Annotated in this window: 56 protein-coding genes, 1 tRNA gene and 1 pseudogene (2 of these 58 running past the window's edge); 27 read left to right on the top strand and 31 right to left on the bottom strand. The window is 37.9% G+C overall.

Annotation, left to right across the window (positions count from 1 at the left end; all coding sequences use genetic code 11):
• Both HZR84_06410 and HZR84_06405 read right to left on the bottom strand, forming a co-directional pair.
• On the bottom strand, positions 1 to 713 hold the 5' portion of the coding sequence (locus HZR84_06410) for a T9SS type A sorting domain-containing protein (protein QNL21583.1). 466 nt of this gene lie to the left of the window's left edge; the window shows 713 of its 1,179 coding nt (coding positions 1-713); the start codon lies at positions 711 to 713; the stop codon falls past the left edge of the window.
• A gap of 97 nt (positions 714 to 810) precedes the next feature.
• Positions 811 to 1,596, bottom strand: a complete 786-nt coding sequence (locus HZR84_06405; GenBank protein ID QNL21582.1) for a glycosyltransferase — start codon at positions 1,594 to 1,596, stop codon at positions 811 to 813.
• Between the two features lie 74 nt (positions 1,597 to 1,670).
• Here HZR84_06405 and HZR84_06400 point away from each other — a divergent pair, with 74 nt between their 5' ends.
• The 3 genes from HZR84_06400 to HZR84_06390 are packed head-to-tail and all read left to right on the top strand — an operon-like array spanning position 1,671 to position 3,437.
• On the top strand, positions 1,671 to 2,066 hold the full coding sequence (locus HZR84_06400; GenBank protein QNL21581.1) for a DUF4783 domain-containing protein: 396 nt from the start codon (positions 1,671 to 1,673) through the stop codon (positions 2,064 to 2,066).
• 34 nt (positions 2,067 to 2,100) lie between these two features.
• Entirely contained in the window at positions 2,101 to 2,958 is an 858-nt protein-coding gene (nadC, locus tag HZR84_06395; protein QNL21580.1) for a carboxylating nicotinate-nucleotide diphosphorylase, read from the top strand.
• 2 nt (positions 2,959 to 2,960) lie between these two features.
• Positions 2,961 to 3,437, top strand: a complete 477-nt coding sequence (locus tag HZR84_06390) for a YcxB family protein (GenBank protein QNL21579.1) — start codon at positions 2,961 to 2,963, stop codon at positions 3,435 to 3,437.
• 519 nt (positions 3,438 to 3,956) lie between these two features.
• Here HZR84_06390 and HZR84_06385 read toward each other — a convergent pair.
• The 7 genes from HZR84_06385 to radA all read right to left on the bottom strand — a co-directional run bounded on the left by HZR84_06385 (position 3,957) and on the right by radA (position 10,860).
• Positions 3,957 to 4,214 carry a DUF4834 family protein gene (locus HZR84_06385; GenBank protein ID QNL21578.1) on the bottom strand — a complete coding sequence of 86 codons (258 nt, stop codon included), beginning with the start codon at positions 4,212 to 4,214 and terminating at the stop codon, positions 3,957 to 3,959.
• 6 nt (positions 4,215 to 4,220) lie between these two features.
• Complete coding sequence (carB, locus tag HZR84_06380) at positions 4,221 to 7,034, bottom strand: carbamoyl-phosphate synthase large subunit (protein ID QNL21577.1); 2,814 nt, start codon at positions 7,032 to 7,034, stop codon at positions 4,221 to 4,223.
• Between the two features lie 73 nt (positions 7,035 to 7,107).
• Entirely contained in the window at positions 7,108 to 7,914 is an 807-nt protein-coding gene (locus tag HZR84_06375) for a hypothetical protein (protein QNL21576.1), read from the bottom strand.
• A gap of 32 nt (positions 7,915 to 7,946) precedes the next feature.
• Complete coding sequence (locus HZR84_06370) at positions 7,947 to 8,306, bottom strand: glutaredoxin (GenBank protein QNL21575.1); 360 nt, start codon at positions 8,304 to 8,306, stop codon at positions 7,947 to 7,949.
• Positions 8,307 to 8,458: 152 nt separating this feature from the next.
• The gene (locus tag HZR84_06365; GenBank protein QNL21574.1) at positions 8,459 to 8,818 is read right to left on the bottom strand and encodes a glutaredoxin; all 360 of its coding nucleotides are present in this window, start codon (positions 8,816 to 8,818) and stop codon (positions 8,459 to 8,461) included.
• Positions 8,819 to 8,947: 129 nt separating this feature from the next.
• On the bottom strand, positions 8,948 to 9,478 hold the full coding sequence (locus HZR84_06360) for a TlpA family protein disulfide reductase (GenBank protein QNL21573.1): 531 nt from the start codon (positions 9,476 to 9,478) through the stop codon (positions 8,948 to 8,950).
• A 5-nt stretch (positions 9,479 to 9,483) separates the two neighbouring features.
• On the bottom strand, positions 9,484 to 10,860 hold the full coding sequence (gene radA, locus HZR84_06355) for a DNA repair protein RadA (GenBank protein QNL21572.1): 1,377 nt from the start codon (positions 10,858 to 10,860) through the stop codon (positions 9,484 to 9,486).
• Positions 10,861 to 10,981: 121 nt separating this feature from the next.
• On the opposite strand from radA, the gene HZR84_06350 reads away from it, so the two are divergent.
• The 3 genes from HZR84_06350 (at position 10,982) to HZR84_06340 (ending at position 14,663) form a co-directional block, all read left to right on the top strand.
• Entirely contained in the window at positions 10,982 to 12,256 is a 1,275-nt protein-coding gene (locus tag HZR84_06350; protein ID QNL21571.1) for a T9SS type A sorting domain-containing protein, read from the top strand.
• A 335-nt stretch (positions 12,257 to 12,591) separates the two neighbouring features.
• The gene (gene fumC / locus HZR84_06345) at positions 12,592 to 13,986 is read left to right on the top strand and encodes a class II fumarate hydratase (GenBank protein ID QNL21570.1); all 1,395 of its coding nucleotides are present in this window, start codon (positions 12,592 to 12,594) and stop codon (positions 13,984 to 13,986) included.
• 65 nt (positions 13,987 to 14,051) lie between these two features.
• On the top strand, positions 14,052 to 14,663 hold the full coding sequence (locus tag HZR84_06340; GenBank protein QNL21569.1) for an Ezrin/radixin/moesin family protein: 612 nt from the start codon (positions 14,052 to 14,054) through the stop codon (positions 14,661 to 14,663).
• A gap of 49 nt (positions 14,664 to 14,712) precedes the next feature.
• Here the strand turns inward: HZR84_06340 and HZR84_06335 are convergent, their stop codons facing one another.
• On the bottom strand, positions 14,713 to 15,642 hold the full coding sequence (locus tag HZR84_06335) for a LysR family transcriptional regulator (GenBank protein ID QNL21568.1): 930 nt from the start codon (positions 15,640 to 15,642) through the stop codon (positions 14,713 to 14,715).
• Between the two features lie 99 nt (positions 15,643 to 15,741).
• Here HZR84_06335 and katG point away from each other — a divergent pair, with 99 nt between their 5' ends.
• Entirely contained in the window at positions 15,742 to 17,979 is a 2,238-nt protein-coding gene (gene katG, locus HZR84_06330) for a catalase/peroxidase HPI (protein QNL21567.1), read from the top strand.
• A gap of 68 nt (positions 17,980 to 18,047) precedes the next feature.
• On the opposite strand, the gene HZR84_06325 is transcribed toward katG, so the two are convergent.
• From HZR84_06325 to HZR84_06310, 4 genes are all read right to left on the bottom strand, one after another.
• Positions 18,048 to 18,575, bottom strand: a complete 528-nt coding sequence (locus HZR84_06325) for a hypothetical protein (protein QNL21566.1) — start codon at positions 18,573 to 18,575, stop codon at positions 18,048 to 18,050.
• Positions 18,576 to 18,647: 72 nt separating this feature from the next.
• Positions 18,648 to 20,027 (bottom strand): tryptophanase, encoded by a 1,380-nt coding sequence (locus HZR84_06320; GenBank protein ID QNL21565.1) that lies wholly within the window; start codon positions 20,025 to 20,027, stop codon positions 18,648 to 18,650.
• Between the two features lie 103 nt (positions 20,028 to 20,130).
• Positions 20,131 to 21,036: a hypothetical protein gene (locus HZR84_06315; protein ID QNL21564.1), complete on the bottom strand. Its 906-nt coding sequence runs from the start codon at positions 21,034 to 21,036 to the stop codon at positions 20,131 to 20,133.
• A gap of 95 nt (positions 21,037 to 21,131) precedes the next feature.
• Positions 21,132 to 22,406 (bottom strand): DEAD/DEAH box helicase, encoded by a 1,275-nt coding sequence (locus HZR84_06310; GenBank protein QNL21563.1) that lies wholly within the window; start codon positions 22,404 to 22,406, stop codon positions 21,132 to 21,134.
• A 62-nt stretch (positions 22,407 to 22,468) separates the two neighbouring features.
• On the opposite strand from HZR84_06310, the gene truA reads away from it, so the two are divergent.
• The 6 genes from truA to HZR84_06280 are packed head-to-tail and all read left to right on the top strand — an operon-like array spanning position 22,469 to position 27,171.
• Positions 22,469 to 23,218: a tRNA pseudouridine(38-40) synthase TruA gene (gene truA / locus HZR84_06305; GenBank protein QNL21562.1), complete on the top strand. Its 750-nt coding sequence runs from the start codon at positions 22,469 to 22,471 to the stop codon at positions 23,216 to 23,218.
• Entirely contained in the window at positions 23,218 to 24,990 is a 1,773-nt protein-coding gene (locus HZR84_06300) for an ABC transporter ATP-binding protein (protein QNL21561.1), read from the top strand. Before truA ends, HZR84_06300 begins: the two co-directional genes overlap by 1 nt.
• A 3-nt stretch (positions 24,991 to 24,993) precedes the next feature.
• A complete protein-coding gene (locus HZR84_06295; protein QNL21560.1) occupies positions 24,994 to 25,512 on the top strand; it encodes a hypothetical protein in 519 nt (172 codons plus the stop codon).
• Positions 25,509 to 25,697: a PspC domain-containing protein gene (locus HZR84_06290; protein QNL21559.1), complete on the top strand. Its 189-nt coding sequence runs from the start codon at positions 25,509 to 25,511 to the stop codon at positions 25,695 to 25,697. Before HZR84_06295 ends, HZR84_06290 begins: the two co-directional genes overlap by 4 nt.
• Complete coding sequence (locus tag HZR84_06285; protein QNL21558.1) at positions 25,697 to 26,434, top strand: class I SAM-dependent methyltransferase; 738 nt, start codon at positions 25,697 to 25,699, stop codon at positions 26,432 to 26,434. The genes HZR84_06290 and HZR84_06285 overlap by 1 nt, the downstream gene beginning before the upstream one ends.
• The gene (locus HZR84_06280) at positions 26,431 to 27,171 is read left to right on the top strand and encodes a ZIP family metal transporter (GenBank protein ID QNL21557.1); all 741 of its coding nucleotides are present in this window, start codon (positions 26,431 to 26,433) and stop codon (positions 27,169 to 27,171) included. The genes HZR84_06285 and HZR84_06280 overlap by 4 nt, the downstream gene beginning before the upstream one ends.
• 357 nt (positions 27,172 to 27,528) lie before the next feature.
• On the opposite strand, the pseudogene HZR84_06275 reads toward HZR84_06280, so the two are convergent.
• The 4 genes and pseudogenes from HZR84_06275 to HZR84_06260 form a co-directional block, all read right to left on the bottom strand.
• Positions 27,529 to 27,855: pseudogene (locus HZR84_06275) on the bottom strand (type II toxin-antitoxin system PemK/MazF family toxin).
• On the bottom strand, positions 27,852 to 28,079 hold the full coding sequence (locus HZR84_06270) for a DUF2281 domain-containing protein (protein QNL21556.1): 228 nt from the start codon (positions 28,077 to 28,079) through the stop codon (positions 27,852 to 27,854). Before HZR84_06270 ends, HZR84_06275 begins: the two are co-directional and overlap by 4 nt.
• Before the next feature lie 274 nt (positions 28,080 to 28,353).
• The gene (locus HZR84_06265; GenBank protein QNL21555.1) at positions 28,354 to 29,037 is read right to left on the bottom strand and encodes an alpha/beta fold hydrolase; all 684 of its coding nucleotides are present in this window, start codon (positions 29,035 to 29,037) and stop codon (positions 28,354 to 28,356) included.
• Positions 29,037 to 30,665, bottom strand: coding sequence for an ATP-binding cassette domain-containing protein (locus HZR84_06260; protein QNL21554.1), 1,629 nt, complete (start codon positions 30,663 to 30,665; stop codon positions 29,037 to 29,039). Before HZR84_06260 ends, HZR84_06265 begins: the two co-directional genes overlap by 1 nt.
• Before the next feature lie 187 nt (positions 30,666 to 30,852).
• Between HZR84_06260 and HZR84_06255 the strand changes: the two genes are divergently transcribed.
• From HZR84_06255 to HZR84_06235, 5 genes are all read left to right on the top strand, one after another.
• Positions 30,853 to 31,983, top strand: a complete 1,131-nt coding sequence (locus tag HZR84_06255) for a helix-turn-helix transcriptional regulator (GenBank protein ID QNL21553.1) — start codon at positions 30,853 to 30,855, stop codon at positions 31,981 to 31,983.
• A 117-nt stretch (positions 31,984 to 32,100) separates the two neighbouring features.
• Positions 32,101 to 32,496: a hypothetical protein gene (locus HZR84_06250; protein QNL21552.1), complete on the top strand. Its 396-nt coding sequence runs from the start codon at positions 32,101 to 32,103 to the stop codon at positions 32,494 to 32,496.
• Positions 32,497 to 32,502: 6 nt separating this feature from the next.
• Positions 32,503 to 33,984 (top strand): alpha/beta fold hydrolase, encoded by a 1,482-nt coding sequence (locus tag HZR84_06245; GenBank protein QNL21551.1) that lies wholly within the window; start codon positions 32,503 to 32,505, stop codon positions 33,982 to 33,984.
• Between the two features lie 80 nt (positions 33,985 to 34,064).
• On the top strand, positions 34,065 to 34,448 hold the full coding sequence (locus HZR84_06240; GenBank protein ID QNL21550.1) for a VOC family protein: 384 nt from the start codon (positions 34,065 to 34,067) through the stop codon (positions 34,446 to 34,448).
• An 8-nt stretch (positions 34,449 to 34,456) separates the two neighbouring features.
• Positions 34,457 to 34,936 carry a hypothetical protein gene (locus tag HZR84_06235; protein QNL21549.1) on the top strand — a complete coding sequence of 160 codons (480 nt, stop codon included), beginning with the start codon at positions 34,457 to 34,459 and terminating at the stop codon, positions 34,934 to 34,936.
• Here HZR84_06235 and HZR84_06230 read toward each other — a convergent pair.
• Positions 34,920 to 36,152, bottom strand: a complete 1,233-nt coding sequence (locus HZR84_06230) for an NAD(P)/FAD-dependent oxidoreductase (GenBank protein QNL21548.1) — start codon at positions 36,150 to 36,152, stop codon at positions 34,920 to 34,922. The genes HZR84_06235 and HZR84_06230 overlap by 17 nt on opposite strands.
• Positions 36,153 to 36,245: 93 nt before the next feature.
• Between HZR84_06230 and HZR84_06225 the strand changes: the two genes are divergently transcribed.
• On the top strand, positions 36,246 to 37,187 hold the full coding sequence (locus tag HZR84_06225; GenBank protein QNL21547.1) for a proline iminopeptidase-family hydrolase: 942 nt from the start codon (positions 36,246 to 36,248) through the stop codon (positions 37,185 to 37,187).
• Positions 37,188 to 37,197: 10 nt separating this feature from the next.
• On the opposite strand, the gene msrB is transcribed toward HZR84_06225, so the two are convergent.
• Positions 37,198 to 37,695 (bottom strand): peptide-methionine (R)-S-oxide reductase MsrB, encoded by a 498-nt coding sequence (gene msrB, locus HZR84_06220; protein QNL21546.1) that lies wholly within the window; start codon positions 37,693 to 37,695, stop codon positions 37,198 to 37,200.
• A gap of 115 nt (positions 37,696 to 37,810) precedes the next feature.
• Here msrB and HZR84_06215 point away from each other — a divergent pair, with 115 nt between their 5' ends.
• Both HZR84_06215 and HZR84_06210 read left to right on the top strand, forming a co-directional pair.
• A complete protein-coding gene (locus tag HZR84_06215; protein ID QNL21545.1) occupies positions 37,811 to 41,257 on the top strand; it encodes a pyruvate carboxylase in 3,447 nt (1,148 codons plus the stop codon).
• Between the two features lie 26 nt (positions 41,258 to 41,283).
• Positions 41,284 to 41,661 (top strand): hypothetical protein, encoded by a 378-nt coding sequence (locus tag HZR84_06210; GenBank protein ID QNL21544.1) that lies wholly within the window; start codon positions 41,284 to 41,286, stop codon positions 41,659 to 41,661.
• 156 nt (positions 41,662 to 41,817) lie between these two features.
• On the opposite strand, the gene HZR84_06205 is transcribed toward HZR84_06210, so the two are convergent.
• From HZR84_06205 to HZR84_06195, 3 genes are all read right to left on the bottom strand, one after another.
• Positions 41,818 to 43,671 carry a M1 family metallopeptidase gene (locus tag HZR84_06205; protein ID QNL21543.1) on the bottom strand — a complete coding sequence of 618 codons (1,854 nt, stop codon included), beginning with the start codon at positions 43,669 to 43,671 and terminating at the stop codon, positions 41,818 to 41,820.
• 46 nt (positions 43,672 to 43,717) lie between these two features.
• Positions 43,718 to 45,049: a dihydroorotase gene (locus tag HZR84_06200; GenBank protein QNL21542.1), complete on the bottom strand. Its 1,332-nt coding sequence runs from the start codon at positions 45,047 to 45,049 to the stop codon at positions 43,718 to 43,720.
• A gap of 172 nt (positions 45,050 to 45,221) precedes the next feature.
• Positions 45,222 to 46,208, bottom strand: a complete 987-nt coding sequence (locus HZR84_06195; GenBank protein ID QNL21541.1) for a MoxR family ATPase — start codon at positions 46,206 to 46,208, stop codon at positions 45,222 to 45,224.
• A gap of 115 nt (positions 46,209 to 46,323) precedes the next feature.
• Here HZR84_06195 and HZR84_06190 point away from each other — a divergent pair, with 115 nt between their 5' ends.
• The gene (locus tag HZR84_06190; protein ID QNL21540.1) at positions 46,324 to 47,586 is read left to right on the top strand and encodes a sterol desaturase family protein; all 1,263 of its coding nucleotides are present in this window, start codon (positions 46,324 to 46,326) and stop codon (positions 47,584 to 47,586) included.
• Here the strand turns inward: HZR84_06190 and HZR84_06185 are convergent.
• The 3 genes from HZR84_06185 to HZR84_06175 all read right to left on the bottom strand — a co-directional run bounded on the left by HZR84_06185 (position 47,516) and on the right by HZR84_06175 (position 49,717).
• Positions 47,516 to 48,031, bottom strand: a complete 516-nt coding sequence (locus HZR84_06185; protein ID QNL21539.1) for a dihydrofolate reductase — start codon at positions 48,029 to 48,031, stop codon at positions 47,516 to 47,518. The genes HZR84_06190 and HZR84_06185 overlap by 71 nt on opposite strands.
• Before the next feature lie 2 nt (positions 48,032 to 48,033).
• Positions 48,034 to 48,525, bottom strand: a complete 492-nt coding sequence (locus HZR84_06180; GenBank protein ID QNL21538.1) for a hypothetical protein — start codon at positions 48,523 to 48,525, stop codon at positions 48,034 to 48,036.
• A 64-nt stretch (positions 48,526 to 48,589) separates the two neighbouring features.
• Positions 48,590 to 49,717 carry an aspartate--ammonia ligase gene (locus HZR84_06175; protein QNL21537.1) on the bottom strand — a complete coding sequence of 376 codons (1,128 nt, stop codon included), beginning with the start codon at positions 49,715 to 49,717 and terminating at the stop codon, positions 48,590 to 48,592.
• A gap of 196 nt (positions 49,718 to 49,913) precedes the next feature.
• On the opposite strand from HZR84_06175, the gene HZR84_06170 reads away from it, so the two are divergent.
• Genes HZR84_06170 through HZR84_06160 form a run of 3 tightly spaced genes read left to right on the top strand, consistent with a single transcriptional unit; the run spans position 49,914 to position 53,112 of the window.
• Positions 49,914 to 50,825 carry a T9SS type A sorting domain-containing protein gene (locus HZR84_06170; GenBank protein QNL21536.1) on the top strand — a complete coding sequence of 304 codons (912 nt, stop codon included), beginning with the start codon at positions 49,914 to 49,916 and terminating at the stop codon, positions 50,823 to 50,825.
• Positions 50,822 to 51,727, top strand: coding sequence for a T9SS type A sorting domain-containing protein (locus tag HZR84_06165; protein ID QNL21535.1), 906 nt, complete (start codon positions 50,822 to 50,824; stop codon positions 51,725 to 51,727). The genes HZR84_06170 and HZR84_06165 overlap by 4 nt, the downstream gene beginning before the upstream one ends.
• Positions 51,724 to 53,112 (top strand): PQQ-dependent sugar dehydrogenase, encoded by a 1,389-nt coding sequence (locus tag HZR84_06160; protein QNL21534.1) that lies wholly within the window; start codon positions 51,724 to 51,726, stop codon positions 53,110 to 53,112. The genes HZR84_06165 and HZR84_06160 overlap by 4 nt, the downstream gene beginning before the upstream one ends.
• A 160-nt stretch (positions 53,113 to 53,272) precedes the next feature.
• Here the strand turns inward: HZR84_06160 and HZR84_06155 are convergent, their stop codons facing one another.
• From HZR84_06155 to HZR84_06145, 3 genes are all read right to left on the bottom strand, one after another.
• Positions 53,273 to 53,608, bottom strand: a complete 336-nt coding sequence (locus HZR84_06155; protein QNL21533.1) for a DUF3291 domain-containing protein — start codon at positions 53,606 to 53,608, stop codon at positions 53,273 to 53,275.
• Positions 53,609 to 53,850: 242 nt separating this feature from the next.
• A complete protein-coding gene (locus tag HZR84_06150) occupies positions 53,851 to 54,066 on the bottom strand; it encodes a hypothetical protein (GenBank protein ID QNL21532.1) in 216 nt (71 codons plus the stop codon).
• A gap of 871 nt (positions 54,067 to 54,937) precedes the next feature.
• Positions 54,938 to 55,021: transfer RNA gene (locus HZR84_06145), tRNA-Leu, on the bottom strand.
• Positions 55,022 to 55,247: 226 nt separating this feature from the next.
• Between HZR84_06145 and HZR84_06140 the strand changes: the two genes are divergently transcribed.
• The gene (locus HZR84_06140) at positions 55,248 to 56,159 is read left to right on the top strand and encodes a DUF4190 domain-containing protein (protein ID QNL21531.1); all 912 of its coding nucleotides are present in this window, start codon (positions 55,248 to 55,250) and stop codon (positions 56,157 to 56,159) included.
• Here HZR84_06140 and HZR84_06135 read toward each other — a convergent pair.
• On the bottom strand, positions 56,156 to 56,452 hold the full coding sequence (locus tag HZR84_06135) for an antibiotic biosynthesis monooxygenase (GenBank protein QNL21530.1): 297 nt from the start codon (positions 56,450 to 56,452) through the stop codon (positions 56,156 to 56,158). The two genes, HZR84_06140 and HZR84_06135, sit on opposite strands and share 4 nt — an antisense overlap.
• A 210-nt stretch (positions 56,453 to 56,662) precedes the next feature.
• On the opposite strand from HZR84_06135, the gene HZR84_06130 reads away from it, so the two are divergent.
• Complete coding sequence (locus HZR84_06130; protein ID QNL21529.1) at positions 56,663 to 57,016, top strand: four helix bundle protein; 354 nt, start codon at positions 56,663 to 56,665, stop codon at positions 57,014 to 57,016.
• 126 nt (positions 57,017 to 57,142) lie between these two features.
• On the opposite strand, the gene HZR84_06125 is transcribed toward HZR84_06130, so the two are convergent.
• A protein-coding gene (locus tag HZR84_06125) for an SAM-dependent chlorinase/fluorinase (protein ID QNL21528.1) crosses the window boundary here: on the bottom strand, positions 57,143 to 57,671 show its 3' portion. The gene runs 254 nt beyond the window's last position; only the last 529 of its 783 coding nucleotides appear in the window; its start codon lies beyond the right edge, outside the window; the stop codon is at positions 57,143 to 57,145.

Below are 57,671 nucleotides of genomic sequence, written 5' to 3'. Positions count from 1 at the left end.
CCTGCAATAGTACTCACATTACCGCTGAGTGTAGATTTATATATTTTGCTGCTACCATGGCTGGCGATATATAGACAGGAGTCCTTTGAGGAATAGGTTAAATGGCCGTTATTATTTCCGGGAATAAAGGCTAAGGCGCTTTCCTGTCCATTTAGAGTTATTTTCACCACATCGCTATTGTTGAAATTGGAAACGTATAAATTTCCATCACCATCCCTGGTTATGCCGTTAGGGCAGGCAAAAAGGAATCCGCTGCTGAATACGGTAACATTTCCCAGGGTGTCGACTTTTGAAATTTCATTGGAACCGCATTCGCAAACAAATAAATTACCAATATCATCGGCTACAATTCCTACTGGAGAGGAAAGTCCGCTGGCATAAGTACTTACCTGTCCTGATGGTGTTACTTTGCTAATAACCCCGGAAGATATATTTGATTGGTAAAAATTGCCATTCGGGCCAAAAGTATTGCCCGAAGCGCCGGATAAGCCGCTAACAAAGAGCTCAAGTGAATCTTCCTGAAGATGATATCTCCAGATCTGTGTTCCATTGGCATTGGGTAATCCATCGCCGTAATTCCCGATATAAATATGTCCATCCGGGCCGAGCTTCACTCCGCCACTTGCCGGAAAACTGTCTATCAGAGTGAATACCTGTGCAAACGAGCTAGTATAAAAAAATGAAAGGATAAAAAATGAGTAGAGTTTTTTCATATAGATTAATATCTATTGAACTTAACTCAGAGCCGGTACAATTTCAATAATTGTATTAGTTGGAGGTAATTTTTTACCATAGACGGTAAAATTCACATCATTTTATCAAGCCATTCTCACAAAAAGCCCTTCCTTCATTTTTTTTGCGTTCGAGCATTTTTAAATTTTCATCGAGTATTTTCTGATTGTAATGAACAGGATGATACAGATGGTATTCCAAACAGCTGTAAATGATCGATTCAATTTTAATTCCTGCCTTCAACAATCGCCATTCAACATCCGAATCTTCACCAACACCCGATAATTCATAGTCCTCGTCAAAACCGTTTATGGCCATCAAATCATTTTTCATAATGCCCCAATTGCATCCTAGCAAATGCTTAAAACCGGAATTAAGGCTTTTAACATTTGGTAGATAAAGTGCTTTTTCAGGGTACCTGGCATTTCTCATTAATAAAGACAGAACATCCAAACCTATTAATTCCCCTTTACGAAGCATGGAAAGGGTATGCTTTTCACTCAGTTCAATCCTTCTTCCTGCACGGGCAATGCCTTCACCTATCACAGAGTTGTAATTTTTGATAAAATGCTTGTGAATAATACAATCGCCATCTATGAACACCAGCTTTTCAGCGCTGCTTAATCGGATTGCTTCATTCAGGATTTTGTTCTTCCTAAAACCTAAATCTTCCTGAAAAACATGTTTTATTGAAAATTTATGAGTCTTTTGAGCTTTTTCAATAAATATTTTGGTTTCGGCCTGATTGTTGTCTTCTGCTATGATGACTTCAAAATTTTTGAAGGATTGCGCATCAATGGACTGAAAAACAAGGGATAAAAAATCAAGTCTTTTGTAGACAGCAATAATTAAGCTTACACTCATGAAAATGGAATCTGGTTATAAAAATATTGCTTAATCGCCGGATTAAAAATTCATGTATATTTGAATAAGGATATATGTTAAAAAGGATATTAAATATTGCCATTGTTTTGTTTCTGACTTTGCTCTGCGTGGATTCATTTGCACAGGACAGCGAATCGGAAAATGCCCGAACGGCGCTGAAAGCCGGGAGCAGTAAGGAATTGGCCGCTATGTTAGACAATGCCTCGGAGGTGATAATATTAGAGAAAAAATATACCAAGAAAAATGCCGAGCCCGTATTGAAGGATTTTTTCATTAGCAATCCCGCTGTAGACTTTAAATTTATCCATAACGGATCTTCAAAAGACGGATCCCTGGTCTATTCCATTGGACACTATGAAACAAAAAATTCTAAATTCAGGGTGGTCATTCGATTTAAGCGATCAAGAGAAGAATTTAAAATTCACAAGCTCGAAGTTTCCAAATTCTGATTCTTTTTGAAGCGGCTTTTTTACATTTGCAGCCGTGATTTACAATTACCTTCAAAAACCTGCTATAGAACATTTTATCGACGAAGCGATTCGAGAGGATATTGGCGACGGAGATCATTCTTCCTTATCGAGTATTCCAGCAGATGCTAAAAATACCGCCAGACTGATTATCAAAGATAATGGCACAATTGCCGGGCTGGATTTGGCCTATATGATTTTTGAGAGGATTGATCCTAAACTAAAAATAGATAAGTTTTTGAAAGACGGTGATAAAGTTAAAACCGGTGATATTGCTTTTGAAGTGAGTGGAAAATCACGCTCTATTTTGTCAGCAGAACGACTTGTATTGAACTGTATGCAAAGAATGAGCGCAATTGCCACCAAGACGAGGAAACTGGCCGATTTAATTGCTCACACCAATACAAAATTGCTGGATACAAGAAAAACAACACCTAATTTTCGTATTCCTGAAAAATGGGCGGTAAAAATCGGAGGAGGTTCAAATCATCGTTTTGCGCTATTCGATATGATCATGATCAAAGATAATCATGTAGATTTTGCCGGAGGAATTGAAGCAGCTATCATGGCTGCGAACAAATATATTTCCGAGACTAAAAAAGATCTTGAAATTGAAATTGAAACAAGAAACATTGAAGAGGTAAAAGAAGTTGTTAGTGTTGGAAAAGTAAATCGAATAATGCTCGATAATATGTCTGTCAATCAGATGAAAGAAGCTTTGGCATTAATCGCTAATAAATTTCAAACCGAAGCTTCCGGAGGAATTACGGAAGAAACAATTGTACCCATTGCAGAAACTGGTGTAGATTACATTTCTGTGGGCGCAATTACACATTCATACAAAAGTTTAGACATGAGTTTAAAAGCCATTTAAAAATGACCATCAAAACAAAAAAATATCAATTACCCACAAAGACATTCGTCAAATTTGCCATGATGAATGTGCTCCGAGAACAATGGTGGGTATTTTTAATTGCTATAGCCATTGCGGCGCTTACTTTCGTATATCCGGATACCATTTGGTTTTACATCATTGCCGGCCTGAGTTTATCGCTTTATCTTTTGTTCTGGCTGATTCAGTTTTTCGGACTGACCCAATTGGATCAGGCGAAATTTATTTTTGAAAAGCTGAGCTATGAGATTGATCCCAAGCAAATACTTTTAAAAATCAGCTCTAAACAGGGAATGCCAATCAAATGGGAACAGATTAAAAAAGCCAGAGCCGGGAAAAATCACTATTTGTTAATTATGAACAAGGCGCAGATCATTCATTTGCCTTTTAAGGTATTCAACAGCCCCAGAGATGTGAAAATGATGGAGACCTTGTTGAAGCGAAAGAACTTGATTAAGTAGATATTTCAGTAGAACGTCACTCCAAGACGAATGCAAAGCAGAAGTTTTTGGAGTCTCCAAATGCCAATCGAAATTTGAAGAATTCCGCAATACGGAATCCTGGAATGACGAACAAAAACATCGTCACTCCAAGACGAATGCAAAGCAGAAGTTCTTGGAGTCTCCAAATGACAATAAAAAAATGATATTTTTAATAAAGGGTAAACCCTGCTCACACATTTTCAGCAGCGAACTTGAATTTTTTTGCAAGTTTAATTGAGTATCTCCTTTCATAAAAAATCACTAATTTTAATCAAGATGAATGATTATCTAAAACAGTTGATAGAAAGATTTGAGAAGCACAGAAATGTTTCTGAAGCTAAATTTCAATATATACTTGACCGACGAAAAGTATTGAAAATACAATTGTCGAATTAAAAGATGAATCTGTAGATTTTTATGGATTTGTAGCCGAATCTTTAAAAGAACTTGATAAAGACATTACTCAAATAATAGAGAAAATTAAAAATCTATAAGCCCTTATTTCAACTCTTCGTAATCCACGTATTCACCACCCTCGAAGTTTTTGCCTTTTTTGGCTTTGTCATTGGGAACATGGTCAATTTTTATTTCACCTTCCCTGGTTCTTTGTGACCTTCCATTTCCAAAAGTATCAGAATTGTAGCGATTGGCCTGTTGGGCAAATAAAAAAGACAAAAATGGTCTGATCAGCAATCCGAAAAATCGGAAAACCAAAAAGTAAACCAGAAATAAGACTAATAATATCTTTAAAATCATAACAACTTAACGACTTAAATACAAGTTTCGTTCTGAATAGATCTTTGTGAAATAATCATCGAAAAGATCATCAATAAAATAAATGGCTTCCCCGGTCGATTTCATTTCGGGCCCCAGCTCCTTATTTACATTGGGGAACTTATTAAACGAGAAAACCGGCTCTTTAATTGCGTAACCGTGCTTATAGGGTTTAAATTCAAAATCCGTCAACTTTGCTTCACCTAACATGACCTTTGTCACATAATTGACATATGGCTCTCTATAGGCTTTGCATATAAACGGAACAGTTCTTGATGCTCTGGGGTTCGCTTCTATTACATAAACCTTGTCGTCTTTGATAGCGAATTGAATATTAATCAATCCCACGGTATTCAATTCCAGCGCAATTTTTTTGGTGTACTCCTCGATTTTTTTGATAATCAAATCGCCAAGATTGTAAGGCGGCAACACGGCGTATGAATCACCGGAATGAATACCCGCCGGTTCTATATGCTGCATTATTCCGATGATATACACATTTTCTCCATCACAAATGGCATCTGCTTCCGCCTCAATGGCTCGATCGAGGAAATGGTCAAGAAGAATTTTATTTCCGGGCAGCTGCCTCAATATATTAACCACATGCTTTTCAAGTTCATCTTCATTGATGACAATTTTCATGCTTTGTCCCCCCAGTACATAACTGGGTCTTACAAGCAAAGGAAAGTCTAATTTCTTAGAAAGGTCCAGCGCCTCTTCTGAAGTGGTGATTGAACCGAACTCTGGGTAGGGGATATCATTTTCCTTCAATAAAGTCGAAAAACTCCCACGATCTTCTGCGAGGTCCAGCGATTTGAAGGAAGTTCCAAATATTTTAATACCATATCTGTCGAGCTTTTCGGCGAGTTTTAAAGCAGTTTGCCCTCCGAGTTGAACAATAACGCCCTCGGGTTTTTCATGTTCTATGATCTCGTATATGTGTTCCCAAAAGACGGGTTCAAAATAGAGCTTATCAGAAATATCAAAGTCAGTAGAAACCGTTTCCGGATTACAATTGATCATGATTGTTTCATAGCCGCATTCTTTCGCTGCCAATACACCATGTACGCAGGAATAGTCAAACTCTATGCCCTGACCAATTCTGTTTGGGCCGGAACCCAAAACCAAAACTTTCTTTTTATCGGATCGAACCGACTCATTTTCTTCGCCAAATGTGGAATAATAATAGGGCGTTTGGGCTTCGAATTCAGCGGCACAGGTATCTACCAGTTTGAATACTCTTTTAACACCGAGCTTTTGACGGTGATTATAAACTTCACTTTCCAGACAATTCAAAATATGAGCAATTTGACGGTCAGCATAGCCTTTGCGTTTGGCTTCAAGCATGGTTTCCTTATCTACGTCTTCAAGATTTTGCTCTGAAAGCTTTTTCTCAAAATTTAATAGGTCTTCAATTTGATATAGAAACCAGTTGTCAATTTTTGTGAGTTTATGGATGGTTCGCGTGGAAATACCCAGTTTCATGGCATCGTATATATGAAATAGACGATTCCAGCTTGGATTAGCCAGACTTTCGAGCAATTGCTCCTGATTTTTATTTTCACGCCCGTCGGCACCTATTCCATTTCTTCTAATTTCAAGCGATTGACATGCTTTTTGTAAGGCTTCCTGGAAATTTCTGCCTATTCCCATGGCTTCTCCCACAGATTTCATCTGTAAACCCAAATGTCTGTCTGCTCCCGGGAACTTATCAAAATTCCATCTTGGAACCTTCACTATCACATAATCAATGGCAGGTTCGAAACAAGCGGAGGTGGTTTTAGTAATTTGATTTTTAAGTTCGTCAAGATTGTAACCCAAAGCGAGTTTCGCCGCAATTTTTGCAATTGGATACCCGGTGGCTTTTGAGGCCAGGGCAGAAGATCTGGATACCCGTGGATTTATTTCTATTCCAATTATATCATCGTTTTCGGGATTGACGGCAAACTGGATATTGCAACCTCCGGCAAACTGGCCAATTCCATCGATCATTTTTTTACCGAGATCACGCATTTTTTGATAGACCGTATCGGGCAGGGTCATGGCAGGGGCAACGGTAATGGAATCACCGGTGTGTACACCCATTGGGTCAAAATTTTCTATGGTACAGATAACAATGAAATTGCCGACATTGTCGCGCATAATTTCTATCTCGTATTCTTTCCACCCGAGAATACTTTGCTCTATCAATACTTCGTGAATGGGTGAGGCATGCAGCCCATCAGCGAGTGCCTTTTCAAAGGTTTCATAACTATTTACAAAAGAACCACCGGCCCCACCAAGCGTATAAGATGACCTTATGATTAAGGGGAATCCAATTTCCTGGGCGATCTCTTTACCCTCTAAAAAAGAAGTGGCCGTTTTACCTTCGCAAACGCCCACTCCAAGTTCTTTCATTTTTAAGCGAAACTGCTCTCTGTCTTCGGTGGTTTCAATTGCTTCAAAATTGGCGCCTATGACTTTGACATTGTATTTATCCCAAATACCCGCTTTGGCACAGTCCATTGCTAAATTTAGCGCCGTTTGTCCTCCGACGGTCGGAAGTACGGCGTCTACCTTGTGTTTCTTAAGAATCTCAACAATCGATTTTTTCTCCAGGGGCAAAAGATAAATATGATCAGCCGTAGCCGGGTCGGTCATAATGGTTGCCGGATTGGAGTTGATTAAAATTACTTCTATGCCTTCCTCTCGTAGTGATCTAGAGGCTTGAGAACCACTGTAATCAAATTCACAAGCCTGACCTATAATTATAGGTCCGCTACCAATTAACAGTACAGTTTTAATCGAAGGATCTTTGGGCATTTCAGAATGAGTTAAAATTTCCCAAAACTAAATGCTAGGATTCAAAAACAGAAAATTAAATTCAATTTAAAAGCTATTTTTCAATATACTTTTTGAGATTCTTGTGGAGGATGTTATTTCGCGCTTTTTCTACCTGGATATCATTGAGATTTTTCCTTTTCACCGTTCCGGCACCGTTCATAATATTATTACAGGTTTTGTCGTGAACCAGCCCTAAACTATGACCCAGTTCATGGGCCAGGCCGCCCCCAAAGGTATTGATGCCCCATTCATAAGGGTGTTGCTTCATAAAGAGATATTTCAAATAGGCATTTGGAAAATGAACCACTGAAAAATCACTGCTGTCCGAAGATGGGAACATGGAACAAGCGACTTGTGAAAAATTTTCTTCTATACTTTCACCTTCGAAATCATTTTTATTGAAATCTGATTTACTGACAGTCAAATACAAGTTGATGCCCTGTTCGGATTTAGGAATAATCCAATCCAGGGAATCTTGCAGATCAAGTAAATACCATTTTTTCCGATTTGGGCATCGCGACCAATTTTTATCCTGATCATTATCCCAAAGACTGTCATTTTTTATTTCGATGATTTGAGATAAGCGAAACCTGATCCCACTATCTTTATATGTATGTCTTACATTACAAGTGCTATCGTCATAAACCGATTTTTTAAAAGAATAGAGTTGATTGAGGCGCTCGACTGAATTTTTTAAATAGGCCATATGAAGACTGTCGCCAAGCTGAAAGTTATCACCACCATCATTTTTTTGTATGATAATGAAGTTTATTCGTAAAGTAAGTGTATCAAAACTGCGGGAATGAGAAGTCGCAGATAAAGATGAAATGAAAAACAATAATGTAAGATATTTCCACACGCCTGGGAAATATCAATTATCCTGCCAAAGCTTTAAGTGACTTTGAGTATATCAGTAGGTGTTTTACAAAGAATAGCGCGATTGCCCTTCATGGCTATTGGCCCAACAATTATTGCGGGATTGTGCACAAAAATATCTAAAAAGCCCTGCATCGTTATTTCATGCCCTTTGATATGCTCATGATAGTATTTGGATGAACGATCCATTAATTCTTTTGGCTTTAAGTTCAATCTATTGATAATTTCTTTCCAGATAGTGGTGGTGAGCTGTGTATTAAAAATGTCAATATCATTCACATGATTGCTGAGAGATTTGGCATAGGCTAATGTTTTTTTGCCTTTGTCACTCCTGGGGTCGTAAAATAGAACTATCTCGTTGGGATGAAATTTCATAAATAAGTTAGATTCAATTGAAAATGTAAAGATTTAATTTTTTATATACAATTCCTGAATGTCTTGTTCGAATTTAAAAAATAAGATGAGCACCCCAAATTGTTTGAATTCGGTTGTATTAATGATTTTGAAATCGAGAAATAAAAAAGGTCTTATTTAACCTTCATTACATCTACCGGATTTTTACACACAAGGGCAGTCTTGCCGTGAATGGCAATTGGTCCGGCCAATAAGTCGGGTTTGTGTACCAAAATTTTCAGCATTCCATCGATGTCTATATCTCGCCCCTTTATTCGGTTTTGATAGAATTCTGATGATCTATCCATAATTTTTTTTGGTTCCAAATCGACGAGTTCCAGTATTTGTTCCCAGCTTGTTGGTGTTAATGTTGTTTTGGTATAATCAATCTCTCTGATATGATTGTTTATACTTTTTGCATAAGCCAGAGTCTGTTTGCCTATTTCCGATTCCGGATCATAAATCAATACTATTTCATTAGGATGAAAGTTCATGATCTAAATTTTATTCGCACTTAAGATAAAATTCAATCCTGAAATTTCCTATGCTCTAAATCATAATTAGACATAAAAAAAGCCTTTCTGATAATTCAAAAAGGCTTTTGGTATTGAAAATTATTCTGTTTACTCTGCCATTAATTTTCTGATATCATCGGCAATGCCATCTTCTGATGGCCTTTTTGCTTTGATATCTGCAATTCTCCCTTTCTTATCGATGAGATAATACCAGGGCACTGCACCGCGATCGTAAAAATTCCTAAAATCCGTTCCTTCCGGATCATTTGAAATTAAACTCACGCCTCCGATTTCAAATTTTTCATTGGCCTTCAACCATTTTTCTTTGGCGGGCTCCAATACGGCAACATACAGAAATACTACATTGTCACTGCTGCCGATTTCTTCTCGCAACTCTTTTGATTTTGGCATTTCCTTTATACAAGGCTTACACCAGCTGCCCCATAGATCCATATAAACTACCTTACCTTTAAAGTCTGAAAGCGATACATCATTGCCTTCTTTATCTTTAAAAGTGAAATCAGGAGCGGGTTTCCTGAGATTTTCGTCAATTATACCCCCTTCTGTTGAAAATCCTTTTATTGCAAAGACCGTCACAAAAATTAAGGTAAAAATGCTTGCAGAAATTGAATATTTCATTTTTATCATTTTTTAAATATTGATTTAAATAATTGTTCAAATCTAGTATAAGAAGCTATATTTATCTCAAATAGTTCTGAATTTATTCCTTTTAAATTATTGCCTGAAATGGCAATTCTTTTAAATCCCAGTTTTTCAGCTTCTCCTATTCTTTGTTCTATTCTGTTCACTCCTCTAATCTCTCCTCCCAATCCAACTTCACCGGCAAAAGATGTGCCATTATCTACCGGAACATCGATATAGCTCGAAACAATTGAAGCGCAAACCGCCAAATCAAGAGCGGGGTCTTCAATTTTTAAACCGCCAGCAATATTTACAAAAACATCCTGTGCGCTCAATTTAAATCCACCTCTTTTTTCCAGTACGGCCAGAAGCATATTTAATCTTTTATTATCGAATCCGGTACTTGAACGTTGCGGTGTGCCATAGGTTGCAGGACTCACCAAAGATTGCACTTCAATCAATAATGGTCTGTTTCCTTCTATTGTTGCTCCGATAGCCACTCCATTTACATGATCTTCATGCTGAGAAAGTAATATTTCAGAAGGATTTTTGACTTCCCGCAACCCAGAATTATTCATTTCATACAAACCGAGTTCCGAAGTGGAACCGAATCTATTTTTTGTGGTTCGCAAAATTCTATAAGCCAAATGTCTGTCTCCTTCAAAATACAATACGGTATCCACCATATGCTCTAATACTTTCGGGCCTGCAATACTTCCGTCTTTTGTTACATGACCAATAATGAATACAGGAGTACCACTTTCTTTGGCGTACTTCATCAATTCCGCTGTGCATTCCCGCACCTGAGAAACACTTCCCGCTGTAGATTCGACGAATGAAGAAGTGAGGGTTTGTATGGAATCGACAATTAAAATATCCGGTTGCAATTCCTGGATCTGCTTGAAAATATTTTGCGTGGAGGTTTCCGTTAAAATAAAACAGGAGCTTTGATCTTCACTCAATCGCTCGGCGCGCATTTTAATTTGCCGTTCGCTTTCCTCACCCGAAACATAAAGGACATTTACATTTTTCAATTGCAAAGCCAATTGAAGCATCAGTGTAGATTTACCAATTCCGGGTTCACCTCCTAATAACACCAAAGATCCCGGCACAATGCCACCGCCAAGCACGCGGTTGAATTCAAAATCGGGTGTAGGCAAACGCATTTCCACTTTTGCATCGATCTCGCTGATTTTTTTTGGTTTGGAAGAGATCTGAGTAGACGTAGAATCTTTCCAGTCCGGGGCCTTGCCTTCTTTTTGGATTATTTCTTCAACAAAAGTATTCCACTCATTGCAGGAGGGGCATTTGCCCAGCCATTTGGCAGAATTATAACCGCAGTTTTGACAGAAATAGGCTTTTTTAGTTTTGGGGCTCATTGGTGGTTCAAAAGTAAATATTTGAATCTAATTTCATTGAAATTATTCAGCCTCGATATATTAAAAAATTAAAGAGATTAAGTTACTATTTTTATGTCTAAATAATTATGATATTAGTAAAATGAAAACTGCATTTGTGATCATATTAATTGCATTGTCAATTGAAGGTAATTCCCAGATATTAAGTCATTCTCAAAACTCATTTAAAACTCACCGAATTCAAGGGGATAAAATTTTGAGAATGATCAATCAAAATAACGGAGCATCTTTTTTTATGGATAGTTTGAAGATAAATCAATACGATTCGACGGTTTTAATTAATTCCACCAAATCATTCATTATTTATGATTTGCAAAATCGCATTGATAGCATAATTGGCTTCTATGCGTTTAATTCAGATACAATAACTAGTAAATTTTATTATACCTCTTTAGTAGACTCTATTACACAAAGATTTAGCTCAGATTCAAATAAAGTTAGCTATCTGGAATATTATTTTGGCGGAATTGATAAGCCTGATTCAATAGTCTATAAGTATCTTGATAATCAAAACGTATGGCAATATTCATCGGGTTTAAAATATTATTATTCTTCAGTAAACAATCGTGTTGATTCTATATTTAGGTTCAGCGGACATAATAATATTCCGGAACTATCTCGTAAAACCAAGTTGTATTATAATAATGCCAGTTTATTGCTGAAGGAAATTGATTTTTATTATAATATGCTCTCTCTTGAGTGGAGGCCTTCATCTGGGGAAATATATCATTACAATCAAAGTATGACAAGGTATGATTCCATAACTCATGGTGGTATTGATTCGACTTTAAGTCACACATTCGTAAGTTTTACAGAATATATAAGCTACGATAATAATAACAACCCAATTGAACATTGGGATAATTACAATGGCAAAATAAGAACTGTCAAATATGGATATGATTTAAATATACTTCTTACTGAAGTAGGCACTCCTTTCGTAATAGACAATTTATTTGGATATACCCCTGGCTTTTCTTTTGCTCAAAACCCTGTTATTTGGGATTCCTCATTCTTCGAATATCAAGGTCCTCAGGAATTCACAGATGAGTTCAAATATTATTATTCTTTTAGACAACCGGTTTCAAGTCTAATAAAGGAATCATCAGAAGAGGTAAAAATCTATCCGAATCCGGCAACAGATTATTTAATAATCGAATTTGATGATTTCAATTCTGATACCAAATTCAGGCTTTATGACTTTCAAGGAAGGCTGCAAATAAACAAACTGCTACATAGCGACCTAAACACCATATCATTATCAGGTTTGCCACGGGGGCTTTATTTTTATGATATTAGAAGTGAAAGACAGGTGATTCCAATAACTAGCGGAAGAGGGAAGATTATTAAAGAGTGATTTTATTTGGGCGCCCTCGTACATCTATCGCTCTACCTAACGCTTATACGAGGGCGAGTTTTGGGTGTCCTCCAAAAAAGTAGAGATTCCAGGAATTCCGTTCCGGAATCTTGGAATGACGAATAGGTTGAACGTCATTCCAAGGCTTGTCCTTGGAATCTCCAATCAAGGAATAGAGATTCCAAAAATTCCTTTCCCAAATCATTGAAAGCCGAGTACCCTTGTATTGGCTTGAATCTTATTCGAATAAAAACTCCTTCTAACAAACGCATAAATCATGATTTTTAAAACCAGTAAAAGCCATTATTTTTACCTCTCCAAAACCTAAATAAATCATGAGCCACAGAATCGAAAATGACACCATGGGAGAGGTAAAAGTCCCGGAAGATAAATATTGGGGAGCCCAAACCCAGCGATCGCTTCAAAATTTTAAAATAGGCAATGATAAAATGCCAATTGAAATCATTCGCGCTTTTGCCATTCTCAAAAAGTCTGCAGCCCAAACCAATGCTGAATTGGGGGTTTTGGACCAATCCAAAGCTGATCTTATTTCTAAAGTCTGTGATGAAATACTGGAAGGAAAACTAGATGATCAGTTTCCATTGGTAGTATGGCAAACCGGCTCGGGAACACAATCCAATATGAATTGCAATGAGGTCATCGCCAATAGAGCGCATGTATTACAAGGTGGCCAACTCAGCGATGAAAAAAAATCGGTACACCCCAATGACGATGTCAATAAATCCCAATCTTCCAACGACACCTTTCCCACGGCCATGCATATTGCGGGCTATGAAATGGTAGTAAAGACTACTATTCCAAAAGTTAAAAAACTAAGAGATACATTGGATAAAAAGTCAAAGGCCTTCGAAAAAGTAGTTAAGATAGGCCGCACGCATTTTATGGATGCCACACCTTTAACCTTAGGTCAGGAATTTTCCGGTTATGTCTCACAGCTGGATCACGGTTTAAAAGCATTAGACAATACCCTGGATCATTTATCCGAATTGGCTTTGGGTGGAACGGCTGTTGGAACGGGATTAAATACGCCCAGAGGCTATGCGGAGCTGGTGGCTAAAAAAATTGCCGAACACTCTGGCAACCCACATCGAAGTGCTGAAAATAAATTTGAAGCCCTGGCGGCCCATGATGCTATCGTGGAAACTTCCGGAGCATTAAAGCAATTGGCCGTAAGCCTCATGAAAATTGGCAACGATATCAGAATGTTGGCCTCAGGCCCGAGGTCCGGAATTGGTGAAATATTAATCCCCGAAAATGAACCCGGTTCTTCCATCATGCCCGGAAAAGTAAATCCTACCCAATGCGAAGCATTAACCATGGTTTGTGCGCAGGTGATTGGCCTGGATATGGCCATAGCCGTAGGAGGCTCCACAGGACATTTTGAATTGAATGTATTTAAGCCCATGATGATTTTTAATATGCTTAATCAGGCCAGATTAATAGGAGATGCCTGTAAATCTTTTAACGATAATTGCGCCATTGGCATTGAACCCAATCATGCGGAAATCAAAGACAAACTGGAACGATCGCTTATGTTGGTCACGGCATTAAATACACATATCGGTTATGAAAATGCGGCTAAAATCGCAAAAAAGGCGCATAAAGAGAATAAAACCCTTAGAGAAGCGGCCATTGAGCTCGGGTTATTAAGCTCGGAGCAATTCGATGAATGGGTGGTTCCTGAAAACATGACCGGGGGTTTAAAATAACGGAATAAGGTATTTTCCGTATTATTATGTCATAAAAATTAATTTTTAAGCTAATTATTAAAGCAATGAGAGTATTATTTATCGTGTTTGCCCTACTTTTTTCTACCCTTTATGTAAGCGCTCAGGAGGAATTGAGCCCTAAAGAATTAAAAAAACTCATGAAGGAGTGGAAAAAGAAAAAGAAAAGGATGGGGCCTGATGAATTTAAGGAATTGGTTGAATCCAATGAAAAAATGAAATCTCAGATCACAATGATGAGAGCAGATCTTGAAGATGCTCAAAACCAATTGGAGGCAAAAAACGACGAAATTTCTGATCTGAAAAGCAAAAACAAATCGCTACAGGCCAGAATAACACAAATGCAGAATGAGAAACCAAAGAGCGTCCCCGGTTTTGCAGTAGGAAATCCCAATGAAGGTATCGTTTTCAAGGTACAAATTGGGGCCTTTAAAAATAAGGATCTGAGTAAATTTATTGACAATAACCCCAATTTTTCCGGCGATGAAGATGGGGGAATGAAGAAATATTCAATAGGCATTTTCCGCGATTACTGGGAAGCCGATGCATTTAAAAAATACTTGCGCGAAATGGGGGTCAAAGATGCCTGGATCGTGTCATACAAAGACGGACAAAGAGTAGACATAAAAGACGTGCTCGAAGGCGTAGTTGAAAATTAATTAGCCCTCATGTGAAAAAGAAGCCCGAATTTTAACATTTGGGCTTTTTTTATTTCCAATCCATTTCCACAATTTTTTGCTTTTCCAAAAAGCGGGCCGGAACTACTTTTTGAATGATCTCTTTTAATCGATCGATCACGGTTTGCTTGAAATAACTGCTGTGGACAACAATGCTGACTTCCCGCACGGGTTCGGGATTTGAAAAGCGCTTGATATGTACCGAATTCAATTCATTTATCACCGACATTTCCGGTACGAGCGTATAGCCAACGCCGTTTTGAACCAGATTTTTCAAGGCTTCTATTGATCCGGATTGATAATCAAATCCTATTGAGGAGCGGTGTTTAGCACCTTTGCAAATGGAAAGGGCCTGATCCCTGAAACAATGCCCTTCATCCAAAACCAGTACTTCGCTTGGATCGAGATCTTCAGCCAATAATAGTTTTTCATCCTGAAAACGATGACTTTTTGGCAAGTACAATAGAAAAGGCTCATAAAAGACCGGAAATTCTTTAATTGAAGTCTCGTTTAATGGTGTTACCAATAAACCAATATCAATTATTCCTTTTTCGAGCTGAGAAATGATCTGTGCTGTTTGCAGCTCCTGAATTTTCAAATGAACCCTGGGGTTTTCTTTAATAAACTGGGGCAGAAAATTGGGTAAAAGATAAGGAGCAAGGGTAGGAATTATACCTATTGTAAACTCTCCTTCCACCGATTCTTTTTCGTGAATTACAAACTCTTTGAGCTGACTGGATTCACGCAGTATTTGCCTGGCTCTTGAAATTACTTCTTTGCCAATTTCAGTGGGCTGTAGTGGCTTTTTATCGCGATCAAATATTCTTACCCCAATCTCTTCTTCTAATTTTTTTACCTGCATGGTAAGATTGGGCTGAGACACAAAACAATGCTCGGCTGCATTTACATAATGCCGGTATTCATCAAGCGCGACGATGTATTCGAATTGTTGTAAAGTCATATAATTATTTATTATACAATTATAAGAATTATTGATTTGAATAATAAGAAAGATTTTTTCAGCTTAGAGCAGAATTGAAGCATTAAACAAAAAAACAACATGGAAAGTAACGGACATCCCAGTACTACATCATACGATATGAATGAGGCAGCAAAATGCCCATATATCGGTGGAACTCTAAAAGGCAGCGCCGGAAAAGGCCCTCGAAATCAGGATTGGTGGCCCAAGCAAATAAATCTTAATATTCTTCGACAGCATTCTTATTTGTCAAACCCCATGGATGAGGGTTTTAATTATGCCGAAGAGTTCAAAAAACTTGACCTGAAAGCATTAAAAAAAGATCTCTACGATCTTATGACCGACTCACAGGATTGGTGGCCGGCAGATTATGGCCATTATGGTCCATTTTTTATCAGGATGGCCTGGCACAGTGCGGGTACGTATCGAATTCAGGATGGCCGCGGCGGTGGTAGCTCGGGAACTCAGAGATTTGCACCCTTAAATAGCTGGCCCGATAATGCCAATCTGGATAAAGCCAGACTTCTTCTTTGGCCTATCAAACAGAAATACGGAAATAAAATATCCTGGGCGGATCTAATGATATTGGCCGGGAATTGTGCCCTTGAGGACATGGGATTGAAGACATTTGGTTTTGGCGGAGGCCGTGAGGATGTCTGGGAACCCGAAGAAGATATTTATTGGGGTCCGGAAGCGGAATGGCTGGGCGATAAGCGATATACCGGCGACAGGGAATTAGAAAACCCTTTGGGTGCCGTACAGATGGGATTAATTTACGTAAATCCGGAAGGGCCCAATGGAAAACCCGATCCCAAGGCAGCTGCGGAGGATATAAGAGAAACCTTTGGCCGAATGGCAATGAACGATGAAGAAACCGTAGCACTTATTGCCGGAGGCCATACTTTTGGCAAAACTCATGGTGCCGCAGATCCGGGTAAATATGTAGGGCCGGAACCAGCAGGTGCGAGCATCGCAGAACAAAATACGGGTTGGCACAACAGTTTCGAAAGCGGAAAAGGAGAACATACCATTACCAGTGGACTGGAAGGTGCATGGACAACGACGCCGACTAAATGGAGCAATAATTATTTTGAAAACCTCTTCGGTTATGATTGGGAATTGACAAAAAGTCCGGCGGGTGCTTATCAGTGGAAGCCAAAAGGCGGAGCAGGTGAAGGATTAGTCCCCGATGCCCACAATCCGGCGAAAAAGCACGCACCTTTTATGTTGACCACAGACCTGGCTTTGCGTGAAGATCCGGCTTATGAAAAGATATCACGACATTTTTATGAAAACCCGGATGTTTTTGCCGATGCTTTTGCGAGAGCGTGGTACAAATTGACACACCGGGATATGGGGCCAATTGTACGTTATCTTGGGCCTGAGGTTCCTAAAGAAGAACTGATCTGGCAAGATCCAATTCCAAGTGTAAATCATGAATTGGTTAATGATTCGGATGTAGAAAACTTAAAGAGCAAAATACTTGCCTCAGGCTTAAGTGTTTCTGAACTCGTATCTACTGCATGGGCTTCTGCCTCTACTTTCAGAGGTTCCGATAAAAGAGGAGGTGCCAATGGAGCCAGAATAAGATTTGCGCCTCAAAATGGATGGAAAGTAAACAATCCATCTCAATTATCAAAAGTTCTGGACAAACTGGAAAGCGTACAAAATGATTTCAACAATGCACAGTCCGGAGGTAAGAAAATTTCATTAGCTGACATGATTGTTCTCGGTGGTTGCGCTGCTGTAGAAAAAGCGGCAAAAGATGCCGGTCATAATATTAAAGTACCTTTTAATCCCGGACGTGCGGATGCTTCTCAGGAGCAAACAGATATTGAGGGTTTTGAAGCTCTTGAACCTGCAGCCGATGGATTCAGGAACTATTTTGCACCAAAACACAAAGTAGCAGCAGAAGATTTGCTGGTTGACAAAGCTCAGTTATTGACTTTGACTGCTCCTGAAATGTCTGTCCTGATTGCAGGTATGCGTGTTTTAGATACAAATTTTGACGGCTCCAAACATGGGGTTTTCACAAAGCAGCCCGGTAAACTGAGCAATGACTTTTTTGTTAATCTTTTGGATTTAAATATCACATGGAAAGCGACTTCTGATAAAGAAGAAGCATTTGAAGGATCGGATCGTAATAGCGGTGAAGTAAAATGGACCGGGACTAGAGTCGATTTGATTTTTGGGTACAACTCTGAGCTTCGCGGCATAGCCGAGCTCTATGCGCAAAGTGATTCAAAAGGAAAATTTGTTAAGGATTTCGCAGCGGCTTGGGCCAAAGTAATGGACCTTGATCGTTTTGATTTGAACTAATTAATTTTTTTGAATCAATTGAAAAGGCGGCTAAAAAGCCGCCTTTTTTAATTATATGGAATTCGCACTTATTCCTTTCTTAGGTATTTATATTCATTCCTTTTTATCCACTTATCGGAGCTATCAAAATTTACTTCTTTTCTAATAGAGAAGTTAGATGAATCAAAGGTATATACAGTTCTGATTAGGGCTTTTTTGTTATCATCTTTACCCGTGTATTCCACCGCTATTTCAGTTTGATTATTTGCAAGCTTCTTTTTCGTTTTTATCGTCTTTTTGTTGATCTGTGTTCCATTTTTCGATAATTTCATATTGTACTTATCGTTTGCTTTGGGTTCTTTCGGATAAATATTTGAAAGCACAAGCTGATTTTCATTAGAACCCTTTTCAACAATTAAGTCCGCGGGCATTGTATAAGGATTATTGGATTTGTAATCAATGTATGTGAGTGTTCCAGTCCATTGTCCGATAATAATGTTCAATTCTTCAGGGCTTACTTTTGAATTTAAGACCTCTTGTACTCTTTCCTGTCCATAATTTTTTTGAGGGATAAAAAATATGAACAGAGCCAAAAAGGGGATTAAAATATATTTCATAATTGATTTTATAATGCCCTTAAATGTATCAATTATGTTTTAAAAGGAGCTCTTGTAATTTCCGAAATGTGTTTATGAATGCTCAAAATGTGCCGTAAAATGTCTTAAAAATGGCTGTTCATAGACAATTTTTAATCCGGTAGTTTTCTCTCTTTTCTGCATTATTTTTTCAAACACTTCAATTACAAAATCCATATGACTTTGAGTATACACCCGCCGTGGTATTGCCAATCGCACCAATTCCATTGAAGCCGGAATGAGTTCGTGCCTTTTATTGTATTTACCAAACATCACAGAACCGATTTCCACTGCTCTGATTCCCCCTTCTACATATAACTCGCATACCAATGCCTGACCGGGATAGTGATCCAGTGGAATTTGGGGATAGAGTGCTTTTGCATCGATATAAACTGCATGCCCGCCAGTGGGTTCCATGATCGGAACTCCCATTTTTTTTAATCGATCACCCAGATAGGCAATGCTTCGAATGCGGTAATGCAAATAATCGTGTTCAAAAACTTCATTCAAGCCTGTTGCAATTGCTTCCATATCCCTGCCTGACAATCCGCCGTAAGTGGTAAATCCTTCTGTGATAATTAACAGGTTTTGAAGTTTTTCATTGAGTTCATCGTCATTGAAAGCCAGAAATCCTCCCATATTTACAAGGCCATCTTTTTTGGCGCTCATTATGGTGCCGTCTGCCAGGGAAAACATTTCTCTTGCTATTTCTTTATAAGAGACATTCTCAAATTCCTTTTCTCTTTTCTTTATGAAATAACTGTTTTCAGCAATTCTGCAGCTGTCTAAGAAAAACTTCACAGCATATTTTTTACATATTTCTGATATGGCTCTGGTGTTTTCCATGCTCACAGGCTGACCTCCACCGCTGTTATTGGTTACGGTAAGCACCACAGCACCAATGTTTTCGGGGGACTTTTCTTTAATAAGATTTTCAAGCCCGGCGATATCCATATTTCCCTTAAATGGATGGTACAAGGATGGCTGGCTGTTTTCGCTTATGGGAATATCAATGCCCTCTGCTCCCGAAAATTCAATATTTGCTCTTGTGGTGTCAAAAAGCGTATTGCTAATAAAAATCTTTCCCTTTCCACCCAGATAACCGTACAATATTCGTTCGGCCGCCCTGCCCTGATGGGTAGGTAAAATATGTTTGTATCCGCTTAGGTCTAAAATGGTGTCGCGCATCCTGATCCAGGAACGAGCTCCCGCATAAGATTCATCTCCGCGCATCATTCCGGCCCACTGTTCTGAACTCATGGCGGAGGTACCACTATCGGTAAGAAGGTCAATGATTACCTTATCGCTTTCGAGAAGAAATGGATTATAATACGCTTCTTTTAAATATTTAATTCTCTCCTCACGGCTTGTTAATTTTATTGATTCAACCGTCTTAATTTTAAAGGGTTCGAAAATCGTATTGAAGCCTTCCATTTTTATTTTTATACAAATGTGAAAGCTTGTGAAGAATTAAAATATGATGAAAATCGTCTTTTTTACTGTGCTTGATAAAAAGATCTGTTGAGAATCTTTTGATTCAATTTAAGCCGAGCTTGGCCCGGTAAACTGAATCAGCTACTGAGTTTTTATTCCAGTAGTCCAGCAAAATTGTTTCTTTCAAAGTAGCGGTCGTCGTAAGATTTTCTGTTTCAGCACCTCCGTTATTTAAGTAAGTTTCGGTCCAGCCCAATATTTTAAAGGGTTCTTTATTTTCAAATTCTATGCTCAAAATCCGGTTTTTATATTCCAGAGTATAGGTATTTATTCCCTTATCCTTTTCAAGTCTGGCATTGACTTCAAAGACTTTATTTTCTTTATGCTTTAACCTCAGATACTGCGTCGAAGGGTAAATGGACATTTTCCCCACAGGCAAATTTCCACCCTGAAGCCTGATTAAATTCCAGATCTCATCTTCGAGCAATACTTTTTTAATTTCTATTTGTTTATCGCCCTCTGACTCAAAATAGGAAAACTGTTCAATTCTGTATTTGTCTTTATCCAGATTCAACTGCATAAAGGTATGCCCACACCAATCCTGGTTGGTGGTGCTCACTTTTAAAGTATTTGGATATTCATTTTGATTAATTGGCGTGAACACGGAAGTCATCAAAGAGTATGGGTATATTCCTGTGCTGAATTTTTTAGTAAAGTTTAATTTCAAAACATTGGTGCCGGGGGAACTTGCCGGCCGATCGGCTTTAACTTGTTTTTCGGTGTTAAATGGTTCTGAAACAAAAATTAATACGGAATGTCCTTTATGAATTTCACCGTATCTCGATTGTTTTAAATCATAGGAACTCAATTCGGCCTTTCCCTGATACCAATAATTCATATCGACAGTGCTAATGCCCGAAGAGGGGCTGTTTTCTTTATTGCTGCCGGCTTCACCATTGGTACAGGATACAAGTACTAAAGAAAATAATATGTAAATGAGTGTTTTCATGATTCTACTTTAATATACAAGGATTCTTTTGAAGAATTTGTTTAATTATTTCGACATGGATCATGAAAATGTCAGCGCGATTACATGAAAACGGGCTATTTTCTCCTTTTTTTCTTTTTGCCGAATCGTTTATGTTGGTTTTTCTCATGAAATGCTCCTTTGAAATCCGGATCGTTTTTCCTCTTTAAATAATCGAGTTCGCGATTGATCGCTTGTTGCTCTTCGAACGGTGTTTCAGTTATTTCAACTACTGCAGGCCATTGCTTTTCAGGAATTTTCATTTGAATCAATTTTTCAATTTCACCCAAATGCCATTGTTCTGCCTCATCCGCCATACTGATAGCAGTTCCTTTATTTTCAGCCCTTCCGGTTCTCCCGATTCTGTGCACATAATCTTCATACATAATCGGCACGTTAAAATTAATTACTGCAACTACATCAGAAATATCAATGCCCCTGGCACTGACATCGGTGGCAACCAAAATTCTTATTTCATTGTTTTTAAATGCATTGATCGAATTAATACGTGTATTCTGTCCTTTATTGGCGTGAATAACCCTTACTTCCTCACTCAATTTTCTTTGAATAAACTTAAACACATCATCTGCGGATTTTTTGGTTCTGCAAAAAACAATGACTTTACCATTGGGGTATTTATTTTCCAGCAAATAAGAAAGCAGATTTATTTTACTTCGGATATTTGGCGCCCTGTAGAAAAGCTGTGAAACGGTTTCTGCCGGAGTGGCCTGTGGACTGATTTCTATACGATGCGGAAATTCTACAAAATCGGAAGCAATCCGTTCAACGGCCTCAGACATGGTGGCGGAAAACAGCATGCATTGTTTTTTCATTGGAACCAGCTCCAGTATTCTATTGATTTGTGGCATGAAACCCATATCCATTACCCGGTCCGCTTCGTCTAAAACAAGGATTCTAATGCGTTTAAGATTGATTCCATGTTTTTTAGAAATATCTAATAACCTTCCAGGCGTGGCAACCAGAATATCCAGGCCTTTTTCAATGGCTTCCATTTGCGGATTGATGCCGGTGCCTCCATAAACAGCCAGATGACGTAAATCGGTAAAAGCAGCGAATTCTTCAATTTCTTTATCGATTTGGATCGCTAGTTCTCTAGTCGGAGCTAAAATAATAGCTCTTGGGTCTTCAAATTGAGCGAAATTCAATTTCACCAGAATGGGCAAAAGATAGGCGGCCGTTTTACCGGTTCCGGTCTGGGCAATTCCAATGATATCCTGACCTCCTAAAATAGAGGGAATGGCCTTTTGCTGTATTTCAGTAGGCTTTTGATAGCCTTTTGCAGCAATAGCTTTAAGCATTTGAGGATTGAGCTTGAGGTCTTTGAAATCCATGAAGGAACAAAGCTACGTATTCTGTTCACCTTTTGATAAATACTGTCTTATTTTGCAAGGCAATGAAATACGCACTTCAATTTGCATATAAGGGGACCAATTATCATGGTTGGCAAATTCAGGACAATGCACATTCCGTTCAGGCGGAGTTAAACCGGGCTTTGGAAACCCTGCTCAAACATCCTATTAAGACTTTGGGATCAGGAAGGACGGATAAAGGTGTACACGCAAGGGAACAGTTTGCAATGTTTGATTCCATCCATGATTTAAATTCTTACGATCATTTGAAATCAATTAATGCCCTTTTGCCAAATGATATATCGGTTTTTGGAATTTACAGAATTGGTGAAGATGCAAACCTGAGATTCGATGCCATTGAAAGAGTGTATGAATACAGGATATGCCGCCAAAGAGACCCTTTTGAATTGGAAACTTGTGCATTTTTGTTTTCACAAATGGATAAGGAATTATTGAACCGTGGGGCTGAATATTTGTTGACACAAAAGAATTTTGCTGCATTTGCAAAAAGCGGCTCGGATCAACGCACAAGTATTTGCAATATAAGTCGCGCGGACTGGAAATTTGATGGCCATCTTTGGACTTTTGAAATTGCAGCCGATCGTTTTTTAAGAAATATGGTTCGGGCAATTGTTGGCAGTCTGGTTGAATTGGCGGAGGGTAAAATAGACTTAAAATCATATAAGAAAATCTTCGAATCGGATAAAAGAAGCAGTGCGGGAAGATCGGTACCTGCAGAAGGCTTATTTTTGAAAAAAGTCACTTATCCAAAGAGGTATTTTCAAGACATTTAATGGCGGAAAAAAGAGAAATAAAAAAAGGCAATGTTATAGATTTTGATGTTCTGAAAAGAATATTCAAATATGTAAAACCCTATCTGGGGCTTTTTTATCTTGTGGTGTTCCTTACCATTGCTTCTGCGGCTCTGGCGCCAATAAGGCCATTTCTAATCTCTCATATCATTGATGAGGAAATTGTCAACAGGGATATTGACGGTCTGGTTTTCATGACCCTTGTTTTGGTTGGTTTATTGATTGTTCAGTCTGTTTCGCAATATTATCAGGCTTATTTATCACAGGTTCTTGGGCAGAATGTGGTTCGCGATCTGCGAATTAAATTGTATCGACATATTTTAAGCCTCAGGTTAAAGTTTTTTGATCGCACACCCATCGGAAGATTGGTGACCAGAAGTATTTCTGATGTTGAAACTCTTTCGGATATATTTTCGCAGGGCTTTGCCGCAATTGCCGGTGATTTATTGCAGCTCGTTTTTATTCTGGTTTTGATGTTTTACACCAGTTGGAAGCTGACCCTGGTGAGTTTATCGACTTTGCCACTCCTGCTTTTCAGCACCTATATTTTTAAAGAAAAGATTAAGATTTCCTTTAACGATGTGAGGAATGCGGTATCAAACCTCAATTCATTTGTTCAGGAGCACATCACCGGAATGGCGATTGTTCAGATTTTCAATTCTGAAAAAAGAGAGTATAAAAAGTTTCAGGAAATCAATAAAGAGCATTTAAATGCCAATGTGCGTTCGGTTTTATACTATTCGATTTATTTTCCCGTAGCAGAAGTTATCGGCGCTGCCGGCACGGGTTTATTGGTTTGGTATGGAGCAAAGGGGGTATTGCAGGATGAAGTGACGCTCGGTAACCTAATTGCCTTTATTATGTACATATCCATGTTTTTTCGACCCATTCGTATGATCGCCGATCGCTTTAATACCCTTCAAATGGGCGTGGTGAGTTCAGAGCGTATTTTTAAATTGTTGGACAACGACAGTCAGATTCAAAATAATGGCGACTACCGGCCGGAATCCATAAAAGGCAATGTGCATTTTAAAAATGTATGGTTTGCCTATAACGATGAAGATTATGTTCTCAGGGATATTAATTTTGAGGTTAAATCCGGACAAACTGTAGCCCTTGTCGGTGCTACCGGAGCGGGAAAATCTTCCACCATTAACCTCTTAAGCCGCTTCTATGAAATCAATAAAGGAGAAATATGTGTCGATGGCAGAGATATGCGCGATTACGATCTTGAGATACTGAGAAAACATATTGGGGTGGTTTTACAAGATGTGTTTCTTTTTTCAGATACCATCTTTAATAATATCACCTTGGGTAATCCTGAAATTGATATTCAAACAGTAAAAAACGCGGCTGAACTGGTCGGAGCAAGAAAGTTTATTGAGCGATTGCCGGGAGGTTTTGAATACAATGTGATGGAACGAGGGGCGACGCTTTCGGTTGGACAGAGACAATTAATTTCATTTATCAGGGCCATTGTTTACGATCCGGAAATCATTGTTTTGGATGAAGCCACCTCATCGGTGGATGTGGAAACCGAAGTATTGATTCAAAAGGCAATAGAGAAAATGATGAAAGGAAGAACTTCTATAGTAATTGCTCACAGATTGTCAACCATTAAAAGTGCCGATTTGATCATTGTACTTGATAAGGGAAAGATCGTAGAAAAAGGTAAACACGATGAACTTTTGAAACAAAATGGATTTTATGCCAGGCTACACGAAATGCAGTTTAGAAATGTAATAGTGAGTTAAAGAATGCGAATCAGCAATAAATTTATTCTTATTGGAATTGCGGTGATATTGGCTTTTGTGGCCATTTATCAATACCTGAAAACGTCCACTCCGCTGGAAATTGAAATTAAGAATACAAATGGCTTTGTGGTGCAAGGCAATTATTTTGAAGGCGACTGGAAAGACGATCAAATAAAAAATAACCATTTATTGGCTGATAGCATTGCAATAAAAAAAGGGCTGATATCAACTGCGATTTATTACAATGATCCAAATGAGGATGATGGTTTTATCAAGGCATTTATAGGCGTGAATGCACCAAAAGAAGAGTTAATTCCAGTTTTTGAAGAGATTAGAATCATTGAAAAAGGCTCTTTTCTTTCAGGAAAAATCAGCAATGATTATTTTTCGATTCCGCAAAGAATATATTTGGAAATGGAAGATTTTGCCAAAGATAAAAGCATTGAAATTGGTGAATTCTCTGTAGAGCAATATTTTAGCGATACCTTAATGTATGTTTATATTCCAATTGTTTCAAAATGACTGAAAAAAGACTTACACGTTCAAGAGGAGACAGGATAATTGCCGGGGTTTGCGGTGGACTCGCAAAATACTTCGGATTAGACCCTGTTTTGATTAGAGTGATATTTTTAATTGCCCTATTGGGCTTTGGCACAGGACTTTTACCTTATTTGGTGTTGTGGATAGTAATGCCAAATGAAAATTAATGTGCGATTCAAAAGCCTGGTTTGAGGAATGGTTTGATACTCCCTATTACCACATTCTATACAAAGACCGGGATTTCCGTGAGGCAGGACTTTTTATTGATAATTTAGTTGATGAGCTAAAAATGCAAGCCGGTCAGAAAGTACTTGATTTGGCCTGTGGTAAAGGAAGACATAGCATTTATCTCAATCAAAAAGGCATGGATGTCGTCGGAGCCGATCTTTCCGATAAAAATATTGCCCTGGCAAAGGAATTTGAAAATTCAAGTTTGCACTTTAAGGTGCATGACATGCGAAAATCCATTGTGGAAAATCGCTACGACTTCGTTTTAAATTTATTTACAAGTTTCGGTTATTTTGAATCAGATGAAGAAAATCTTCAAACGCTTTCATCGGTCTTTGGAGGACTAAAACCGGGTGGCGAATTTGTTTTGGATTTTCTTAATACGGAAAAGGTCTTGAACAGCGGCACTGAAGAAACAATAAAAAATATTGATGGAATTGAGTTCAGAATAAAAAAATACCTAAGCAAAGGATTTCTACACAAATCGATAAAATTCACCATTGGCGGAGAAGAAAAAGCTTATGAAGAAAAGGTAATGGCCATTTCAGAGATGAAATTTCAGGAATATTTTTCAAAGCTCGGTTTTGAAATTGTCGCTGTTTACGGCGACTATAATTTAGGTCATTTTAATTCTGAAAAATCAGAAAGGTTGATTTACAGATTGCTTAAACCATGATTGTATTAAAGGCGATTATATTGACTTTGATCACCCTATTGCCCGGCATTTTGATTATGAAATTGGGTTCGATCAACAAATTCAATTTTAAATTTCTTTTGATTTTTAGTGGAGCCTTTCTCTTGTCAATTACCATACTTCATATTTTGCCGGATATTTTTTATCAGTCGGGAGCAACTTTTAAAATATCACTCTTTGTACTGATTGGGGTTTTTGTACAAATGACGCTGGAATCATTTACATCGGGAATTGAACATGGCCATTGGCATGATCACGGAATTAAAAACCGATCAACCGCCTTTCCTTATGGCCTTACGATTGCCTTGTGTTTGCACTCTTTATTGGAAGGGGCCATACTTTCACAAGATGGTCATTCGCATGGTCATGGCATGTATGATTCATTGCTGATTGGCATAGCTGTTCATAAAATTCCGGCAGCGGTTGCGCTGGTATCGGTGTTGATGTCTGAAATAAAAAACTCAAAAATCACCTTGACCATTCTAGCAATTTTTGCGATTTCATCTCCAATAGGGATGTTGCTAAGTGAGTATTTGCAAAACAGCAATGTCATTCTGGACAATTCCTTTGATGTGATCATGGCTTTGGCAGCGGGCAGTTTTATTTATATTTCTGCTACCATCTTATTTGAAGCCCGACAGGATCATAAAATAAAGCTTGGCAATATTGTACCGGCCTTGATAGGCGCACTTTCTGCTATTTTAATCGAGGTTTTATAGGAAATCTGAAATTTTCTGAGTGAGTAGCTCAAGATCGCACTGTTCAATAGGATTTCCAACCATCAGAATCATTCGCAAAAAATTCAGATTGACAATTGAAAAATGCAGAATATGAATTTTCATTGGCATCCTCGTTACACTTTTACCTCCTCTTAGTAGTTCCTCTCTCTGAGTGCAACAAAGAGTCTCCATTTACCTACCATTAGAGTCTCTTCGCTCAGGCTCAGAGAAAGGAACTTCTTTGTTGTTTACCATCAGTTCAAACGCAGAAGACTCTGATTAATAATAGAATATGAATTTAATCGGCATCCTCATTACGCTTATAACCCGGCTTCAGCCAAAAAGAAGGGTGGAGGACTAAGCAAGTCCAATCTTGAAAATTTTACTCAAATTTTCATCGACTTGTTTTAATTCAATTAGTAATAAATTACCAAATTTTCCTATTACTAAGTCCTTATCTATTGTTGCTAATTTGCTTAACCTGATTAATGAAGTTCTTTTAAGTCCGTTTATCGATGATGCTTGAATTTTTACATCAAATTCTTCTTGCCATTTTAACTATGTTGTGATGAAAGAGACTGTTATATCTGTCTCTCCCTTCACAAGAATTAATGCTGGTCTATTTTTTATACTAGAGAGGTCAGTAAAGGGAAATGGTACAAGTACAATGTCACCTTTTGTCATTTATACTTCTCTTTTAGATCTTTTTCTGAATAAAGGTCTTCTTCGTCTTTCAGAAATTTGAATGCATTCGAGTTAGAAACTAGTTTTTGAATACCTTCTGTAACTATTTGATTTTCAATTCTATTTAAAAGAAATTCGGCAAAGTCAGAAACCTCCCTTAATTTTTGGTCAGGTAACTTTGATATATTATCAATGGCCTTCTTTATTAAAGTCTCTCTAGTCATTTGTCAGATTTTAAGAGTTAAATTTAATTAAAAATCATCTGTTTTACATCGCTTGAGCCGTAACATGCATTGATTCCTATCTGGTTCTCCTCTCCTGACAAGGATCATTTAACTAACGTTTTGACATTTAACTACCTGCCGGCAGACGCTAATCTGTAAAAATCCTATTAACCCAAAGTGATACCTTCGACTTGCTGTACTAAATTTATCAGCCGAGGCTGACCAAGTCTACCAGAGACTTATAGGAATCTTGGCAGCTATTTTAATTGAGGTTTTATAGGAAATCTGAAATTTTCTGAGTGAGTAGCTCTAGATCGCATTGTTCAATAGGATGTTTGCAGTTTTTAAGTATCTCGAATTCCGCTCCCGGAATCCATTTGGCTACATTTTTCGATTCTTCAATTGAAACCATTTTGTCCATTTCGCCTACCATTATTTTAACCGGAATGTCAAGCAATTCAAAATGATTAAAATTCAATGCTTCGCCATCACCGAGTTTGAGCATCATAGGGGCCGTTTTATTCAGAACATCCTCCCATTTTCCCGGAGTATGTCTTTTTTTCAAACTTTCGGCAAATTGAGGCACTTTTTCTTTGATCTTTTCAGGATCAAGCATTTTAATTTCCTGTTTTGCAGAATCGGGATTCCAGTCAAATTTGGTTCCAAGGGTAATAATTTTTTGTATAAATCCGGGATAATTTAGAGCAGTATTAATGGCTACATAGCCTCCCATGCTATATCCAAATACAAGCACACTTTTGAGTTTTTCCTCCTTTAAATAATCACTCAGGTTTTGAGAAAAATTATCGATGGAAAAGTCTCGCTCCGATGTTCTGCCGCCGTGCCCTTCAAAATTTAAGAGGCGAACATCAAAATCGGATTCAAGTTTTTTGGCCAGTTTTTCAAATTGAGATTTTGCTCCTAAAGCTCCATGCAGGATAATCAGCGGTCTTTTCATCAGGCATTGACCTCTGAAGCGTACAGGGCTTCCCGTCTTTCTCTCAATTCTTCATCGCGGATGTAAGAATCGAAATCGATCTTTTTATCGACCATTCCATTTGGCCCTATTTCGATAATTCTATTGGCTACTGTTTGCGTGAATTGATGGTCTCTTGAAGTGAATATCACCTGTCCTTTAAAATCCCTCAATCCCTGATTGAAAGCCTGGATACTTTCCAAATCAAGGTGGTTGGTCGGCTCATCCAACATGAGGAAATTGGCGCCTTGAAGCATCATTCTTGATATCATGCAACGCACTTTTTCTCCTCCGGATAGCACCGATGATTTTTTCAATGCTTCTTCTTTTGCAAAGAGCATTCTTCCTAAAAAACTTCGGATAAATGTCTCATCCTGATTTACAGAATACTGACGTAACCAATCTACCAGATTGAGATTGTTTTCAAAATACTTGCTGTTATCATTGGGTAAATAGGCCTTTGTAACGGTTTGACCAAATTTAAAAGCACCTTCATCGCTTTTTTCCTCTTTGGATAAAATCTTGTAAAAAGTGGTTATGGCCAGTGAATCCCTTGAAATTAGAGCGATTTTGTCACCCTGATCAAAGGTGAAATTCAAATTTGAAAACAAATACCTTCCATCGAGTTTTTTTCCAAGATTTTCTACCTGTAATATCTGATCCCCGACTTCGCGCTCTTGCTGAAAACCGATATATGGGTATTTTCTGGTGGAGGGTTTTATATCGGAAATGTCCAGCTTTTCTATCATTTTCTTTCTACTGGTAGCTTGTTTGGATTTCGCTACGTTGGCGCTGAATCGACGGATAAAATCCTCGAGTTCTTTTTTCTTTTCCTCGGCCTTTTTATTTTGTTGTTGTTGTTGTCTCAGCGCCAGCTGACTTGACTCATACCAAAAGGTATAATTACCTGTAAACATCTGTATTTTGCTAAAGTCAATATCGACCATATGTGTACATACATTATCGAGGAAATGACGGTCGTGAGAAACAACAATCACAGTATTTTTAAAATCAGCCAAGAAGTCTTCCAACCAGATGACTGTTTCAACGTCAAGGTCATTGGTAGGCTCATCGAGTAATAAGATGTCTGGGTTGCCAAAAAGCGCCTGTGCCAAAAGCACCCGCACCTTTTGATTTCCTGTCAACTCATCGAGAATCGTGTAATGCAAGTCTTCAGAAATTCCGAGTTTACTCAATAATTCAGCTGCATCCGCTTCGGCATTCCAGCCATCCATTTCTGCAAATTGTGCTTCCAAATGCGCGGCTTTTTCACCGTCAGCATCAGAAAAATCTTCTTTCAGATAAATGGCATCTTTTTCCTGCTTGACCTTCCAGAGATCCTCGTTACCCATCATGACAGTATCCAGAGCCGTTTCATTTTTGAATGCATTGTGATCCTGTCTGAGAATGGACATTCGCGCATTCGGATCTTTTGAGATACTTCCGGTGGTTGGATCGAGTTCTTTTGAAAGGATTTTTAGGAATGTAGATTTTCCGGCACCATTTGCGCCGATTACACCATAGCAATTGCCGGTGGTGAACTTGAGGTTTACATCCTCAAAAAGGACTCGTTTACCGAATCTTAGAGAAATATTTGAAGCGTTTAACATATCGCTAATTTTTTTGGGGCTGCAAAGTTACAATTACCATAGCAGAATTGATAATGTTTGTTCAATAATTACAATTAGATCAGACCTAATGACTAGGATTCACATTCTGCTTATATTTGGAAGCTTCGAATAGTTCTAATTATTAATCCAAATAATTGATTTAATTTTTTCAGCCCACTATTAACAAATGGAGATTTCTACAATAATTATAGTCTTGATTTTAGGCATTGGGGCATTCCAGGGTATAGTATTTGGTATAATTCTATTGAGAAATAATGGACAAAAAAAGGTATCGAATCAAATTCTAGCCGGAATACTTTTTTTGCTTTCTTATCGACTGACAATTCAAATTTTGCGTCTTTTTGGATTGGGCTATTACGATACCTGGTATTATTTTATGTTGGATATCAGTTGGTTGACACCAGCACTTCTCTATTTTTATGTGAAAGCTCAAGTCTTTCCCGGCTTTAAAATCAGAAAGAAGGACAGAATTCATTTTTTACCTGTAATCATCCAAATTATTATAAGCGAATTTGTTCGTTTTCAGAATTTCTATTGGGATGGCACACGAGAAAGTTTGAGTTGGTTAGGTTATTGGGGGTATGTAGTCTGGATGAACAATTCAACTATTTACATTATTGCCAGTATTTTAATTATATACTATGCAAGCAAGGCTCAAAAATTATTAAACACAATTCCGCCAAATGTAAAATTTGAAAAAGATCACAAAAAATGGCTAAAGAGAATCGTATTTTCCTTTAAAATCTACTTTTCAATAGTCTTTGTCATCTTACTCTTAGATCTCATTTTTTACCGCATAACCACAGAAGACTCGTATTTTTATTTTATTAGATTTTACTATTATCCATTTTTCATAGGATTATCCGGTCTGACCTATTGGGTTGGATTGGAAGGATTTCGAAGACGCAATGAAATAGGTGCAACGATTAAAGAAATGATTTCTGATGATGATAGAAAAAGGCTTATTGAAATAGATCAAATCCTGGAAAAGACCATGGAAGAAGATAAGTTGTACAAGAACCCGAATCTTTCTCTTAACACAACAGCCGAAAAATTGAAGGTTAAGCCTTATTTGCTTTCGAAGAGCCTTAGTGAAATAAAAAAGCAAAAATTTAACGATTATATTAATAAAATTAGAGTGGATGAAGTAAGACGCCTGATCTCTCAACCCGAGAATCAGCATTACACTTTATTAGCGCTAGCCATGGAAGCTGGATTTAATTCCAAATCTTCTTTCAACAGGGCAGTCAAGAAACATTTAGGCATTTCACCGAATGAAATTAAGAATCTTGACTAATGTGTCAATTGGAAAATTGAACCCTCTTTTTTCTACACAATAGGTGTCATTTCGCGAATTGAAACGACATGACTAGCTTATCAATTTAGTTTAGTGCCTCACTAAATTATTTCAACAATGAAAATCATAAAATTTTTAATGCTAATTCTAATTCTATTCGCATCTCAAACCTTAAATGCACAGAATAGCAACTCCATTAATCCAGATGTTTTAATTGGAGAATGGATTCTTGATATGAGCCCTTACGATAAAACAGATAATAATTTCGCTCAGATGAAAATTACCAGAGCAACAAACATGAAAATGGAAGGTACCTTTTATAGAGAAGGAGTATCAATGAAAAACGCTCAGATCAATACTCAAACAAATTTGCTTTATGCAGCACTGGTTTCAGGCGATAATAGTGGTATTTACAACACAAGTTTCTATTATAAGGAAGGAATATTATATGGAAGCACTCATGCTCTAGAAAGAGATTTTTTGGCAGTTTGGACTGCAGAAAGAAGAAAGTAAAAAATTATGAATATCCAGTTACTCCTATTATTTCTTGTCTTTTCAGAAATAGCAGTTTCTCAAGTAAAAACCAGAGAAACAAGATCTTCATTTGTCAGAGATGCAAAATCACTTCACAAGGTAAAAGAAGGTCAAAAGTATGAATTTGGTTATTTAAGGGTGCCTGAGAATCGCTCAAATCCAGATTCCAAATTGATTGAACTACCTGTTTACATTTTTAAAAGCCGCTCTTCTAATCCAAAAAAGGATCCCATAATTTACTTGGTTGGGGGGCCGGGTTCTTCGATAATGAGCGCCGTTCCGTACATGAATTACTATAGATACCTAGACGATCGTGATTTTATTCTCTTTGAACAAAGAGGGACTCAGTATGCAAAACCAAATTTGGCTTGTCCGGATCTGGGAAAAGCATTTAACCAGGCGGAATTATTAAGACTAATGCATAAAGAAAATTTTGACATTGTAGAAAATGCCGTGGCAAAATGCAGGCAAAATCTAATCAAAAAAGATATTGATTTGAACGGGTATAATAGTCTTGAAACAGCAGCTGATATACAGGCTCTTAGAAAGCATTTGGGAATTGAAGAATACAATCTTCTTACAATTTCTTACGGGACGAAAATCGCACAAATTATAATGCGTGATTATCCGGAGGGATTGCGAAGCGTTGTCATGGATTCTCCACTGCCATTAGAAGCAAATTATGATTTATCAAGCGCTGAAAATATAAAAATTGTATACGATAAGCTTTTTAATGATTGTCGTTCTGATTCATTGTGCAATTTAAATTATCCCAGGCTGGAAGAAAGATTTTATGACTTTATCAATTATTGTAACGAAACTCCCATTGAACTCAATATTAAAGTGCGCGCAAAAGGTAAAGCGCAAAAATATTTTGTTCAAGGCGCTGATCTTTTCTATTTCATTGCAGATTTGAATACCTCTCAAATTTTAAAAGCACCTTTAATTATCAATCAAATTTTAGAGGGAAACTATGAAGTTATTGAGGCACAAATTATTTCCTTAGCTCAGGGTAGACCTCTAGGACATGGTTTGGGAATGCGCTTATCGGTATGGTGTTCAGAAGAAACTTCATTCATTGGTGCTGAAGATGAAAAACAGGCAAGCAGGACTTTTCCTTTTCTTCAAGGCGAGTCAACTCTATTGTACAGCAGGGAGCTTTGTAAAATTTGGAATGTTAATGAAGCCAGTAATAAGGAAAATGAATCCATAAAAAGTAATATACCAGCTTTGTTGATTAGCGGTGAGTACGATACGTTTACCCCCTATAAGTGGGCGAATGCCATGTTGAGTAATTTGGAAAATGCACATCATATTATTTTTAAAGGTTGGCAGCATAGTCCAACTACTTATTGGAGCAATCCCTGTGGCATGGAATCAGCCAATGAATTTTTTAACAATCCTGAGAAATTACCTAAACCTGAATGTTTTAGTAATATAAAAAGACCTGACTTTATAATTGAGTGATGTACGCGCCACTCATCAAAAATTAATTTCAATACATTGATTTTTTATTATTTTCAATAGATAATTAATCACTTTAAATCATGAAAAATGCAATTAGTTGGTTTGAAATTCCGGTCGCCGATTTCGAAAGAGGTAAAAAATTTTATGAAACGGTCCTGGACGCAAAAATGCAGGATTTTGATATAGGAAGCCCTGAGCATAAAATGGCTTTTTTCCCATCTGAAATAGAAGCGGATGCCGTTGGCGGAGCCATTATGTCCGGCCCGGGATATGAACCTTCTGAAAAAGGTGCCTTGGTTTACCTGAACGCAGGAGAAGATCTTACTGATGCTTTGTCCAGAGTTGAAAAAGCCGGTGGGAAAATCTATATGCCCAAAACAGCCATAGGGGAAGGAGAACATGGTTATATGGCCCTTTTTCAGGATTCGGAAGGTAACAGAGTAGCCTTTCATTCCAATAAATAAATACGGAATTGGATATTTTGATTAAATCTGTTCTTGGTATCATTGTTTCAATAGCCTTGCTTTCATGCAATAATGATGATTCTGCCGCATCACAGAATCCGGTAGATAATATCGAAAAATTTTATTGCAGCGATTCGATCAATCCAATGTGTACAGAAAAGGTGCTAATTGATCCATTGCGTTTTGATACGGCATCAAACGATCAATTGTCTGTATTGAATTTGGGCATTGTAGACAATTGTATGGAAATTGAATATGGTGCAAGTGGATGTGACGGTTCTACATGGCGGCTGACATTGCTTGACTCCGGATCTTTATATAAAAATAATCCACCGACGCGTAAATTGAAATTTGATTTTCATAATGCTGAAATTTGTCTTGCTTATTTCGTCAAGAAAAAATCATTTGATTTATGTCCTTTGAAACAACCCGGTGTGGATAGCTTAATATTGATTGTAAGCGATACCACGCTTATTTATCGATACTAATCGAAGCAGATTTTCCGGCGAGATAGCCACTTGTCCATGCATGCTGGAAATTAAATCCTCCGGTAATACCATCCACATTTAATACTTCTCCTGCAAAATAAAGCCCCGGTATTTTTTTGGATTCATAACTTTTTAAATCCACTTCCGAGAGTTCTACACCACCACAGGTCACAAATTCCTCTTTAAATGTAGTTTTGCCTTTGACATCAAAAGAAGATCGAATGATCATTTCGATAAAACGATTGAATACTTTTTTGGGGAGGTCTGCATAATGTTGCTTCGAATTTATTTCTGCATTCTCACAAAGCCTGATCCAAAGTCTTGAAGGCAAGCCAAAAAGAGGATTAGCCTGTACAGCTTTTTTAGGATGATTGTCTCTGAATTCGGCGAGCTTTAATCTTATCTCCTCCTCACCGTAAGGCGTCCAATTGATCAATATTGGAAAATGGTAATTTTTCTTAAAAAAATCAATGGCTGCCCAGGCCGATAATTTGATGACAGCCGGTGCGCTAAAGCCCCAGTGCGTAATTAATATGGCACCTTCCATTTTCCATTTTGTGCCCGGCACCTGCACAGATCCCTTTTTAACCGATAAGCCCATAAGATCTTTCATGTCGGACTGTGGGACATTAAATGTAAACAGCGAAGGAATGGGTTTTGCAATGTTAATATCCAGTTTTCTGATCCAATCGTAGGCAGATGATTTATTATTTCCGCCACTTGAGATGATGACTTTTTTAGCGAAATATTTTTCTCCGGTTTTGGAATCGAGCACAAAAAGTTGGCTATCCTTTTTAATGTTAATAATTTCTACGCCTTTTCGGATTTCTACATTCCTATTTTGAGCTTCATTTAGAAGTAAGTCAATAACCGTTTGAGAATCATCTGTAATTGGAAATACTCTGCCGTCTTCTTCAGTTTTCAACTTCAGACCTCTTTTCTCAAACCAATCACGCGTTTCTTTGGGACCGAATATTTCAAATGACTTTTTTAGATTTTTACCGCCCCTGGGATAATAATTGACCAATTGAGATGGATAGTCCAAATCGTGCATGACATTGCATCGGCCTCCTCCGCTTACCTTTACTTTGGATAAAAGCTTTTGTGTTTTTTCAAGGATGCATACACTATGGCCATTATCGGCAGCATGAATTGCGGCAAAAAATCCGGCGGCACCGCCGCCTATTACAATAATGTCGAAATCAACATTGTTCAATGAAAGAGAAAAATAATATTTGACCGATCAATTTCATCTGTGCTAAAATACTTAGTATTAAAACTGGTTTTGCAAAACATTAAATATGAAAAAATGAAAATGCAAGTATCAATAATATCGATTTTAATATTGATTGCATCATTTACGTATTGTAATAATCCACATGTCCTAAATGAAGAGGAAAACTACATAATTACAGATAATGGTAAAATCTGGTTCCGAATTATTGGTAGTGGTTCTGAAACACCCATTCTCGCATTACACGGTGGCCCGGGAGGGAAAAGTAGGTATTTCTATCCTCTTTCTCCGATTTCAGAAGAACGGCCTTTGATCTTGTTTGATCAATTGGGAAGCGGAAAATCAGATCATCATCAGGATACTTCATTGTTGCAAATAGATAATTTCATAAGCCAGGTCAAATTAGTAAAAGATGAAATTGGGCTGGAGAATTTTTATTTGCTCGGCCAGTCATGGGGCTCCGCATTGGCGCTCGAATATTACCTTAAACATCCCGAAGGAATCAAAGGATTAATATTTAGCGGGCCATATTTTAGTACCGAACTCTGGGAAAAAGATGCGGATATTCTAATCAGCAGCTTGAGTGACTCTATACAGGGAATAATCAGCGAGGCCGAAATGAGTGAAAATTTTGATACCCCGGAATACAGATTCGCAGACAGTGTTTACTGGTCTAAATTTGGCAGAAGAAATCCCTGGCCACTGCATCCCCTGGACGACGGGAAAGCTGAATCCAACAAATTTATTTATAAATACATGTGGGGGCCCAGCGAATTCACGGCTCTTGGAACGCTAAAAAACTACGATAATCATCAAAATCTTTCCAGGATTAAGATACCAACACTTTTTATAGCAGGAGAATTTGATGAAGCAAGAAGTTCAACCGTTCGATATTTTCAATCGCTGGTACCCGGTTCGGAAATGGCAATCATTAAAAACGCCGGTCATTCAAGCATGACTGATAATCCAAAACAATACCTAAAGGAATTATCTCCTTTTATATCTAAAATTGAATAGAATTTAAAATTTATTCGGAATCCTTTTTCTCAAAAGCCAGACTCACGGAATTGATACAATACCTCAGTCCGGTAGGCTTTGGACCGTCTTCAAAAACGTGACCAAGGTGCCCGCCACATCTTGCACAGTGAACCTCTACTCTATTCCAACCGTATTTGTTGTCTTCCTTGCTTCCCACGTTTTGTTTTGTAATTGGTTCCCAGAAGCTCGGCCAGCCGGTTCCTGATTTAAATTTAGACTCTGAAGCAAAAAGAGGTAATCCACATGCTGCACACACATAGGTACCTTCTTCGGTATTGTTCCATAATGCGCCGGAGAAAGCTCTTTCTGTGCCTTCTTCCCTCAATACTTCGTATTGCTCGGCACTAAGTATTTTCTTCCACTCCTCATCGGACTTTTCAATTTTTACCACATCTGATTTTACATTCAGTACAGGTTCAGAATTCTGTGCACAGGAAATATTAGAAAGAAACAGAATACTTAATAAAATTAATGTTGATGTTTTCATAATATATGAACGGTCAATATATCAATGTGTTTTAAGGGCTAATATATTGTAAAGCAAAATGACAAAGTGTTGGCTTTACGATATTTTTTAAAGATATTGTTGAGGAATCACAACTATGAAAAAACCATTTGAAATAAAGAAGTTGCTGGTCGCCAACCGCGGTGAAATAGCAATCAGAGTACTAAGAGCGGCCTCAGAAATGCGGATTACCACGGTGGCCATTTACACTTTTGAAGACAGATACTCCTTACACCGATATAAAGCAGATGAAGCGTACCAGGTGGGTGAAGATGATCAACCACTAAAACCGTATCTCGACATCGAGGAAATAATTAATGTTGCCAAAAAGTACAATGTAGATGCTATACATCCGGGATATGGATTTTTATCTGAAAATGTAGCATTTGCAAAAGCTTGCAGAGACAATGGGATAATATTTGTAGGTCCCGATCCTGAAATCATGGATCAGCTCGGAGATAAAGTCAATGCAAAAAAACTCGCTAAAAAAATTGGAGTGCCGCTGATAGAATCGAGTAAAAAAGATCTTGATAGTCTTGAAACAGCCATAAAAGAAGCAAAAAGAATTGGGTACCCAGTGATGTTAAAAGCTGCTTCGGGAGGTGGGGGCAGGGGAATGCGTGTTTGTAAATCAGAAGATGATTTAAATGCCGGATTCAGTTCTGCTCAAAGAGAAGCAAAAAATGCATTTGGAGATGACACTGTTTTTCTCGAGAAGTTTATAGACCAACCCAAACACATAGAGGTACAATTGCTCGGTGACAAATACGGGAATTTAGTTCATTTGTACGAGCGTGATTGTTCGGTTCAAAGGCGTTTCCAGAAAGTAGTGGAAGTGGCCCCTTCATCGGGATTAAAATACGAAACGCGTGAGAAGTTGTTTGATTATGCCTTGAACCTGGGTCAGGCCGTTGGCTATAATAATGCCGGTACGGTAGAATTTCTGGTAGACAAAAAGGAAAATATATATTTTATTGAAGTCAACCCCAGAATCCAGGTAGAACATACGGTTACTGAGGAAGTCACCGGAATTGATATCGTAAGGAGTCAAATACTGATTGCTGCCGGACAAAAACTAAGTTCCAGGGGAATTTTTATAAGGAACCAGGCAGATATTTCCTGTAACGGATTTGCCATTCAATGTCGAATAACCACAGAAGATCCCAAAGATAATTTTAAACCGGATTACGGAACCATAATAGCCTATAGAAATGCGGGAGGATTTGGTATCAGAATTGATGAAGGGAGCTCCTATCCCGGCGTGAAGATTTCTCCATTTTTTGATTCCATGCTCGCCAAAGTCACCGCATCCGGCCGGACCTTTAAGGGGACTTGCGCCAGGTTGAGTAGAACGCTCAGGGAATTTAGAATTCGAGGTGTAAAAACTAATATTCCCTTTCTCGAAAATGTAATTGAAAATGAAATTTTTCAATCCGGAAAGGCAACGGTCAATTTTATAGCAGATCACTCCGATTTATTTGAATTAAACGATAGGTTGGATCGGGGAACGAGGGTGCTGAAATTCATTGCAGACACCACGGTCAATGGCAACCCCGATGTCAAGTACAAAGACCCTGTCATATCTTTCCACAATCCAAAAATTCCATCCTGTGACAGGTTTGCCAAACATGAAAAAGGCACCAAACAGCAATTGGATAAATTGGGAGCTGACAAATTTGTTGAATGGTTAAAAAAAGAAAAGAAAATCCACTATACCGACACTACATTTAGAGATGCTCACCAATCTTTACTGGCGACAAGGGTCAGAACGAAAGATATGATGGCGGTAGCTGAGAGTTTTTCAAAAAATCATCCCAATTTATTTTCAATGGAAGTTTGGGGCGGTGCGACTTTTGATGTTTCCATGCGATTTTTAAAAGAAGATCCATGGATTAGATTACAGCGATTTAGGGAGGCCATTCCCAATATTTTATTACAAATGCTGCTCAGGGGTTCCAATGCTGTGGGTTACAAAGCCTATCCGGATAATTTAGTGATTAAATTCATTGAAAAAGCAGCAGAAAACGGTATTGATGTATTCAGAATATTTGACTCATTGAACTGGCTGGAAAACATGAAAGTCAGCATCAATACGGTTCGGAATAATACAAATGCGCTTGTAGAGGCTTGTATATGTTATACAGGTGATGTTGGTGACAAGTCCAAAAAGAAATACGATCTCAAATATTATCTTGATTTAGCGAAATCACTGGAAGATGCCGGGGCTCATATTTTGGCAATAAAAGACATGGCCGGATTATTAAAACCACATGCAGCAGAGTTGCTGATAGGGGAGATAAAAAATGTTGTTGATATTCCGATTCATTTGCATACCCATGATACTTCCGGTGCACAAATGACCACATATCACAAAGCTATAGATGCCGGTGTAGATATTGTAGATGTTGCCATTTCCAGCATGTCGGGATTAACCTCTCAACCGAGTTTCAATTCTATGGTTGAAACTACAAAGGGCAATAAAAGACATCATGATTTTAATATTGACAATCTCAATGAATTCAGTCATTACTGGGAAGAAATCAGAAAAATTTATCATCCATTCGAATCGGATTTAAAGTCGAGTACGGCGGATGTCTATGAGCATGAGATACCCGGTGGGCAATATTCCAATCTCGGTCCACAGGCCAGATCCTTAGGTCTGGATCACAGAATGGAAGAAATAAAGAAAAAGTACGCTGAAGTCAATCAGCTTTTTGGTGATATTGTAAAAGTAACGCCTTCTTCAAAAGTTGTTGGCGATATGGCCTTATACCTGGTATCCAACAATTTGAGTATTGAAGACGTGATGAACAAGGGCGCAGACCTCTCTTTTCCCGATTCTGTCAAAAGCTTTTTTAAAGGAGAACTTGGCCAACCTTATCAGGGATTCCCTGAGAAAATCCAAAAAATTGTGCTCAAAGATGAGAAGCCCTTTACGGAAAGGCCCAATGCCAAACTTGAGCCCATTGATTTTGATAAAGAGTTTAAGACCTTTCAAAAGGAATTTGACAAAAGTCTGAATGAACTTCATTTTATCTCTTATAAATTATACCCTAAGGTTTTCAAGGATTTTTACGATGCTCAACAGAAGTATGGCGATGTAAGTGCGGTACCAAGTCCAATTTATTTCTTTGGGATGGAACCCAATGAGGAAGCGATCATTACGATTGCAGATGGGAAAACAATAATTGTTAAACTTATTTACATCACCGAACCGAATGAAGATGGAATGCGAGTGGTAGGTTTTAAGCTAAATGGTCAAAGCAGGGCGATTGATGTGAAAGACACCTCTATAAAAGTGGACAAGGTATTTCATGAAAAAGTTTCCGGTCCAAAAGACATAGGCGCTCCCATCCAGGGCTTGCTTTCTAAAATATTTGTTAAAGCAGGTGATAAAGTGAAGCAAAACCAGCCGCTATTTGTGATAGAAGCCATGAAAATGGAAACAAATATTACCGCACCAAAGGCGGGAATAATTGATCAATGTGTATTGAATGAAGGAAGAATGGTAGAGTCCGACGATTTGATCATTCGAATGAAATGATTTAAAAATTTTGTAATTTTAATCACATGGGAAATACATTAAAAGTCTTATTGTCTATAATCCTGCAGGCTTTGATGGGGTATTTTCTTGCTTTATATGTTATTCATTTATTTGAAACCCCTGATAGATTTCAACCACTGATTGCAGCAGGATTTAATGTTTTGGGTGTTTGGGGAATGGGTTTTTTTCTCGAAGGGCTCAACAATCATCTCGAGGGGATTCATTTATTAGCAAGGCTCATTGCTTCAGTTTTTTGTGCATTTATAGGTGTTATAATTTTATTTATTTTCGGCACAACGCATTGGATGGAAATTCCAATTATGCCTCTCATTGGAGCTTTGATAGGTTATCACTTTATCTTCTTTATTAAGGTGAGGAGAAACGGTGAAAGTGAACCTGAATAACTATTTAAAATCACAAGTTCTAAGCAAGATCTAATAAAAATTGAGCATCCTGAATCTAATTTCTTCACAATACACCTGGGCCATACTTTAGCGGGTGAGCAGCTCAAAAATTGAAACATTGCTTAGAAGGAAAATAAATTAAAGACTAATTTCGGCTTATTTTAAAATTTCATCAATTGACAAATATGACACGGAGTGGTAATTGGGTCTGGCTTCTGAATATATGTCTTTCGCCATTTTTTTCATCGCTTCGTCTTTCGCCATTTCCTTGTAAATGGGACTTAGAAATTTTCGACGTCCCACATTGACCAAAAATGTTCTCAATTTATCATACCCGGGCTTATATTGATTGGCTACAACCTTTACCAACCATATGCCCAATATTTCATTATTTCCGGAACGGGTAAGCCCAAATGAATTATCCAGATCGGTCATTTGATCCATAGACATTGAATCCGGCAGTGCCCTTAAAAAATGTAGCCACTCATGTGTAGTCCATTCGGATGTATCCAATTTTGAAGCCGCAATCCCGGATTTCCATTTTTCAATTTCAGTATCAACCAGTTCAAATCGATTTGATTCCGGAATTGGAATATTATCAGGAATACCCGCCTGATAAACCCACTCATCTGGCCTTACTTGTTCCAACAGTTCGGGACTTGTCAGTAATTCAGACTTTAGATAAGTCATGAATTGCTCTGTATCCATGGGCTTGAATCCAAATTTCTCAAAATAGCTTTTAAGAAAAGCATCAAATTCTTCACGGCCCACTGTCTTTTCAATGGTTCTCAAAAAGAAATTTCCTTTTTCATAAGCGATATCAGTCATTCCATCATCAGGATCCCTGCCAGCAAGATCGAGTTTTAGTCTGGTGTCCTTGTTATCCGGACCCATATCATCCAGTGTTTCCATTAATCCTTGATAGCCCAAAAGCGCGAGCATATCTGCATAGTCCTTCCCAAAAACTTCTTCCATGATTCTCAATTCGAAATAAACTGTGAATCCTTCGTTGAGCCAAAAATCATCCCAGGTAGAATTGGTAACTACATTTCCACTCCAGCTATGTGCTAATTCATGTGCAATAAGCGCCGTTAGTGATTTATCACCTGCAATAATTGTAGGCGTAGCAAAAGTTAACCTTGGATTTTCCATTCCACCAAAGGGAAAACTAGGTGGAAGGACGATAACATCGTATCTCTCCCAGGCGTATTTGCCATAGAGGTTTTCCGCGGCCACCAACATCTTTTCCATGTCTTCAAATTCATATGCAGAAGCATTGAGCATGGAAGGCTCGGCATAAACGCCGGTCCTGGGTCCAATTTCCTCAAAAGCGAGATCGCCTACAGCTAAAGCCATTAAATAAGAAGGTATGGGTTGTGGCATCACAAATTCATATACGCCGCTCGGGTGTGTTGATTTGGGATTTCTTGCGCTCATTAATGCTAAAAGACCTGAAGGCACTTCAACTTTCGCATTGTAGCTAAATCTAATTCCGGGAGAATCCTGACATGGAATCCATGTTCTTGCCAAAATGGCTTGTGATTGTGTAAATAGGAAGGGGTTTTCTTTTCCGGCTGTCTGAACGGGCTCTAACCATTGAAGGGCAGCTGCTTTCGGCGAGGTCGAATAAGCAATACGTACCTTTTTACTTTTAGAGCTAACCGGAATATTTAGTGGCGAACCAAGTATTTCATCTTTTTCTCCAATGCTAAACCCAACTTCTTCATCATCGACCCATACCTGAGAAATATTGAGATCTCTGGTATCAAAAATTATGCTGTCTGCGTCTTCCGATGTTTCAATATCGTAAGTAGCAGTTGCTTCAATTATTTTATTTTCAAAATCGATTTTGGCATCCCAATCGAGATGAGTCACTTTGGCTTTTTGCGGATCAGCAAAAGAATGGGCATCCTTTGTCACTTTATTATCAGTTTTAGTCTCTTGGTGTTCTTGTTCACAGGAAAATAATAAGGCTGAAAACAAGAGTAATAGCGAAAAAATATTTCTCATAGCATTTGAACTTGGCGCAAAAATATAAAAATGATCAGACCATTTACTATCTGGTAAAATCTAAGCGCATTCCTTTCTTCTCTTCATGGAACTGGCCCTGATCGTAGACATGATTTCCGGATATGAAGGTATGAATTACAGATGATGGGAATGTGTGGCCTTCAAAAGGAGACCAGCCACATTTATAAAATACATTCTGGCTGTAAACGGTATGTGGTTTTTTTAAATTCACCAATACGATATCCGCCCAATAGCCTTCGCGCAAATAACCGCGATCTTTAATTTGAAACAAAGTGGCAACATCATGAGCTGTTTTTTTAGCTATGTGCTCAAGTGTAATTTTACCTTGTTTGTACAAGTCGAGTAATGCTAAAAGGGAATGTTGAACGAGCGGCCCTCCAGAAGGGGCATTGAGGTATTTGTTTTGCTTTTCTTCCAGTGTATGAGGTGCGTGATCAGTTGCAATCACATCAATGGTATCATTATTTACTGCCTCAAGTATTGCCAGTCGATCGCTTTCTCGTTTTACGGCGGGATTCCATTTTATCAAGGATCCTTTAGTGGCATAATCGAAATCATTAAACCACATGTGATGAATGCAGGCTTCAGCTGTGATTTTCTTGTCTTTTAATTTAACACTGTTCGAAAATAATTTCAATTCTTCTTCGGTAGAAATATGCAGTACATGTAATCTTGCACCGGTTTTTTTCGCAAGATCTACGGCCAATGAAGATGATTTCAAACAGGCTTCACGACTTCTGATATTTGGATGCTCTTCGAATGGGATATCTTCTCCGTATTTTAATTTGGCTTTATCGGTATTCTGCCGGATGGTCGCTTCATCCTCACAATGCGTGGCAATTAAGGTTGGGGCATTGCTAAAAACCATGTTTAAGGTATTGTAATCATCAACCAGCATATTACCCGTACTCGAGCCCATGAATATCTTTATTCCGCATACCTTATTAGGGTCGGTTCGCAAAACCTCATCGATGTTTTCATTGGTGGTACCCATGTAAAATGAATAATTAGCCAGGGAAACTTTTGAAGCCCGCTCGTATTTCTGTTCGAGTAAATGTTGTGTGGTGGCTTGTGGTTTTGTATTGGGCATTTCCATATAGGAAGTAACACCTCCTGCTACGGCTGCTCTTGCTTCGGTTTCAATTTCGGCTTTATGCGTCAGGCCGGGTTCTCGAAAATGAACCTGATCATCTATAAGACCCGGAAAAGCGGTCAATCCTTCGGCATTGATCACCTTATCAGCCAGCTCCTCAATGGTTGTATCTACTTTCGAAATCCGGCCATCTTCAATTAAAATATCGCCGATATAACGTTTGCCTTCATTAACAATTTGAGCTGATTTGATGATAGTGCGCATAGATTGATTTTAGTAACTTAAATATACAGCCCAGATTTTAAAAAAAACAATGCGATTAATCAGTTTTGATGCCAAAGGACTTTGTTTTAAGACCAAAGCCCTAAATTCTAATTATAGATTGATTTTTGTACCGGAATACTAATTACAAAATTGCAATTTGGTCAATTCAAGATCAGAGAATTTTAATTTTCTCCAAAATTCTATCTATTATCTGATAGGATGAAATGCCATCTGCCTCCGCTTCAAAATTCAACAGGATTCTGTGATTTAATATATCGCTGGCTACTTCTTTGATGTCTTCCGGCAGCACATAATTTCTTTCGTTGAAATAGGCGATGGCTTTTGCCGCAAGATTCATGTTGATACTGGCACGCGGTGAGGCGCCAAAGGAAATATATTCAGCCTCGTCGTTTAAACCATACTCTTTTGGTTTCCTCGTAGCAAAAACAAGCTCAATGATGTATTTCTCAAGTGATTCTGAGATTTTAACTTTATTGACTTCCTCTCTGATTGCGAAAATGTCTTCTTTTTTAAGTATGGTTTTTACATCGCCATCGAATTGCATATTGGCCATTCTTCGCATTACAGCCAGTTCATCCTCTTTTGAAGGGTAGTCTACAAATACCTTCATCATAAATCGGTCGACCTGGGCTTCGGGCAATGGATAGGTTCCTTCCTGCTCCACAGGGTTTTGAGTGGCCATCACAAAGAAGGGTTTATCCAGCTTAAATGTTTCTTCTCCTATGGTGACCTGCTTTTCCTGCATGGCTTCGAGCAGGGCGGATTGCACCTTGGCAGGAGAACGGTTGATCTCGTCTGCCAGAATCATATTCGCAAAAATCGGTCCTTTCTTAACTTCGAAATCTGATTTTTGCTGATTATAAATCATAGTACCAATTAAATCTGCCGGCAAAAGATCAGGTGTAAATTGAATTCTTTGAAAATCCAGATGCATGACTTGCGCGAGGGTATTGATGGTTAAGGTTTTGGCGAGTCCGGGTACACCTTCGAGCAAAATATGACCATTTGTAAAAAGCCCGATCATTAAGCGATTAAGCATATAATCCTGTCCGATGACAACCTTTGACACCTCAGTCATTACATCTTTAATCTTCGACTGATGTTCCTGAATTAAGTCTGTTTTTTCCTGAGCTTCCATAATAATTTTTCTTTGGGGGCACGAAATAAGAAAATGACAGAGAAATTGTCAATTTATCTTATGCGAACTAAAGACATTTTTCCCTTCTTCTTTTATTATTTTTGTATTTGATCTTATGAACGTTAACCTCATTGTACTTAGTATCCCGATTTTTTTCCTTTTGATAGGATTGGAATTGCTCTACGACAGGATCAAAAATAAAAAGCGCTATCGCTTAAATGATACCTTCGCCAATATGAGTTGTGGTATAACAGAACAGGTATCCGGTGTTTTTGCCAAAGTCTTTACCATCGCAGCCTACGATCTTGTATATCAGAACTTTCACATCTTTAATATTCCTGAAACCTGGTATTGGTGGGTGATAGCTTTTATGGGCGTGGACTTTTTTTATTACTGGGCGCACAGAACAAGTCATGAAGTCAATCTATTCTGGGCCGGACATGTAGTTCACCATCAAAGTGAAGAATACAACTTATCTGTGGCGTTAAGACAAAGCGCCATGCAAAAGGTATTTACTTTTTACTTTTATTTACCCCTGGCATTGATTGGATTTAAGACAGAATGGTTTTTACTGATTTCTGCAATCAATCTTTTATATCAGTTCTGGATCCACACAGAAGCCATTGGAAATCTCGGCCCTTTGGAATGGCTGATGAATACACCTTCGCATCACAGAGTCCATCACGGAAGAAATCCAAAATACATCGACAAAAATCACGCGGGGACGTTTATTATCTGGGATAAAATGTTCGGTACTTTTCAAAAGGAGGAAGAGCGGCCGACATATGGCATAACAACTCCCCTCAACAGTTTTAATCCGGTCTATGCGCAGGTGGCACACTATGGTAATATTTGGAATGATCTAAAGCAGGTAAAAGGCTTAGGGAACAAGTTAAAGCTTTTGTTTTTCAAACCCGGTTGGTTACCAGCCGAATTGGGAGGGTATCGCGCCCCTCAGGAAGTGCAAAAGGATACGTATCAGAAATTCAATATCACCCTTCCACTGAGACTAAATCTTTATTTATTTTTCCAATATCTGATTGCGCTTGGAGGAACCGCCTTTTATTTATTTCAGCAACAGACTTTTGATTTTCAGACGCGTCTCTGGGGGGCAGTCATGATCTTTTTTGCAATGGCTGTTTTGGGTTTATTGTTTAATGGAAGAAAAATTGCCTATTACCTGGAATTGAGTCGATTAATAATTACAATTCCATTTTTTGTTTACCTGATGGGTGGTATAGCATGGAGCAATCCGATTTTAATTAGCGGAATTGCATGGCTTCTAGTCTCTTTGTTTTGGCTAATGCCTACTTATCCGCTTTTGACAGATAATACTGAATTACCCCATTTGGGTAAGAGCGATGCTTCTCTAAACTAAAATGATTTGAATTTAATTCTACATTAAAGATTGGAATGCCTTTTCCAAGAAAAACCGGAATGGTAGTTAGTATTATTTTGTCGATTAGGCCTCTTCTTAAGAATTCATCATTGAGCCTTCCACCACCGATAAGCCAGCAGTTTTTTTTAGGGATGATATTTAATACTTCATCCACTGATTTTATTGCATTCCCATGTTTGGGATCAACTTTCAATGAGGAAGTGAAAATATAATTCTCGAGATCTCCATAATGCCATACTCCAAATCCCAGTACCTGCTCATAGGTATTTCCACCCATAAAAGTTACTTCGATATCTTTAATAAAATCACCGTAGCCATAATCCTCATCTTTTTCATGGAGATCCGGATTTTCAAGCCAGTCGATTCCGCCTTTTTCATCTGCGATAAAGCCGTCTAATGAGGAAGCAATGTAGAGTGTGACCATTGCTATTCGAAATAATTCGAATACTCGGCCAAATGATCCTGCAATTCTCCGAGTTTTTCATCCAGCAATGCTTCATCCGTTGACTCCAGCTCTTCAAAAATATGTTTCATGGGCAGGAGATAATTATGAAGCTGCTCATGGGCCTCGCCGGTCATGGTGCATTTCTGAAAAATATTTTGAAACTCCATTTCCAAATCTTCTTTTAAAAGTGCAAAGTCTTTGTCCGACTCTTCGGCTAAAAAATCATTAACGCTTTGCTTCATCGCTTTAATGCCTTCTGTAGTTTCGGGGTTGGCTTCCCACTTTTCTCCCTCGTTTAAGCGAACTTCATAATTTTCATGTGAATGCCCTTCTTCATGCGAATGGCCGTCGCCTTTTTCATGTGAATGGCCTTCAGCCTCTTCATGCCCCGAATGAGAATCATGGGATTGTTCAGAACAGGATGAAAAAAATGCGACAATAGCGATTGCGAGAAAAAATGTTAAATATTTCATGCTTATAAATTCAGGTATTAAATATGATGATTTCTTTTTTAATTCACAGGCCAATTTTTGCATCTTACTCAAGCACATGAATATTCTTCTCGGCACAGATTTTTTTCAATTGATCCGGCCAGATGGACACGGTCACTTCACCAAGATGTGCGCATCGCAATAAATACATATAGGTTCTGGCCTGTCCAATACCACCGCCGATACTCAATGGTATTTCATCGTTTAAAATGGCCTGATGATAAGGGAGATTTAAAAAATCAAGCTGACCTGAAATTTCAAGCTGCTTTTTCATGCTTTCTTTGGTGACCCTTACTCCCATAGAAGTCAATTCATGCCGTCTTTGGGTCACAGGATTCCATACCAGAATATCACCGTTTAATCCGTGCATCATCTCTCCATTTTTCTCAATGGTCGGGCTGACCCAGTCATCGTAATCGGCAGCTCGCATTTCATGCGGATAACCGTCTTTAAGAACCCAGCCGATACCAATAATAAATACCGCGGGATATTCTTGCACCAGTTTAGTTTCTCTTTGTTTCCTTGGAAGGTCAGGATACATTTCGAGGATTTCCTCTGCGTGGAAGAATTTGATTTCTTCGGGAAATTCGGGGAATTTAGGATTACTTAGTTCAGGAAATTTTTCCCTGGCCATCATACCCGCGCCGCGGAGTACTTTCCATATTTTTCTAACTGTGTCTTTCAGGTATTCAAGATTTCTTTCCTTTTCAGTGATGCGTTTTTCCCAGTCCCATTGGTCCACGTAAGATGAGTGATCATGATCAAGGAAATAGTCTTTGCGGATGGCTCTCATATCTGTATTAATTCCGGAGCCTACGGGACAATCAAATTGTTTCAAAGCCATTCTTTTCCATTTGGTGGCAGCTTGTACCACCTGTGCTTCCAATCGTTTTGGCAGACCCAGACCCGCCGGAAATTCCACGGGTGTCCTTGAGCCATCGCGATCAAGATAATCATTAACCCCGCTGTCTTTAGTTACAATTAGCGGCACCTGCACCATTTGGAGATTGAGCGCTTCCGCCATGCCTTTTTCGATATAATCTTTGATCATATATAATGCCTCCATACGTTTCAGAGGCGGCAGAGCAACTGAATAATTATTGGGTAGGATTTTGGATACTTCTTCATAAGTACTTATTCCTGGCCCGGCGAGGTCTTGTGCTTTATTAGTCATGACATTGATACTTTGATGCGGAAAATAAGTTTAGGTCAAATATTTTAAGCGGCAAATGCACTGTGTGAGAGTTTATATTGATTTATATCAGTTAGTACTGAAATGAATCAATTAGATAATGGTATTAATCAAATTTCAATAAAAATGTCATGGATAATTTTTATATATTTATTATAGAAATACCATGGTTTATTGCATGAAAAAACTGTTAATACTATTTTTCCTTTCACTTTACACTTTCAACTTTTCACTTAGTCAGGAGTGGTTTCCGGTTGGTGCGAAGTGGACTTATGAATGGTACTGGAGCACTGGTCCATATTATGGGAATTATCCAAAGTATTTTGAAGTAGAGAAGGATACTATGATCTTAGGTAAAAGCTGTAAAAAAATTAATTTGATTGGCTCACAAAGCTTCAGTTCCTATCGCTATGAGGAAAATGGCAAGGTTTATTACTATCAATATACTAATCAATCAAATTGGCATTTAATGTACGATTTCTCAAAACAAATAGGAGACACCATTTTTTTTCCTCAATTTCAGTATGCCGAATGCCCGAGTATGAATTTGGTTGACTATTATATTATAATTTACAATACATCTGAAATCATATTAGGTTCTGATACATTGAAAACATATCAGGCACAACCTATGAATTCTTGTGTTGTTGGTATTGGAGAATTTGGAACCTTTGCAATTGAAAGAATAAGTGGCGGAGAGGTTACCTGGTATGGATATGATGATTTTAGTAGCGGACCATCGGGGTTGAGGTGTTACGAAGATTCTGTTTTAGGTTTTTATAAAAGCCCTGGGTTTAATCTGGATTGTGATACAACAGTCTCAAATGTGGGATTAGATAATGTGCTAGATCCAGGATTATTAAGTATTTATCCAAATCCTGCACAAAATACTATTACCATTCGATCTGAAATTGAGAATTCTGATGAGCTGATCTTTCGCATGTTCGATATTCATAGGGCCTTGTTGAAAGAATTCCGAATGAGTAATCCGAGTTCAAACTTTGACGTTTCCGATCTCAAGCCCGGCATGTACATCTACGAAATAGAAAGTGAAAGACAATTCTACCGCAACAAACTACTTATCGAATGAAGAAAATTCTACTATTCAACTTCTCTCTTTTAATTTTTCACTTTTCACTTAGTCAAGATTTTGGTCAGCTGGGCTCCGAATGGTATTTTGACGGTAATCATGGAGGGCCTTGTCCTCAGGTTTGTTCTTATGTTCATGTTCAAAGTGTAAGCGATAGCATTATTAATGGAAAAACATGTCATAAGTTAATAGCAAATCATACCTGGCATAACAATATATCGAACACTTATACTTATCCTTCAATGTTTGTTTATGAGGAGAATGATACGGTATTCATGTGGAGTCCTGTAAATCAGAAATTTCTTGTGACTTACATTTTTAATGTCAATACCGGTGATTCACTTGTTTTGGACTATCCATCTTTTTTAGAAAATAGTCAGGCTACTGATACCACTTATAACATGGTTATCGACTCTGTTTCCCATCAAAACCTAGATGGGCAATTGCTGAACAAATACTATTTTCATTCTGACCTATTGTTTGGCACCTATTATATGGATCGCATTGGCAGCTTTTTTTGGTTTTATCCAAGATTTGGAATGATTCTGGAAGCAGGGGCAGGAATGCGGTGCTATTCTGATTCTCAGATTGATACAAGTTTGGTCTCATATCCTTGTGATTCACTTTGGAATCTTTTCAGTGTGATTGAATATTTAGAATTAGCTAATGAAATTCGACTTTTCCCCAACCCTGCATCAGCCCAGATTAATATCTCAATACCTAACTTTTCATTTCAAACTTTCAACGTTCAACTTTTCGACCTTCAGGGAAATCTTCAGATTCGAACCCAAATAACGAAAGAATCCCAAACACTCGATGTCTCAAATCTCGAACCTGGCATGTACATCTACGAAATAGAAAGTGAAGGACAATTTCACCGTAACAAACTAATCATCGAATGAAAAAGCTATTACTCATTACCTTTTCACTATTAACTTTCAACTTTTCACTTTTTTCTCAGCCAATCATCGATCTGGAAACTTTTGCTACCGGTTTTACCCGTCCGGTGGATATTCAAAGTCCTGGTGGAAATGACTCGCGCTTGTTTATCGTAGAGCAGGCCGGTAAAATCTGGATTCTTGATTCTCTTGGGAATAAAAACAGCACTCCTTTTCTGGATATTTCTAATCAGGTAAACAGTACCGGAAATGAACAAGGACTTTTGGGAATAGCTTTTCCTCCTGATTTTGCATCTAATCCAAATTTCATCGTCCACTATACAGCTTTGGATGGAAGCACGCAGATCTCTTTGTTTCCAGTGAGCAATGATCCCGACAGTGCAGATCCGAACGCTGAATTTCCAATACTAAATGAGCCTCAACCCTATTCAAATCACAACGGAGGCAGCATAGCATTTGGTCCGGACGGTTATTTATATGTCGCATTAGGAGATGGTGGTTCCGCAGGTGATCCCGGCAACAGGTCTCAGGACCTTACGACAGTATTGGGTAAAATTCTGCGAATAAACTTAAACACCGCCATGCCCTATGGCATTCCACCGGATAATCCTTTTGTAGGCATGAGCACCTTTGTAAGGGAGGAAATATGGGCTTATGGATTGAGAAATCCCTGGAAGATGAGTTTCGACCGACAAACCGGCGATTTGTGGATAGGTGATGTAGGGCAGGACGCCAAAGAAGAAATTGATTTTCAGCCTTTTACAAGTACGGGGGGTGAAAATTACGGTTGGCGATGCTATGAAGGCACCAGCTCTTATAATTTAAATAATTGCCCACCGGATTCTACAATGACCGATCCGGTTTATGAATACGCTCATAATTCGGGCGGGTGTTCCGTTACCGGAGGAGTAGTCTATCGCGGGAGTAGATATCCCGGATTATATGGTAGATATTTTTTCGCTGATATATGCCCCGGTTGGATTAGCTCACTGGATGGGAATTTCAATGTGACGAATCACGGTACCTTTTCGAGTTCAAACTATTTTGTGGCCTTTGGTGAAGACAATAAGGGAGAAGTATTTGTGGCCGGTTTGTACGATGGAAAAATTTCCAGGATTATTGAAAGCACAAATTCTTTGCAAAATTCTGAGAGAAATGATCTGAAATTTTATCCAAATCCATCGAATGGAAACTTGAATATCGAATTAGTGCAAGTACCAACTAACACCCTAAAATTATTCAATCTTAGTGGAGTTCTTGAATTTGAAAGTTCATTAAATTCAAAAATAAATAGTGTTGATATTTCTCACCTCAGAAGAGGTATCTACATCTATGAGCTTGAATTGAACAATGATATGATACAAGGCAAACTAATCATTGAAAATTAAAGACCTATTTCCGGATATAATCCGGAATCCCCTGAAATTTAAGAGCGAGTTAATGATTCATTCATCTTTATGGGTTCAAGAACTTTGATCAAATAATACGCTTGACATGCTGTTTAGAACTAATGAATCAATTAATAGTTCCAGACTACAGAATTCATAATTAATAAGTCAATTTTTTCCCCTTCTCATCAACCTCTTTTTTAGCTTTTTTCCAGGGCAAAAATGCATCTGCTTCAAAGTGAATAGTTTTGATTTCGGCGGCAATGTTCTTTGCATTCTTCATTGCTTTAGCATGATCTCCGTTTCGATAAAAGTCGCGCATATCCTTTTCATTCTTCCAGAGCGACATGGTGTAGTGATTGCGTAGTGTGGAATTAGACTTAAAATTTACAACTGCACTTTTATCCAGCTGCTTTATGATTTTCGCCGTAGTTGCCATAAATGGAAAAATCTTCCAGGGAGATTTGAGTTTTAGATGAGTGATGGAGAGGATCATGGAAAGATTTTATAAATGTTTTTTCTGTGAGCCACTCGGGCGAAGATGATAGAATCATTATCTATAAAGATTCCGATACGTTAATTTCCTGATCGCAGCCGAAAAGCATCATTAAATCCTTTTAACTTTTTTATGTCGGTAATTTTGTTAGAACATTGAGCATCGGACTTTTTCTTTGATATCTAAAATACTCTGTTTGTCTTTTAATGAATTGATCCTGTCAAGATCTTTGCTGAAGCTTTTCAGAAAGACAAGTTTAATTTGCCATTTAGCTTTTTCAGAATTTCTGAATCGGAGACAGTTTCCCAGCACTTAACTTCTTTCATTATTATGCCCAATCCAATATCCTCCATTTCTTCTTCACTAAGTTCATTTGACTTTACGCCAAGCTTTTTAAGAAGTTTTGAAATGAAATCAAATTTACTTTTATCTTTTAGATTTATGACAATTGAGCTCATATTTCAAATATACGAATTGATGAAACAAAAATTTTTTCAAGAATTGTCGAAAAAATGTAGATACATTGAAAACTGATTGTATTAAGGAAGGGCTGCTCGCAAGAAGGCGAGTTTCATTATTATTACAAGAATAGATCGAACATCTCCAATTTTTAAAAAGATTTAATAGAAACAAGGTTGACTACAAAAGCAAAAATCAGAACAGCAATTTTGCTATTTTTTGCTTTATTTTTATTTGCTTTTGATCTTCTTTTAATAAGAATTTTACTGCAGGATTTTGAAATGGCAGTTGTAGTGATGATTAGCTTTACAATACTTCCGCTTTACATTTTATCGTATTTTGCCATTTGGTCAACTCCACAATGGAATTTAATTCCTGATAAAAGGATAATTGAAGTCATTTAGCTCGGCTTTTGGAAAATATCCTTATCAACAAATGAACTAAAGGGTTTCAATAGACATAATCCAAAAGATCGCGCGCGAGACCATCAAGGTATAATATTTGAAGATTCAACTAAAAGACAATTTATTATTTTGAATGATTCGATATCAAATATTACCGATATCTGGAAGTTCATTTTAAACAACTACTCTGAAAAGCTTGATAGAGATATAAAGCAGAGAATATGGAGTTCAAAACTCATGTTAGGTATTGTGATATCGCTTATTCAGTTTCTTTCAATTATGGTTTTTAGTTTAAACTGAAATAAACCGATTGAATCAATGATCAATTCAAAACAAACACCCCTCTATTTGATTTGAACAATCATTTACTTAGAGAAATAATCAATGTTTCACTACCCTTGAGGGTCAACCTGTGGGTCAATTCACAAAAAAACCTCAAATAGAATAATCTAAAAGAGGTTTCTAGTACCCAGGGCCGGAGTCGAACCGGCACGTCATTGCTGACATTGGTGTTTGAGACCAACGCGTCTACCAATTCCGCCACCTGGGCAATTCTTCGCCAAGGCTTCGAATTGCAAGCAATAGTCATTACTATAACTTTACAATTCCGTTCAACCACCGAAGTGCATAGCACGAAGGAGGTCCACCTGGGCATTAGAAATTTGGGATTGCAAATGTATTAAAGAATTGATTTCAATCTAATTTTTATTTGAAGATTATTCTTTTCTTTCAGCGACAGTATGGAATTCAAGCTTAGATTTGTATTAGACTACAGCATGAAGAGATTTATAATTATTAGCCTGGGGTTTATTCTTTTGACCTTATACAGTTCCTGTCAAAAAAATATCTCTTTATTTAATCATGTGCCATGGGACTATTACACCCGTCATCATAGTTCTGAGATTAAGACTCCAGAAAAAGAACCAATACTTTGTCTAAAAAACAGTGAGGGGATCAAACGAGACAAAACCCGCGATTTGATTTCTATTTATGAGAATAGCGCGGATAAAACTGCAGATCTGGACTTTAGTGTTTCAAAGAAAAATTTCGAACCATTGCCAAATTCTTTTCTATGGGATAATTCTGATTACTTGTCATATTCAAACAATACAATCAACATTAATGAAGCTGAAGATTTCAAAAAGAAAAAAAGACGTTCAAGGCTTTTTGGACTCATCGCGGGGGCATTGGGAATATCGAGTGTGGTATCGGTTTTTCTGGGATCTGCCTCATTGTTTTTAATTCTGGTAGGGGGATCAATTGCTTTTGGCATTGCAAGCAATAGGGTGCACCCCGAAAAATCTGCAAAAAAAGCAAAAGAGAATTTGAAAGAGGATTACCCGGAAAACGAAACTATTATTGCAGAAGAGTTGCTTAGCAATAAAGAAAGACAAAATCTGGAAATTGAAAAATTGGGGTTTTTCAGCTTTTTGAGTGGCTTTTTTTCAATTTTTTTAACCCTTCTGGCTTTTGGGCCATACAACTCAGCTATACTAATTGCATTTATTCCATTTTTGGCTTTAATGTCATTCATTTTTGGTGTTTATAGCTTGTCGAAGCATAAAAAAAACACTCAGAAATTCAGAGGAAAGGGATATGCATATGCGGGGATTGGCATAGGATCAGTTTATCTTTTGTTTGCACTCTTTGTCTTCATTTTGATTCTGGGCTTTTATTCAATCTATTAATCGAGCTTCACTACAACCTCATTCGAATAGGCAATGGCTTTTTCTAAAAATAGAAGTTTTGTTTTTGACCAAACATCCCGAAACAATTCTGAATTGCGATAATTTTGAAGGTCTTCATCTCCATCCCAGTGGCTATATGTGCTGAATACGTTTTTAAAATGATGATCCTGCCACAATTCCAAATGCCTGCATCCTGGGAAAGCCCTTATTTTTTCTTTTTTTGAATCAAAGAATTTTAGGAAATTATCAACCTCTTCAGGTTTAAAAGACATGCGTACAATTCGGATTAACATGGATTGGAAACTTATTTAGAATAAATTCTAATATTAGGACTCAAAGATAAATTGATAATGCAAAAGATCTTAATAGTGTGGAGTGAGGAGAGTGAAATTGTTAAATAAATTCAATTATTGTTTTGCATAATAAAAAGCCGTCATTACGAAATACCGTTCTAAAGTAAACAGGTTTCAAACTATATTAATGCAAAATTCAACCACTTTTATATGTTTGATTTTGAAAAACTTGATGTTTACAAAAAGGCTAAAAAATTTTATTGTGCAAATTTAAATCTTATTCGAGGTAACAACCTTGATCGTATCATCGAAAACCAATTAAGTCGCGCCGCTTTGAGTGTGGTTTTAAACCTTGTCGAGGGATCAGGTAGATTTAGTAAAGCTGATAGAGCTCACTTTTATGTAATGTCAAGAAGTTCTTTGTTTGAATGTACCGCGGTCATTGACATCCTAAGAGATGAGAAAATGATTTCTATTGAATCTCACTCAAACTTGTATAACAAGTCCGAAGAGTTATCAAAAATTTTGTTTACAATGATCAGGAATCTTAAAATTAAAAAGTAGCAAAGCTTATTATCTTGGCTATCACACTGAACATTCGACATTCTTTCTCTCCTCACACTTCGTTCTCACACTCAATTAATATGATTTTTGATTAATATTAAGGCTTAAGAATTTTAGCAGGTTTTATTAACTCTTTTCAAAAGTAATCCTCACCGGACTATCATAACGCAATCCAAATAATTGAGCTGCATTTCCCTCGCGTACGGCGATTTCCAATAAATCACGCTCATTGAATAGGGCTACAATATCTCCTTCTCCTACGTCTCCGTAGTGATTATTAATCTGATGCAAGTGCTCTTTACTGAAATTCAGGTCAAAGCCGGGTCCAACAAGTTTTTTCAAATCCTCAAATACCTTCCTTTTAATATTGGTGATCAGATTTCCAAATCGATCGATGTAAATGACATGGCCAAAAATTCCGGATTTTGTAGCTTTTGGTTTTAGCATCAATGATTTTTCATAATCCACCATGGCCTTACCCAAACTGCTCAAATCAGCTCCTTTGGCCAATTGACTTGCTGCCTTTGACAAAATATTTTTTTCGGGAAATGAGACGTCTGACTTATTGCTGAAAGGCAATTCCACAACCATATCGGGTGCCATTTCTGAAATTAGCGATAACAATCCATTGTTTGGAAGGAGAAAAAAATGCCCA

The organism is Hyphobacterium sp. CCMP332 (genome assembly GCA_014323545.1).
Classification (GTDB): domain Bacteria; phylum Bacteroidota; class Bacteroidia; order Cytophagales; family CCMP332; genus CCMP332.
This window is presented reverse-complemented; position numbering and strand designations above follow the sequence as displayed.

Coding starts and splice junctions, on each gene's coding strand:
- HZR84_06405 (QNL21582.1), bottom strand. CDS start 1,596: ATGAGTGTAAGCTTAATTATTGCTGTCTACAAAAGACTTGATTTTTTA.
- HZR84_06400 (QNL21581.1), top strand. CDS start 1,671: ATGTTAAAAAGGATATTAAATATTGCCATTGTTTTGTTTCTGACTTTG.
- HZR84_06390 (QNL21579.1), top strand. CDS start 2,961: ATGACCATCAAAACAAAAAAATATCAATTACCCACAAAGACATTCGTC.
- HZR84_06385 (QNL21578.1), bottom strand. CDS start 4,214: ATGATTTTAAAGATATTATTAGTCTTATTTCTGGTTTACTTTTTGGTT.
- carB (QNL21577.1), bottom strand. CDS start 7,034: ATGCCCAAAGATCCTTCGATTAAAACTGTACTGTTAATTGGTAGCGGA.
- HZR84_06370 (QNL21575.1), bottom strand. CDS start 8,306: ATGAAATTTCATCCCAACGAGATAGTTCTATTTTACGACCCCAGGAGT.
- HZR84_06365 (QNL21574.1), bottom strand. CDS start 8,818: ATGAACTTTCATCCTAATGAAATAGTATTGATTTATGATCCGGAATCG.
- HZR84_06360 (QNL21573.1), bottom strand. CDS start 9,478: ATGAAATATTCAATTTCTGCAAGCATTTTTACCTTAATTTTTGTGACG.
- radA (QNL21572.1), bottom strand. CDS start 10,860: ATGAGCCCCAAAACTAAAAAAGCCTATTTCTGTCAAAACTGCGGTTAT.
- HZR84_06350 (QNL21571.1), top strand. CDS start 10,982: ATGAAAACTGCATTTGTGATCATATTAATTGCATTGTCAATTGAAGGT.
- fumC (QNL21570.1), top strand. CDS start 12,592: ATGAGCCACAGAATCGAAAATGACACCATGGGAGAGGTAAAAGTCCCG.
- HZR84_06340 (QNL21569.1), top strand. CDS start 14,052: ATGAGAGTATTATTTATCGTGTTTGCCCTACTTTTTTCTACCCTTTAT.
- HZR84_06335 (QNL21568.1), bottom strand. CDS start 15,642: ATGACTTTACAACAATTCGAATACATCGTCGCGCTTGATGAATACCGG.
- katG (QNL21567.1), top strand. CDS start 15,742: ATGGAAAGTAACGGACATCCCAGTACTACATCATACGATATGAATGAG.
- HZR84_06325 (QNL21566.1), bottom strand. CDS start 18,575: ATGAAATATATTTTAATCCCCTTTTTGGCTCTGTTCATATTTTTTATC.
- HZR84_06320 (QNL21565.1), bottom strand. CDS start 20,027: ATGGAAGGCTTCAATACGATTTTCGAACCCTTTAAAATTAAGACGGTT.
- HZR84_06315 (QNL21564.1), bottom strand. CDS start 21,036: ATGAAAACACTCATTTACATATTATTTTCTTTAGTACTTGTATCCTGT.
- HZR84_06310 (QNL21563.1), bottom strand. CDS start 22,406: ATGGATTTCAAAGACCTCAAGCTCAATCCTCAAATGCTTAAAGCTATT.
- truA (QNL21562.1), top strand. CDS start 22,469: ATGAAATACGCACTTCAATTTGCATATAAGGGGACCAATTATCATGGT.
- HZR84_06300 (QNL21561.1), top strand. CDS start 23,218: ATGGCGGAAAAAAGAGAAATAAAAAAAGGCAATGTTATAGATTTTGAT.
- HZR84_06295 (QNL21560.1), top strand. CDS start 24,994: ATGCGAATCAGCAATAAATTTATTCTTATTGGAATTGCGGTGATATTG.
- HZR84_06290 (QNL21559.1), top strand. CDS start 25,509: ATGACTGAAAAAAGACTTACACGTTCAAGAGGAGACAGGATAATTGCC.
- HZR84_06285 (QNL21558.1), top strand. CDS start 25,697: ATGTGCGATTCAAAAGCCTGGTTTGAGGAATGGTTTGATACTCCCTAT.
- HZR84_06280 (QNL21557.1), top strand. CDS start 26,431: ATGATTGTATTAAAGGCGATTATATTGACTTTGATCACCCTATTGCCC.
- HZR84_06270 (QNL21556.1), bottom strand. CDS start 28,079: ATGACTAGAGAGACTTTAATAAAGAAGGCCATTGATAATATATCAAAG.
- HZR84_06265 (QNL21555.1), bottom strand. CDS start 29,037: ATGAAAAGACCGCTGATTATCCTGCATGGAGCTTTAGGAGCAAAATCT.
- HZR84_06260 (QNL21554.1), bottom strand. CDS start 30,665: ATGTTAAACGCTTCAAATATTTCTCTAAGATTCGGTAAACGAGTCCTT.
- HZR84_06255 (QNL21553.1), top strand. CDS start 30,853: ATGGAGATTTCTACAATAATTATAGTCTTGATTTTAGGCATTGGGGCA.
- HZR84_06250 (QNL21552.1), top strand. CDS start 32,101: ATGAAAATCATAAAATTTTTAATGCTAATTCTAATTCTATTCGCATCT.
- HZR84_06245 (QNL21551.1), top strand. CDS start 32,503: ATGAATATCCAGTTACTCCTATTATTTCTTGTCTTTTCAGAAATAGCA.
- HZR84_06240 (QNL21550.1), top strand. CDS start 34,065: ATGAAAAATGCAATTAGTTGGTTTGAAATTCCGGTCGCCGATTTCGAA.
- HZR84_06225 (QNL21547.1), top strand. CDS start 36,246: ATGAAAATGCAAGTATCAATAATATCGATTTTAATATTGATTGCATCA.
- msrB (QNL21546.1), bottom strand. CDS start 37,695: ATGAAAACATCAACATTAATTTTATTAAGTATTCTGTTTCTTTCTAAT.
- HZR84_06215 (QNL21545.1), top strand. CDS start 37,811: ATGAAAAAACCATTTGAAATAAAGAAGTTGCTGGTCGCCAACCGCGGT.
- HZR84_06210 (QNL21544.1), top strand. CDS start 41,284: ATGGGAAATACATTAAAAGTCTTATTGTCTATAATCCTGCAGGCTTTG.
- HZR84_06205 (QNL21543.1), bottom strand. CDS start 43,671: ATGAGAAATATTTTTTCGCTATTACTCTTGTTTTCAGCCTTATTATTT.
- HZR84_06200 (QNL21542.1), bottom strand. CDS start 45,049: ATGCGCACTATCATCAAATCAGCTCAAATTGTTAATGAAGGCAAACGT.
- HZR84_06195 (QNL21541.1), bottom strand. CDS start 46,208: ATGGAAGCTCAGGAAAAAACAGACTTAATTCAGGAACATCAGTCGAAG.
- HZR84_06190 (QNL21540.1), top strand. CDS start 46,324: ATGAACGTTAACCTCATTGTACTTAGTATCCCGATTTTTTTCCTTTTG.
- HZR84_06185 (QNL21539.1), bottom strand. CDS start 48,031: ATGGTCACACTCTACATTGCTTCCTCATTAGACGGCTTTATCGCAGAT.
- HZR84_06180 (QNL21538.1), bottom strand. CDS start 48,525: ATGAAATATTTAACATTTTTTCTCGCAATCGCTATTGTCGCATTTTTT.
- HZR84_06175 (QNL21537.1), bottom strand. CDS start 49,717: ATGACTAATAAAGCACAAGACCTCGCCGGGCCAGGAATAAGTACTTAT.
- HZR84_06170 (QNL21536.1), top strand. CDS start 49,914: ATGAAAAAACTGTTAATACTATTTTTCCTTTCACTTTACACTTTCAAC.
- HZR84_06165 (QNL21535.1), top strand. CDS start 50,822: ATGAAGAAAATTCTACTATTCAACTTCTCTCTTTTAATTTTTCACTTT.
- HZR84_06160 (QNL21534.1), top strand. CDS start 51,724: ATGAAAAAGCTATTACTCATTACCTTTTCACTATTAACTTTCAACTTT.
- HZR84_06155 (QNL21533.1), bottom strand. CDS start 53,608: ATGATCCTCTCCATCACTCATCTAAAACTCAAATCTCCCTGGAAGATT.
- HZR84_06150 (QNL21532.1), bottom strand. CDS start 54,066: ATGAGCTCAATTGTCATAAATCTAAAAGATAAAAGTAAATTTGATTTC.
- HZR84_06140 (QNL21531.1), top strand. CDS start 55,248: ATGAAGAGATTTATAATTATTAGCCTGGGGTTTATTCTTTTGACCTTA.
- HZR84_06135 (QNL21530.1), bottom strand. CDS start 56,452: ATGTTAATCCGAATTGTACGCATGTCTTTTAAACCTGAAGAGGTTGAT.
- HZR84_06130 (QNL21529.1), top strand. CDS start 56,663: ATGTTTGATTTTGAAAAACTTGATGTTTACAAAAAGGCTAAAAAATTT.